This window comes from Streptomyces sp. NPDC026417 (assembly GCF_055567695.1).
The window spans coordinates 255,766-302,017 of sequence record NZ_JBVHPY010000008.1 but is presented as its reverse complement, the minus strand read 5'-3'; the positions used below and the strand labels follow the sequence as shown (position 1 = coordinate 302,017).

Annotated in this window: 43 protein-coding genes (1 of these 43 cut by a window edge); 17 read left to right on the top strand and 26 right to left on the bottom strand. The window is 72.4% G+C overall.

What is annotated here, in order from left to right:
• Positions 1-463 precede the first annotated feature (463 nt).
• Entirely contained in the window at positions 464-1,396 is a 933-nt protein-coding gene (locus ACZ4NT_RS16050; protein ID WP_121405326.1) for a Ppx/GppA phosphatase family protein, read from the bottom strand.
• Positions 1,397-1,467: 71 nt separating this feature from the next.
• Between ACZ4NT_RS16050 and ACZ4NT_RS16045 the strand changes: the two genes are divergently transcribed.
• On the top strand, positions 1,468-2,307 hold the full coding sequence (locus tag ACZ4NT_RS16045; protein WP_467725815.1) for a DUF3109 family protein: 840 nt from the start codon (positions 1,468-1,470) through the stop codon (positions 2,305-2,307).
• 9 nt (positions 2,308-2,316) lie between these two features.
• Here ACZ4NT_RS16045 and ACZ4NT_RS16040 read toward each other — a convergent pair whose 3' ends face one another.
• Positions 2,317-4,104: a BACON domain-containing protein gene (locus ACZ4NT_RS16040; RefSeq protein ID WP_467725813.1), complete on the bottom strand. Its 1,788-nt coding sequence runs from the start codon at positions 4,102-4,104 to the stop codon at positions 2,317-2,319.
• 274 nt (positions 4,105-4,378) lie between these two features.
• Between ACZ4NT_RS16040 and radA the strand changes: the two genes are divergently transcribed.
• Both radA and disA read left to right on the top strand, forming a co-directional pair.
• A complete protein-coding gene (gene radA, locus ACZ4NT_RS16035) occupies positions 4,379-5,788 on the top strand; it encodes a DNA repair protein RadA (RefSeq protein WP_121405323.1) in 1,410 nt (469 codons plus the stop codon).
• Between the two features lie 68 nt (positions 5,789-5,856).
• Entirely contained in the window at positions 5,857-6,981 is a 1,125-nt protein-coding gene (gene disA, locus ACZ4NT_RS16030; RefSeq protein WP_121405322.1) for a DNA integrity scanning diadenylate cyclase DisA, read from the top strand.
• 237 nt (positions 6,982-7,218) lie between these two features.
• Here the strand turns inward: disA and ACZ4NT_RS16025 are convergent, their stop codons facing one another.
• Positions 7,219-8,025, bottom strand: a complete 807-nt coding sequence (locus ACZ4NT_RS16025; protein ID WP_467725810.1) for a hypothetical protein — start codon at positions 8,023-8,025, stop codon at positions 7,219-7,221.
• A 331-nt stretch (positions 8,026-8,356) separates the two neighbouring features.
• Here ACZ4NT_RS16025 and ACZ4NT_RS16020 point away from each other — a divergent pair, with 331 nt between their 5' ends.
• The 5 genes from ACZ4NT_RS16020 to cseC all read left to right on the top strand — a co-directional run bounded on the left by ACZ4NT_RS16020 (position 8,357) and on the right by cseC (position 12,842).
• Positions 8,357-9,289: an HhH-GPD family protein gene (locus tag ACZ4NT_RS16020; RefSeq protein ID WP_467725809.1), complete on the top strand. Its 933-nt coding sequence runs from the start codon at positions 8,357-8,359 to the stop codon at positions 9,287-9,289.
• Between the two features lie 260 nt (positions 9,290-9,549).
• Positions 9,550-10,098, top strand: a complete 549-nt coding sequence (locus tag ACZ4NT_RS16015) for a SigE family RNA polymerase sigma factor (protein WP_121406365.1) — start codon at positions 9,550-9,552, stop codon at positions 10,096-10,098.
• The gene (locus ACZ4NT_RS16010) at positions 10,086-10,736 is read left to right on the top strand and encodes a hypothetical protein (RefSeq protein ID WP_467725806.1); all 651 of its coding nucleotides are present in this window, start codon (positions 10,086-10,088) and stop codon (positions 10,734-10,736) included. The genes ACZ4NT_RS16015 and ACZ4NT_RS16010 overlap by 13 nt, the downstream gene beginning before the upstream one ends.
• Positions 10,737-10,746: 10 nt before the next feature.
• A complete protein-coding gene (gene cseB / locus ACZ4NT_RS16005) occupies positions 10,747-11,454 on the top strand; it encodes a two-component system response regulator CseB (RefSeq protein WP_121405318.1) in 708 nt (235 codons plus the stop codon).
• An 8-nt stretch (positions 11,455-11,462) separates the two neighbouring features.
• Entirely contained in the window at positions 11,463-12,842 is a 1,380-nt protein-coding gene (gene cseC, locus ACZ4NT_RS16000) for a two-component system sensor histidine kinase CseC (protein WP_467725804.1), read from the top strand.
• Between the two features lie 159 nt (positions 12,843-13,001).
• Here cseC and ACZ4NT_RS15995 read toward each other — a convergent pair whose 3' ends face one another.
• On the bottom strand, positions 13,002-14,618 hold the full coding sequence (locus tag ACZ4NT_RS15995) for an MDR family MFS transporter (protein ID WP_467725802.1): 1,617 nt from the start codon (positions 14,616-14,618) through the stop codon (positions 13,002-13,004).
• Positions 14,619-14,807: 189 nt separating this feature from the next.
• Here ACZ4NT_RS15995 and ACZ4NT_RS15990 point away from each other — a divergent pair, with 189 nt between their 5' ends.
• A complete protein-coding gene (locus ACZ4NT_RS15990; RefSeq protein ID WP_121405315.1) occupies positions 14,808-15,401 on the top strand; it encodes a TetR/AcrR family transcriptional regulator in 594 nt (197 codons plus the stop codon).
• Positions 15,402-15,473: 72 nt separating this feature from the next.
• On the opposite strand, the gene ACZ4NT_RS15985 is transcribed toward ACZ4NT_RS15990, so the two are convergent.
• Together ACZ4NT_RS15985 and ACZ4NT_RS15980 are read right to left on the bottom strand one after the other, a co-directional pair.
• Positions 15,474-16,205 (bottom strand): M23 family metallopeptidase, encoded by a 732-nt coding sequence (locus ACZ4NT_RS15985; RefSeq protein ID WP_467725800.1) that lies wholly within the window; start codon positions 16,203-16,205, stop codon positions 15,474-15,476.
• A gap of 563 nt (positions 16,206-16,768) precedes the next feature.
• Positions 16,769-19,294, bottom strand: a complete 2,526-nt coding sequence (locus ACZ4NT_RS15980; RefSeq protein WP_121405313.1) for an ATP-dependent Clp protease ATP-binding subunit — start codon at positions 19,292-19,294, stop codon at positions 16,769-16,771.
• A gap of 430 nt (positions 19,295-19,724) precedes the next feature.
• On the opposite strand from ACZ4NT_RS15980, the gene ACZ4NT_RS15975 reads away from it, so the two are divergent.
• The gene (locus ACZ4NT_RS15975; RefSeq protein ID WP_121405312.1) at positions 19,725-20,324 is read left to right on the top strand and encodes an SCO3374 family protein; all 600 of its coding nucleotides are present in this window, start codon (positions 19,725-19,727) and stop codon (positions 20,322-20,324) included.
• Here ACZ4NT_RS15975 and ACZ4NT_RS15970 read toward each other — a convergent pair.
• From ACZ4NT_RS15970 to ACZ4NT_RS15925, 10 genes are all read right to left on the bottom strand, one after another.
• Complete coding sequence (locus ACZ4NT_RS15970; protein WP_121405311.1) at positions 20,303-20,638, bottom strand: histone-like nucleoid-structuring protein Lsr2; 336 nt, start codon at positions 20,636-20,638, stop codon at positions 20,303-20,305. The two genes, ACZ4NT_RS15975 and ACZ4NT_RS15970, sit on opposite strands and share 22 nt — an antisense overlap.
• Positions 20,639-20,865: 227 nt before the next feature.
• Positions 20,866-21,399, bottom strand: a complete 534-nt coding sequence (locus ACZ4NT_RS15965; RefSeq protein WP_467725797.1) for an amino-acid N-acetyltransferase — start codon at positions 21,397-21,399, stop codon at positions 20,866-20,868.
• Between the two features lie 9 nt (positions 21,400-21,408).
• The gene (locus tag ACZ4NT_RS15960; RefSeq protein ID WP_121405309.1) at positions 21,409-21,837 is read right to left on the bottom strand and encodes a BlaI/MecI/CopY family transcriptional regulator; all 429 of its coding nucleotides are present in this window, start codon (positions 21,835-21,837) and stop codon (positions 21,409-21,411) included.
• Positions 21,838-22,033: 196 nt separating this feature from the next.
• Positions 22,034-22,213 carry a hypothetical protein gene (locus ACZ4NT_RS15955; protein ID WP_121405308.1) on the bottom strand — a complete coding sequence of 60 codons (180 nt, stop codon included), beginning with the start codon at positions 22,211-22,213 and terminating at the stop codon, positions 22,034-22,036.
• Between the two features lie 13 nt (positions 22,214-22,226).
• Positions 22,227-22,883, bottom strand: a complete 657-nt coding sequence (locus tag ACZ4NT_RS15950) for a hypothetical protein (protein WP_467725843.1) — start codon at positions 22,881-22,883, stop codon at positions 22,227-22,229.
• Positions 22,884-23,320: 437 nt separating this feature from the next.
• On the bottom strand, positions 23,321-24,118 hold the full coding sequence (locus tag ACZ4NT_RS15945) for a type III pantothenate kinase (RefSeq protein ID WP_121405306.1): 798 nt from the start codon (positions 24,116-24,118) through the stop codon (positions 23,321-23,323).
• Between the two features lie 5 nt (positions 24,119-24,123).
• Positions 24,124-25,116 (bottom strand): carboxylating nicotinate-nucleotide diphosphorylase, encoded by a 993-nt coding sequence (gene nadC, locus ACZ4NT_RS15940; RefSeq protein ID WP_467725841.1) that lies wholly within the window; start codon positions 25,114-25,116, stop codon positions 24,124-24,126.
• Between the two features lie 5 nt (positions 25,117-25,121).
• A complete protein-coding gene (locus ACZ4NT_RS15935; protein WP_121405305.1) occupies positions 25,122-26,897 on the bottom strand; it encodes an L-aspartate oxidase in 1,776 nt (591 codons plus the stop codon).
• Positions 26,894-27,895 carry a pantoate--beta-alanine ligase gene (panC, locus tag ACZ4NT_RS15930; protein WP_467725793.1) on the bottom strand — a complete coding sequence of 334 codons (1,002 nt, stop codon included), beginning with the start codon at positions 27,893-27,895 and terminating at the stop codon, positions 26,894-26,896. The genes ACZ4NT_RS15935 and panC overlap by 4 nt, the downstream gene beginning before the upstream one ends.
• 34 nt (positions 27,896-27,929) lie before the next feature.
• Positions 27,930-28,862, bottom strand: coding sequence for a Rossmann-like and DUF2520 domain-containing protein (locus ACZ4NT_RS15925; RefSeq protein ID WP_467725791.1), 933 nt, complete (start codon positions 28,860-28,862; stop codon positions 27,930-27,932).
• A 173-nt stretch (positions 28,863-29,035) separates the two neighbouring features.
• Here ACZ4NT_RS15925 and ACZ4NT_RS15920 point away from each other — a divergent pair, with 173 nt between their 5' ends.
• The gene (locus tag ACZ4NT_RS15920; RefSeq protein ID WP_467725790.1) at positions 29,036-30,259 is read left to right on the top strand and encodes a threonine aldolase family protein; all 1,224 of its coding nucleotides are present in this window, start codon (positions 29,036-29,038) and stop codon (positions 30,257-30,259) included.
• An 80-nt stretch (positions 30,260-30,339) separates the two neighbouring features.
• Here ACZ4NT_RS15920 and ACZ4NT_RS15915 read toward each other — a convergent pair whose 3' ends face one another.
• Positions 30,340-30,555: a hypothetical protein gene (locus ACZ4NT_RS15915; protein ID WP_121405301.1), complete on the bottom strand. Its 216-nt coding sequence runs from the start codon at positions 30,553-30,555 to the stop codon at positions 30,340-30,342.
• 159 nt (positions 30,556-30,714) lie between these two features.
• Here ACZ4NT_RS15915 and ACZ4NT_RS15910 point away from each other — a divergent pair, with 159 nt between their 5' ends.
• Complete coding sequence (locus tag ACZ4NT_RS15910; protein ID WP_121405300.1) at positions 30,715-31,821, top strand: DUF5937 family protein; 1,107 nt, start codon at positions 30,715-30,717, stop codon at positions 31,819-31,821.
• Positions 31,822-31,839: 18 nt separating this feature from the next.
• Here ACZ4NT_RS15910 and ACZ4NT_RS15905 read toward each other — a convergent pair whose 3' ends face one another.
• From ACZ4NT_RS15905 to ACZ4NT_RS15895, 3 genes are all read right to left on the bottom strand, one after another.
• Positions 31,840-32,472, bottom strand: coding sequence for an AAA family ATPase (locus tag ACZ4NT_RS15905; protein WP_121405299.1), 633 nt, complete (start codon positions 32,470-32,472; stop codon positions 31,840-31,842).
• A gap of 65 nt (positions 32,473-32,537) precedes the next feature.
• Positions 32,538-33,212 (bottom strand): response regulator transcription factor, encoded by a 675-nt coding sequence (locus tag ACZ4NT_RS15900; RefSeq protein ID WP_121405298.1) that lies wholly within the window; start codon positions 33,210-33,212, stop codon positions 32,538-32,540.
• Between the two features lie 82 nt (positions 33,213-33,294).
• Positions 33,295-34,500, bottom strand: a complete 1,206-nt coding sequence (locus ACZ4NT_RS15895; protein WP_121405297.1) for a sensor histidine kinase — start codon at positions 34,498-34,500, stop codon at positions 33,295-33,297.
• Between the two features lie 255 nt (positions 34,501-34,755).
• Between ACZ4NT_RS15895 and ACZ4NT_RS15890 the strand changes: the two genes are divergently transcribed.
• The gene (locus tag ACZ4NT_RS15890; RefSeq protein ID WP_467725787.1) at positions 34,756-35,793 is read left to right on the top strand and encodes an SAM-dependent methyltransferase; all 1,038 of its coding nucleotides are present in this window, start codon (positions 34,756-34,758) and stop codon (positions 35,791-35,793) included.
• Here ACZ4NT_RS15890 and ACZ4NT_RS15885 read toward each other — a convergent pair.
• Positions 35,758-36,909 carry an NADH-quinone oxidoreductase subunit D-related protein gene (locus ACZ4NT_RS15885; RefSeq protein ID WP_121405295.1) on the bottom strand — a complete coding sequence of 384 codons (1,152 nt, stop codon included), beginning with the start codon at positions 36,907-36,909 and terminating at the stop codon, positions 35,758-35,760. The genes ACZ4NT_RS15890 and ACZ4NT_RS15885 overlap by 36 nt on opposite strands.
• Before the next feature lie 31 nt (positions 36,910-36,940).
• On the opposite strand from ACZ4NT_RS15885, the gene ACZ4NT_RS15880 reads away from it, so the two are divergent.
• Together ACZ4NT_RS15880 and ACZ4NT_RS15875 are read left to right on the top strand one after the other, a co-directional pair.
• Complete coding sequence (locus ACZ4NT_RS15880) at positions 36,941-37,435, top strand: PH domain-containing protein (RefSeq protein ID WP_121405294.1); 495 nt, start codon at positions 36,941-36,943, stop codon at positions 37,433-37,435.
• Positions 37,432-38,835: a PH domain-containing protein gene (locus tag ACZ4NT_RS15875; protein WP_467725784.1), complete on the top strand. Its 1,404-nt coding sequence runs from the start codon at positions 37,432-37,434 to the stop codon at positions 38,833-38,835. Before ACZ4NT_RS15880 ends, ACZ4NT_RS15875 begins: the two co-directional genes overlap by 4 nt.
• Before the next feature lie 84 nt (positions 38,836-38,919).
• Here ACZ4NT_RS15875 and ACZ4NT_RS15870 read toward each other — a convergent pair whose 3' ends face one another.
• The 4 genes from ACZ4NT_RS15870 to ACZ4NT_RS15855 form a co-directional block, all read right to left on the bottom strand.
• Positions 38,920-40,536 carry a hypothetical protein gene (locus ACZ4NT_RS15870; protein WP_467725782.1) on the bottom strand — a complete coding sequence of 539 codons (1,617 nt, stop codon included), beginning with the start codon at positions 40,534-40,536 and terminating at the stop codon, positions 38,920-38,922.
• Positions 40,537-40,808: 272 nt separating this feature from the next.
• The gene (locus ACZ4NT_RS15865; RefSeq protein ID WP_121405291.1) at positions 40,809-41,771 is read right to left on the bottom strand and encodes an ABC transporter substrate-binding protein; all 963 of its coding nucleotides are present in this window, start codon (positions 41,769-41,771) and stop codon (positions 40,809-40,811) included.
• A gap of 106 nt (positions 41,772-41,877) precedes the next feature.
• Positions 41,878-42,558, bottom strand: a complete 681-nt coding sequence (locus ACZ4NT_RS15860) for an ABC transporter permease subunit (protein WP_121405290.1) — start codon at positions 42,556-42,558, stop codon at positions 41,878-41,880.
• Complete coding sequence (locus ACZ4NT_RS15855; RefSeq protein ID WP_121405289.1) at positions 42,555-43,277, bottom strand: ABC transporter permease; 723 nt, start codon at positions 43,275-43,277, stop codon at positions 42,555-42,557. The genes ACZ4NT_RS15860 and ACZ4NT_RS15855 overlap by 4 nt, the downstream gene beginning before the upstream one ends.
• A 174-nt stretch (positions 43,278-43,451) precedes the next feature.
• Here ACZ4NT_RS15855 and ACZ4NT_RS15850 point away from each other — a divergent pair, with 174 nt between their 5' ends.
• Positions 43,452-44,600, top strand: coding sequence for a betaine/proline/choline family ABC transporter ATP-binding protein (locus tag ACZ4NT_RS15850; protein WP_121405288.1), 1,149 nt, complete (start codon positions 43,452-43,454; stop codon positions 44,598-44,600).
• 59 nt (positions 44,601-44,659) lie between these two features.
• On the opposite strand, the gene ACZ4NT_RS15845 is transcribed toward ACZ4NT_RS15850, so the two are convergent.
• On the bottom strand, positions 44,660-45,787 hold the full coding sequence (locus ACZ4NT_RS15845) for an alpha/beta hydrolase (protein ID WP_467725779.1): 1,128 nt from the start codon (positions 45,785-45,787) through the stop codon (positions 44,660-44,662).
• 229 nt (positions 45,788-46,016) lie between these two features.
• Between ACZ4NT_RS15845 and ACZ4NT_RS15840 the strand changes: the two genes are divergently transcribed.
• Positions 46,017-46,252 carry the 5' end (the start) of a phosphatidylglycerol lysyltransferase domain-containing protein gene (locus ACZ4NT_RS15840; protein ID WP_467725777.1) on the top strand. It continues 1,570 nt past the right edge of the window, so the window shows 236 of its 1,806 coding nt (coding positions 1-236); the start codon lies at positions 46,017-46,019; its stop codon lies off the right edge, out of view.

Here is a 46,252-nt window from a genome sequence, read left to right as displayed (position 1 = left end):
AGGGGACGGGGCGGGGGAGGCGTGCTGTCCTTGGTTTCTCTGCCCGCGGTTTTGCTGTCGGGTTCGCTGTCCGTGGGGGGGGGGGGTCGGGGCCGTGCCGGTACATCCGCCCGTCGCTGGTCGGGCACTGAGGTCCGTCACCAGCGTTCCTCGGTGGGGTGTGACCCCGTCTCGACGGGCATCTGATGTACCGGCACGGCCCCTTGCGCCGGAGGGCGGCTGCGGGCCGTACCGATTGCGGACATACCAGCTGCGGGCAGGCGGTGCGGGGTGGGGCCCGGTCGGCCCTGGCTGCGGGCAGGCGTGCCGCAAGGGGCGGCACGGGTGGGCGCAGGCGGCACCCCGTCGGCGCCGGGTTCGCCGTCCCACCCCGGCGCCGGCCGGGACGCCGGGTGCCGATGTACGAGGGGGAAGTGGGCCGGGGGGCACGCCGAGGTGACGTTGGCCACGCCCGCCCGGAGGGCTACGCGGGAGACATGTGGTCGAGGTGGCGCAGGATCACGCCCTCCCGGAGCGCCCAGGGGCAGATCTCCACGGTCTCCAGACCGAACAGATCCATCGCCGCCTCGGCCACCAGCGCCCCGGCGACCAGCTGCCCGGCCCGCCCCTCGGACACCCCCGGAAGCTCGGCACGCTCGTCGGCGGTCATGCCGGCGAGCCTCGGCACCCACCCCTCCAGCGACTCCCGCTTCAGCTCGCGCTGGACGTAGAGCCCCTCCGCGGAGCGGGCGGCACCGGCCAGGCGGGCCAGCTGCTTGAACGTCTTGGACGTGGCGACCACGTGGTCGGGGGCGCCGAGCCGGGTGAACTCACCGACGCTGCGGGCTATCTGCGCCCGCACGTGCCGCCGCAGCGCCTTGACCGCCGCCGCGTCCGGCGGATCCCCCGGCAGCCACCCCGCGGTCAGCCGCCCCGCCCCCAGGGGGAGCGACACCGCCGCGTCCGGCTCCTCGTCCATCCCGTAGGCGATCTCCAGGGAACCGCCGCCGATGTCCAGGACGAGCAGCTTCCCCGCCGACCAGCCGAACCAGCGGCGCGCGGCGAGGAAGGTCAGCCGGGCCTCCTCGGCGCCGGTGAGGACCTGGAGTCCGACACCGGTCTCCGCGTGCACGCGGGCCAGCACGTCGTCCGCGTTGCTCGCCTCGCGCACCGCGGAGGTCGCGAACGGCAGCAGGTCCTCGACGCCCTTGTCCTCGGCGGCCTGCATCGCCTCCTGCACGACGGCTATCAGCCGGTCGACGCCGTCGGGGCCGATCGCACCGTCCGCGTCGAGGAGTTGAGCGAGCCGCAGCTCCGCCTTGTGCGAGTGCGCGGGCAGCGGGCGCGCGCCGGGGTGGGCGTCGACCACCAGCAGATGCACCGTGTTCGAACCCACGTCGAGGACACCGAGTCTCATGTACGGAACGCTACTGCCCGCCGCACGGGTGGCAGTCCCCGGAGCGGCCTCCGGCGACTTACCCTGGACAGGTGCCAAAGACGAAAAAGGCGAAGCCCGACAAATCCGCCAAGGAGCCTTCGCAGGCGAAGGCGCCCAAGCCCAAGAAGTCCCCGAGGAAGGCGGACGAACAGGGGCTCGACTTCGCCCGTGCCTGGGTGGAATTCCCGGATCCGGCCGACGACGAGCAGGTGTTCCGCTGTGACCTGACATGGCTGACCTCTCGCTGGAACTGCATCTTCGGCAGCGGCTGCCAGGGCATCCAGGCGGGCCGCGCCGACGACGGCTGCTGCACGCTGGGCGCCCACTTCTCCGACGAGGACGACGAGAAGCGCGTGGCCGGGTTCGTGGCGCGGCTCACGCCGGACATCTGGCAGCACCACGACGTCGGCACCGCGACCGGCTGGGTGTCGGAGGACGAGGACGGCGAGCGCCAGACCCGGCCGTACAAGGGTTCCTGCATCTTCCAGAACCGGCCCGGCTTCGAGGGCGGCATGGGCTGCTCGCTGCACATCCTGGCGCTCAAGGAGGGCCGCGAGCCGCTGGAGACCAAGCCGGACGTCTGCTGGCAGCTCCCCGTGCGGCGGACGTACGAGTGGATCGACCGGCCCGACGACACCCGCGTCCTCCAGGTGTCGATCGGCGAGTACGACCGCCGCGGCTGGGGTCCGGGCGGCCACGACCTGCACTGGTGGTGCACGTCGGCGACGTCGGCGCACGGCGCGGGCGACCCGGTCTACGTCTCGTACCGCCCCGAGCTCGTCGAACTCATGGGCAAGGCGGGCTACGACCGCCTGGTCGAGCTCTGCGAGGAGCGGCTCGCCTCGCAGCTCCCGCTGTTCGCGCCGCATCCCGCGGACCCCGTCGGCTGAGTCCCGCCCCTAGGAGGACGGGCTCGGTTCGCCGCTGCCGCTCGGCGGCGCCGAGCTCGTCGAGTCGCTGGGGGTCGCTGTCGGCTCACTCGGCCGCGGGCTCGGATCGGAAGGTGTCGGGTCGGGGTCGGAGGGCGACGGTTCGCTCGGCCGCGGGCTCGGGTCCGGGGGCGACGGGTGGCTCGGCGCCGGCCCCGGGCCCGTCCTGCCGTACCCGCCGATCGTGACCACCGCTCCGGCCGGTGCGATCGCCACCCGTGCGGTCCAGGATCCGGCGGGCTCGCGCAGATGATCGACGTGGACCCTGATCGTCACCGACTCGCCCGGCCGCAGCGTGCCGGAGGACCGGCTCGGGTAGAGCCAGGAGGCCCCGGTGGACGCGGACCAGCGCACCGGTGAACTCCCGTTCGCCTTCAGTGTGATGAGCGTCGTGTCGCCGGTGCTCCGGGCCGTCACCTCCAGCCCGCCCGCCCCCTTCTTGCCGCCCGCCTCGGCGCTGACGACCTCCACGGAGACATCGGAGGAACGGTCCCTCCCGGAGAAGCGGCCGTCCGGCCTGGTGCTGGCGTTCCCGGCGTTCTCGTAGCCGGTCTCGTCGCCGGCGAGACCGTCGGACCCGTGCATCTCGCTCGCGGTGACCGGGCGGCCGTCCGCGCCCTCCCCGGTGAGGGGAGCCCCCCGGTAGGCGGCCCAGAGGGCGAGGACGGGCGCGGCCACGACGGTGGCGACCACGGTGGTGGTGACGGCACGCGCGCGCAGCCGGTCTCTTCGCGCGGCATGGTCCTTGGGGTCCATCGGGAATCCCCGCCGGTCGAAGCGGGGACCGCCGCCCCGCGCGCGCGAGGCCTGCGTCATGGCGAGGTGCAGGGCCGCGCGCGGGGCTTCCAGGACCGGGAGGGCGGCGGGCGTGACGCTCGTCCCGGGCCAGGCACCGGGAACCGCGCGCTCGGCGGTGCGGCGGCAGCGCGGGCAGTCGTCGACGTGGCGGACGAGTTCGCGGCGCAGGGTGGTGCTCAGGACGAGCCGGTTGTCGCCGGTGAGCCGGGCGACGCTCGGACAGGCGCCGGTCTCCACGACGGCGAGCGCGGCGCGGGTGCGCTCCACCTCGCAGGCGGCGGTGGCGAGCAGCTCCCGCGCGGCGGCGGGTTCCATGCCGAGGACGGCGGCGACCTCCTGGGCGGCGAGCTGATGCCGTACCGCGAGTTCGAGCGCCTCCCGCTGCTCCGGGGTGGTGCCGGCCGCCTCCGGCCAGGCCAGCAGGGCCAGTTCACGGCGGCGCCGCTGCTGGACCTCCTCGGAGACGGGAGCGGTCAGCGCCTCGGCCGCCCGCCGGTCGGCGGCCTCCTTGTGCGCGCTCCCCCGGTGGGCGCCGCCCCTGTGGGCGCCCTTCTCGGGGGTTGCTCCCTGTGCTGCGCCCTCCTGGGCGGCGCGCCGGCCGGAGGCGTGGGTCGCCTGCCGCAGGCGCCGGGTCTCGGTGAGCTTGCGCAGGCAGGCCCAGCGCGCGAGGGCGTACAGCCAGGCCCTGCGGTCGTCCGCGGAGTCCGGGCCCCGTGTGCCCCGCCGCTCGGCGAGCACCAGGACGTCGCCCAGTGCCGCGGTCGCCGCGTCGTGGTCGCAGAGCACGGACAGGCAGTACGTGAACAGTCCGTCGAGGTACGGCTCGTAGCGCGCGGGAGGGTGCTGGACCAGGGTGCGGTTCGAGGCGGCGCGGGGCGCTGCCCCCCGCTTGCGCGCGTCTGGGTGCGCCCGGTGTGCGCCGGTGGTGTGCGTGGAGGTCTCCGGACTGCTGCTCTTCACCCGTGCGACCGTAGGCGCCGAGTGGTGGGCCCTTCCTCCCCCTTGAGCACATTTAATCCGTACGGGTGAAACGATCCCTCATAAGGGGACAGCAGCCCCGCATCCCGTGGCCCACACCCTCACGGGCGGCGATGAACGGCACCCGTGAGCACCCCGGCAGCGGCTCCGTGACCGCCGGCCCGGGGGCGGCCGCCGGCCCTCCCGGCGGCCTCGCCGGACGGCGGAGCAGGGCACCGGCGGGGCGCTGTCGGTGCCCTCGGTTACGGTTCCCCCCATGGCTGCCCGTACGAAAACCGCGAAGGACCGGCCGTCCTACCGCTGCACCGAGTGCGGCTGGCAGACGGCCAAGTGGCTCGGCCGCTGCCCCGAGTGCCAGGCATGGGGCACGGTCGAGGAGTACGGCGCCCCCGCGGTCCGTACGACGACACCGGGCCGCGTCACCACGTCCGCGGTGCCCATCGGCCAGGTCGACGGCCGCCAGGCCACCGCGCGCAGCACCGGCGTCCCCGAGCTGGACCGCGTCCTCGGCGGCGGCCTGGTCCCGGGCGCGGTCGTCCTCGTCGCGGGCGAGCCGGGCGTCGGCAAGTCCACGCTGCTGCTCGACGTGGCCGCCAAGTCGGCGAGCGACGAGCACCGCACGCTGTACGTGACCGGCGAGGAGTCGGCCAGCCAGGTCCGGATGCGCGCGGACCGCATCAAGGCGATCGACGACCACCTGTACCTCGCCGCCGAGACCGACCTGGCCGCCGTCCTCGGCCACTTGGACGCCGTCAAGCCGTCCCTGCTGATCCTCGACTCGGTGCAGACGGTCGCCTCCCCCGAGATCGACGGCGCCCCCGGCGGCATGGCCCAGGTGCGGGAGGTGGCGGGCGCCCTGATCCGCGCCTCGAAGGACCGCGGCATGTCCACCCTGCTGGTCGGCCACGTCACCAAGGACGGGGCGATCGCGGGCCCGCGCCTGCTCGAACACCTGGTGGACGTCGTGCTGAGCTTCGAGGGCGACCGGCACGCGCGCCTGCGGCTCGTACGAGGGGTCAAGAACCGCTACGGCACGACCGACGAGGTCGGCTGCTTCGAGCTGCACGACGAGGGCATCACGGGCCTCGCGGACCCCTCCGGCCTCTTCCTCACCCGCCGCGCGGAGCCGGTCCCGGGCACCTGCCTGACGGTGACGCTGGAAGGCCGCCGCCCCCTGGTCGCCGAGGTGCAGGCCCTCACCGTCGACTCGCAGATCCCCTCCCCGCGGCGCACGACCTCGGGCCTGGAGACCTCCCGGGTGTCGATGATGCTCGCCGTCCTGGAGCAGCGGGGCCGGATCACGGCTCTCGGGAAGCGGGACATCTACTCCGCGACCGTCGGCGGTGTGAAGCTCTCCGAGCCCGCCGCGGACCTCGCGATCGCGCTCGCGCTCGCCTCCGCGGCGAGTGACACCCCGCTCCCCAAGAACCTCGTCGCGATCGGCGAGGTGGGCCTCGCGGGCGAGGTCAGAAGGGTGACGGGCGTCCAGCGGCGGCTTGCCGAGGCGCACCGTTTGGGCTTCACCCACGCTCTCGTCCCGACCGATCCGGGCCGGATTCCACCCGGTATGAAGGTGGTCGAAGTGGCCGACATGGGCGACGCCCTGCGCGTCCTTCCGCGCTCCCGTCGGAGAGAGGCCCCACGGGAGGACGAGGAGCGCCGGTAGACTTTGCCCAGGTCTCGCCCGTCCGTACGAACCGAGGGCGACCGGAAACCTGCGACCGGAGGAGTGCAGTGGCAGCCAACGACCGGGCAGCAGCTCCCGGAAAATCCGGTGGGAGCTCCGGTGCCGATGGCCTGATGCGCGCCTCACTGAGCGCCGTGGCACCCGGCACCGCCCTGCGCGACGGGCTCGAGCGGATTCTCCGCGGCAACACCGGCGGACTCATCGTGCTCGGCTGGGACAAGACCGTCGAGTCGATGTGCACCGGCGGCTTCGTCCTGGACGTCGAGTTCACCGCGACCCGACTGCGCGAGCTGTGCAAGCTCGACGGCGGCATCGTCATCGACAAGGACATCACCAAGATCCTGCGGGCCGGCGTGCAGCTCGTGCCCGACCCGACCATCCCGACCGAGGAGACCGGCACCCGCCACCGCACCGCGGACCGGGTCTCCAAGCAGGTCGGCTTCCCGATCGTCTCGGTCTCCCAGTCCATGCGCCTGATCGCCCTGTACGTGGACGGCCAGCGGCGGGTGCTGGAGGACTCGGCGGCGATCCTGTCCCGCGCCAACCAGGCCCTTGCCACGCTGGAGCGCTACAAGCTCCGTCTCGACGAGGTGGCGGGCACCCTGTCGGCGCTGGAGATCGAGGACCTGGTCACCGTCCGGGACGTCTCGGCGGTGGCCCAGCGGCTGGAGATGGTGCGCCGGATCGCCACCGAGATCGCCGAGTACGTCGTCGAGTTGGGCACGGACGGACGTCTTCTCGCGCTCCAGCTCGACGAGTTGATCGCGGGCGTGGAGCCCGAGCGTGAACTCGTCGTGCGGGACTACGTGCCCGAGCCGACCGCCAAGCGGTCCCGCACGGTCGACGAGGCGCTCTTCGAGCTGGACGCGCTCTCGCACGCGGAGCTGCTGGAAATGCCGACGGTGGCGCGGGCGTTGGGCTACACCGGTTCTCCCGAGGCGCTCGACTCCGCGGTCTCGCCGCGTGGTTTCCGGCTGCTGGCGAAGGTGCCCCGGCTGCCCGGCGCCATCATCGACCGGCTCGTGGAGCACTTCGGGGGCCTGCAGAAGCTGCTCGCCGCGAGCGTGGACGACCTGCAGACGGTCGACGGGGTGGGCGAGGCGCGTGCCCGCAGCGTCCGCGAGGGCCTGTCCCGCCTGGCGGAGTCGTCGATCCTGGAGCGGTACGTCTAGCGGCGGAAGCGGTACGCGCCGAGGCGCGAGCGGTACATCTGGCGGCGCGAGCGATAGGTCTGGCGGCCGGAGCCGAACGAGCCGGGTCACCGGCGGTGGGTCTGGCGGCCGGAGCCGTACGTCCACGGGCACGAACGGTATGTCCGTCCAGCGGTGTGCGGAGGCGCCGGGCCCGGACCCTCGTACGGCATCCGTCGTACGCTTCGGGGGCGCCCGGCGCCCCCGGTCCGCTCCGCGTCAGTCCTTCTCCAGCACGAAGGACGTCTGGGCCTTCGCCAGCCCCGGCGCCTTCGCCTCGACCAGATAGGTCCCCGCGGACGCCGAACCCGCCGGAGGCGTCGCGCACTCGGGGGCGCTCGCCTTGCGGTCCCACGTCACGGTGCGGGTCACGCGGTCGTCGGCGGGGACGCGGAAGAGCAGGCTGCCGGATCCCTTGGGGCAGTCCCCGGAGGACCAGAACGCGTCGTCGCTGCCCGCCTGAGTGATCGTCAGAACGGTGTTCTTCGGGCCGAGGTCGACCTTGCAGTCGGTGGACGACGTGTTCTTGGCGGTCAGCTCGATGACCGGCTTCCGGCCCGGGGCGTAGGTGTTGTGGATGCTGCGCAGCGTCAACTTGACCGATCCGGCGGTGCAGTTGGGGAGGCCCGAGCCGGCCGGAAGCTGCTCGCCCGACCCGCCGCCGCCCTTGGCGCCGTCGTCGGAGCCCCCGGCGGATCCCGCGGAGCCCGTGCCGCCCCCGGAGCCCGAACCGTCACCGCCGCCCGAGCCCGACCCGCCGCTCCCGTCGCCCGTGCCGCTCGACTCGTCGCGCCCGCCCGGGTGTTGACTGATCGCGGGCCCGGAGCCGGTCGGCCCCGGCGTGATCGAGGGCGCCGGGTTCTTGCCGTTGGAGCCGTCCCCGTCGCCGTTGCCGCCCCCGCCGCCGGAGGTGATCACCCACAGCGCGAGCAGCGCCAACAGGCCGACCACGGACAGCAGAACGGCCCTCCGTCGCCAGTAGATGGAGGAGGGAAGCGGCCCGACCGGATTGCGCAGAGATCCCACGGCGCAAACTGTACGAGAGATCGTCCCCTTCCCTGGCGCCACCCGCCGCCCTGAGCCGCAACTTTTCCGGATCATCATCCCGGTCGGGCGCTCTCCGCCCCGACTTTCACCGGGCCGGGGGTCCGGCGGTCGCAGGGTGTGACGAAGGCGGGCTTTTGGACACCCTCCGTGATCTCGAACATGGACCCCTCGTCAGCCCTTCACGGGGGGTGTCGCCGACTGCGGCCGCCGCGCGGCGGCCGGTCCCGCCTCTGCCGATCGTCAGGTCTTCCGACCCGCCCCCGTGGCTGGCCGCGAGCGGACGCTCCTCCGTGGCAGGATCGGTTCCGTCATGACTGCACCCACTTTGCCCACGCCCAGCACTCCGTCCACCGCGGCGCCCGGCGCCCCCGGTGGCTCCCTGCACGAGCCGGTCATCGACTGGTTCGACGAGCACGCCCGCGATCTGCCGTGGCGGCGTCCCGACGCCGGCCCCTGGGGCGTGATGGTCAGTGAGTTCATGTTGCAGCAGACACCGGTGAACCGGGTGCTGCCCGTCTACGAGCAGTGGCTGGCCCGCTGGCCGCGCCCCGCCGATCTGGCCAAGGAGGCGCCGGGCGAGGCCGTCCGCGCCTGGGGCCGGCTCGGCTACCCGCGGCGCGCGCTGCGGCTGCACGGCGCAGCGGTCGCCATAACGGAGCGGCACGGCGGCGACGTGCCGGCCGAGCACGCCCAGCTGCTGGCGCTGCCCGGTATCGGCGAGTACACGGCGGCGGCCGTGGCGTCGTTCGCCTACGGGCAGCGGCACGCCGTCCTGGACACGAACGTCCGGCGCGTCTTCGCGCGCGCGGTCACCGGCACGCAGTACCCGCCGAACGCCACGACCGCCGCCGAACGCAAACTCGCCCGGGCCCTCCTGCCCGAGGACGAGCACACGGCCTCGCGCTGGGCCGCCGCCTCCATGGAACTCGGCGCGCTGGTGTGCACGGCGAAGAACGAGTCGTGCCACCGGTGCCCGATCGCCGCCCTGTGCGCCTGGCGGCTCGCCGGGAAGCCGGAGTACCAGGGGCCGCCCCGGCGCGGCCAGACGTACGCGGGAACCGACCGCCAGGTCCGCGGGCGGCTGCTCGCCGTGCTGCGGGAGGCCGTCACGCCCGTCCCGCAGGCGGCGCTCGACCGCGTGTGGGACGAGCCGGTGCAGCGCGCCCGCGCCCTGGACGGTCTCGTCTCCGACGGTCTGGTCGAACCCATGCCGGGCGGGCTCTACCGGCTGCCCCTGGGCTGAGCGACAGCGGCCGGGACAACCCCTCCGAGCGGGGCCGGCCGCCGAAATCGCCCTCAACTCCGACAACTCGGCATCTCCCCTTACCCCTCTTTTACTTCCGTTACACAACCGACGGACAGCCGAGCGCTGGCCGCAGGCTGCCTCGGACAACCCCGTGACAACGCCTCCGTAGCTTCATTCCCGTACCGCGGGGACAGCGGCACGCAGGCAACGGACAACCGGCAGCGCTCGGGTCGGCAACGGGGATGGAGGCGGTCAGCATGGCGCAGGGAGAGGTGCTCGAGTTCGAGGAGTACGTGCGCACCCGGCAGGACGCGCTGCTGCGCAGTGCCCGCCGCCTGGTCCCCGACCCGGTCGACGCCCAGGACCTGCTGCAGACCGCGCTCGTCAGGACGTACGGCCGCTGGGACGGCATCGCCGACAAGCGGCTGGCGGACGCCTATCTGCGCCGCGTCATGATCAACACGCGTACCGAGTGGTGGCGGGCGCGCAAGCTCGAAGAGGTGCCCACCGAGCAGCTTCCGGACGCGAGCGTCGACGACTCCACCGAGCAGCACGCGGACCGCGCGCTGCTGATGGACATCATGAAGGTGCTGGCTCCCAAGCAGCGCAGTGTCGTGGTGCTGCGACACTGGGAGCAGATGTCCACGGAGGAGACGGCCGCCGCGCTCGGCATGTCGGCCGGTACGGTCAAGAGCACGCTGCACCGGGCGCTGGCCCGGCTCCGTGAGGAGCTGGAGAGCCGGGACCGCGAGGAGCGCGGCGCCCGCGCGCTCGGACGTGAGGAGCGGGAGCGTTGCGCGGCCTAGGTTCAGGGTCCATCGGGCCCGGTGGGGCCCTCAAGGCGGTGATCACGGCGGCGGCCGTGTTCGCCGCCCTCGCCCTTTTCGTCTCCGCGTGCGCCACCGGCGGCACCGGAGCCCGGGACGAGGGACCGGCCGGCGCCGACTCGGTCGCCGGCACCACGACACCGGTCTCGACACCGACCAGGCGCCCCGGCCGCGTGAACGCGGTCAAACTCGTCAAGAACGACCCGAAGGTCAGCGCGGCGGTCAAGCGTGATCTGAAGCCCTGCGTCGCGGACGAGTACCCGGTCGACGTGTCGTACGGGAACCTGACCGGAGGGGCCGCGGACGACATCGTGGTGAACGTGATGACCTGCGGCGACGCCGTCGGCATCGGCGCGTACGTGTACCGCGCGCAGGACGGCGGCTACGAGAACGTCTTCAAGGCCGAGGAGCCGCCGGTCTACGCGGAGATCGACCGGGGCGACCTGGTGGTCACCCGGCAGCTGTACAAGAAGGGCGACCCGGTGTCGTATCCGTCCAGCGAGGAAGTGACCACCTACGGCTGGTCCGCGGGCCGGTTCGGCGTGGAGGGCCAGATCCACAACGACTACAGCAACGCGGTGGGCGGCAGTGCATCGCCCGCCCCGGACGCGAACTGAGAGCAGAGGGATGGCAGAGCAGACCCACGTCCTGTTCGTCGAGGACGACGACGTCATCCGCGAGGCCACGCAGCTCGCCCTGGAGCGCGACGGCTTCGCGGTCACCGCCATGCCCGACGGGCTCTCCGGCCTGGAGGCGTTCCGCGCGAACCGTCCCGACATCGCGCTGCTGGACGTCATGGTGCCCGGCCTCGACGGGGTCAGCCTGTGCCGCCGTATCCGCGACGAGTCCGCCGTCCCCGTGATCATGCTGTCGGCGCGCGCCGACTCCATCGACGTGGTCCTGGGACTGGAGGCGGGCGCCGACGACTACGTCACCAAGCCCTTCGACGGCGCGGTGCTGGTCGCCCGGATCCGCGCCGTGCTGCGGCGTTTCGGGCACGCGAGCGGTCCCGCGGGCCCGTCCCCGGCGGAGCCGGAGCGGCTCGACGGCGGCGTCCTGTCCTTCGGGGATCTGGAGATCGACACCGAGGGCATGGAGGTGCGGCGGGACGGGCGTCCGGTGTCGCTCACCCCCACCGAGATGCGCCTGCTCCTGGAGTTCTCCTCCGCCCCCGGCACGGTCCTGTCCCGGGACAAGCTGCTGGAACGCGTGTGGGACTACGGATGGGGCGGCGACACACGGGTCGTCGACGTCCATGTGCAGCGGCTCCGCACGAAGATCGGCCAGGACCGGATCGAGACGGTCCGCGGCTTCGGCTACAAGTTGAAGGCCTGAGCGGGGATATGCGGGGGATGTTGCGACGCCTGGTCCGGGACGGCACGGGAGCCGACGGGGGCAGGGTCATCCGCACCGGCATCCGGTGGAAGCTCAGCGCGGCCATCGCACTGGTCGGCGCACTGGTGGCGATCGCGCTCAGCCTGGTCGTGCACAACGCGGCCCGCGTCTCGATGCTCGACAACTCGCGCGATCTGGCGGACGAACGCATCCAGGTCGCGCAGCGCATGTACGAGTCCGGCCGCACCCGGTCCTTCGGGGTGGAGGTCGACGATCCGACCATCCCGCGGGACCTGCTGCTGAAGGTCGCGCAGGGCCGCCGCGCCACCTACGTGGCCGAGGGGCCCAACGGGGTGCCGGACATCTGGGCCGCCGTCCCCCTCAAGGACGGCCGGGTGCTGTCCCTGCACACGCGGTTCACCGACCGCAGCGCGACCGTGATGAAGGACCTCGACCAGGCGCTCCTCATCGGCTCCATCGCGGTCGTCTTCGGCGGCTGCGCGCTCGGCGTGCTCATCGGCGGCCAGCTCTCGCGCCGGCTGCGCAAGGCGGCGGCGGCCGCGAACCAGGTCGCCAAGGGGGACACGGACGTACGGGTGCGGGATGCCATCGGCGGTGTCGTCCGGGACGAGACCGACGATCTGGCGCGGGCGGTGGACGCGATGGCGGACGCGCTCCAGCAGCGCATCGAGGCCGAGCGCCGGGTCACGGCGGACATCGCGCACGAGCTGCGCACACCGGTGACCGGGCTGCTGACGGCCGCCGAACTGCTGCCTCCGGGTCGGCCGACGGAGCTCGTACGGGACCGGGCGCAGGCCATGCGCACCCTGGTCGAGGACGTCCTGGAGGTCGCGCGTCTCGACGGGGCGTCCGAGCGGGCCGAGCTGCAGGACATCATGCTCGGCGAGTTCGTGTCCCGGCGGGTGGCCGCGAAGGACCCGGACATCGACGTGCTCGTGGTGCACGAGTCGGAGGTCACCACGGATCCGCGCCGGCTGGAACGCGTGCTGTTCAACCTCCTGGCGAACGCGGCGCGGCACGGCAGGCCGCCGATCGAGGTGTCGGTCGAGGGCCGCGTCATCCGGGTCCGCGACCACGGTCCCGGCTTCCCCGAGAAGCTGCTCCACGAAGGCCCCAGCCGCTTCCGCACCGGCAGCAGCGACCGCGCGGGCCGGGGGCACGGCCTCGGTCTGACCATCGCCACCGGCCAGGCCCGGGTGCTCGGCGCCCGGCTCACCTTCCGCAACGTGCGCCCCGCGGGGGCCCCGCCCGAGGTGCCCGCCGAGGGTGCGGTGGCGGTCCTCTGGCTCCCGGAGCACGCCCCGACGAACACGGGCAGCTATCCGATGCTGCCGCTGCAGGTCCCCGGCCAGGCCGGACACTCCTGAGCAGCAGCGGGACGGCGGACGGGCTCCCCGGTCCCGCGCTGCGGGCACGCTCCTCGGTCCCGGGGGTGCGGGTGTCGCCGCTCCGCCGCGCGGGACGGGAAAGGCCCCCGGGGCGGACAACGCCGGGGGCCTTTCCCACCGAGGTGGGCGTCGGTCTGCTCAGACGGCCTCTGCAACCGTCGGAGTCGCGCCCGCGGCATCCCCGTCCGCGTCCACGGCGGACTTGGGCGCTCCCGCTCCCTTCAGCGGGACCTCCTTCACGAAGATCGCGGCGATCAGCGCCACCACGGCCACGACGGACCCGAGCAGGAACGCCGAGTGCGTACCGGAGCTGACCGCGTGCTTGTAGGCCTCCTGAGCCGCGGCGGGCAGCCGGGCCATGCTGGCCGCGTCCAGCTGCGCGGTCTGCTCGGTGACCTTGGACCCGATCGCACCGGCACGCTCCGCCATCACGTCCTGCACCCGGTGGTTGAACAGCGCGCCCATGATCGCCACACCGAACGACGAGCCGAGCGTACGGAACAGGGTGGTCGACGAGGACGCGACGCCCATGTCCTTCATCTCGACGCTGTTCTGCGCGACGAGCATGGTGATCTGCATCAGGCAGCCCATGCCGGCGCCGAGGACCGCCATGTACAGCCCCGACGTCAGCCGGGTCGTGTCGGTGTCCATCTGCGCGAGCAGGAAGAGGCCCGCCACCATCAGCACGCTGCCGACGACGGGGAATACCTTGTACTTGCCGCTGTTGGTGGTGACCCGCCCGGCGACCATCGACACGACGAGCATCGCGCCGAGCATCGGCAGGAGCAGCAGACCGGAGTTGGTGGCGGACGCGCCCTGCACCGACTGCTGGTACAGCGGCAGGAAGAGCACGGCGCCGAACATCACGAAGCCGGTGATGAAGCCGATGACCGACATCAGCGTGAAGTTGCGGCTGCGGAAGATGTGCAGCGGGACGATCGGCGCGGCGGCCCTGGTCTGCACGAAGACGAAGCCGACGAGCGCGGCGACGCCGATGCCGATGAGCTCCATGATCCGGGCCGAGCCCCAGGAGTACTCGGTGCCGCCCCAGGTGGTGACGAGCACGATGGCCGTGATGCCCAGCGCCAGCAGCCCGGCGCCCAGGTAGTCGATCCGGCTGTCGACCCGCTTCTTCGGCAGGTGCAGCACGGCGCTGACGGCGATCAGCGCGACGATGCCGAGGGGCAGGTTGATGTAGAAGGACCAGCGCCACCCCCAGTGGTCGGTGATGGTGCCGCCGACGAGCGGACCGGCGATCATGGCGAGCGCCATGACACCGGCGATCATGCCCTGGTACTTGCCGCGCTCCCGCGGCGGGATCAGGTCACCGATGATCGCCATGACGCCGACCATCAGGCCACCGGCGCCGAGGCCCTGGATCGCCCGGAAGCCGATCAGCTGTCCCATGTCCTGGGCCATACCGCTGAGCGCCGACCCGATCAGGAAGACCACGATCGAGGTCATGAAGACGCCCTTGCGCCCGTACATGTCGCCGAGCTTTCCCCAGATCGGGGTGGAGGCGGCGGTGGCGAGGGTGTATCCGGTGACGACCCACGACAGGTGCTCCAGGCCGCCCAGCTCGCCCACGATCGTCGGCATCGCCGTGCCCACGATCATGTTGTCGAGCATCGCGAGCATCATCGCGATCAGCAGGGCGCCGAGGACGACCCGCACGCTGCGGGGCTGCGGCCCGGCTGCTGCCGCGTCCTCCGGTGGTTTGCCGGTCCGTACGACCGCTTCGGTGTTGTCCGCCATGACTCCCACTCCCCTGGACCGGCCGGCCCCACGGTTTCGGCCGATCCCACTCGTCTACTTACTTGCCGCCCGGCAAGTTCACTACACTCAGGAACGTAGACCGCCAACTAGCCGGGCGTCAAGTAAGTTTGTGGTGGCTTTACCAGCCGGTCGTCAAGTAAGTTTTCAGGGAGCGCAAGGAGTACGAGGATGGGCGGCACCATGGACGGCACCAAGCGACAGCGCCGCGGCGACACCCGCCAGCGCATCCAGGACGTGGCCCTCGAACTCTTCTCCGAGCAGGGCTACGAGAAGACGTCTCTGCGCGAGATCGCCGAGCACCTCGACGTCACGAAGGCAGCGCTCTACTACCACTTCAAGACCAAGGAAGAGATCCTCATCAGCCTCTTCGAGGATCTGACGAGGCCCTTGGACGAGCTGATCGAGTGGGGCAGGCAGCAGCCGCACTCCCTGGACACCAAGCAGGAGGTGCTGCGCCGCTACAGCGAGGCCCTGACCGGCGCGGCCCCGCTCTTCCGCTTCATGCAGGAGAACCAGGCGACGGTGCGCGAGCTGAGCATCGGCGAGACCTTCAAGGACCGCATGCTCTCCATGCTGGACATCATCAAGGAGCCGGAGGCGGCGCTGCCGGACCAGGTCCGCTGCATCAGCGCGCTCTTCACGATGCACGCCGGGATGTTCGTCCTCAAGGACGTCGAAGGCGACCCCGAGGAGAAGCGCAAGGCTGTCCTCGAGGTCGCGATCGATCTGGTGACGCGGGCGCACGGCGCCGCCACGTCGTAAGCCACGGGCCTCTCGGCACGCGTGGTGCCTGTGTGCCCCTGGGCCTGCCGGGCAGGCCCGGCGCGGCTTCCGTCAGACGGTGACGCCCTTGCCGCGCAGGAAGCTGACCGGGTCGACGGCGGACCCGTAGTTCGCGGTCGTACGGATCTCGAAGTGCAGGTGAGGTCCGCTGGAGTTACCGGTGTTGCCGGAGAGCGCTATGTGCTGACCGGTGGAGACGACCTGGCCGACCTTCACGTCCACGCGGGACAGGTGCGCGTACTGCGAGTAGGTGCCGTTGCCGTGCTTGATGACGACGGCGTTGCCGTACGCGGGACCGTCACCGGCGCCGTTGCCGCCGGTCTTCACGACCGTGCCGCCGTGGGCGGCGACGACCTGGGTGCCCTGCGGCACGGCGTAGTCCTGGCCGGAGTGCTTGTGCGACCACATGCCGCCGGCCTGGTTGAAGCTGGCGGACAGCTTGTACTGCTTCACCGGGTCGACCCAGGAGGGGGCCTTCTTGGCAGCAGCCTTCTTGGCGGCGGCCTTCTTGGCAGCGGCCTTCTTGGCGGCGGCGGCCTTCGCCGTGTCGGCGGCCTTCTTGGTCTTCGCCGCGGTGTCGGCGGCGGCCTTGGCCTGCGCCGCGGCCTGGGTCTGCACCGCGCTGGCCGTGGTGCCGGAGGCGGCGGTGGCCAGCGTGGTGTCGGCGGCGGCCGCGACCCCGGCGCCCAGAGCGACCGAGGCACCGAGCCCGACGGTCAGGACGGCCGCCCGCATACGGAGCTGGGACGCACGGGAGTGACGGGGCGAGACGCGCTTCGACATGTAAACCTCTTCGAGACGGGGACGGGGCACAAAGAACACCCGGCACACAGGCATCTGCCGGGTGGACCATCCCTTGGTAACCCGGCTCCCCAGGAAGCCCCAAACCGCCTATCTACGAACCAAGGCCGTAGTTCGCCTCAAAACTTTCGACTTCTTGACAGATCATTCGATGGCCTAAGAATCTCGCCCATTTCGGCCACACGGGGAGGTTTAGCCCCACCTGAAGGCCACGATGCCCTGGGATGTGGCACCCAGGCCGCACGTACACCCCCATGGTTCGAGCGGCCCTCACCCCTGTGGGCCAAAGGTCCTTTTTGTCCCTTCGCGTCCGTCCACTATTCCACCTAGTAACGGACAAATCGCCTGTGCGTCATGTCACCGGGGGCCGAGATCCAGGCGGCTGGAAATGTGACGCGGGCTACGCGATCGCCCCCCTCCCGAAGGGCCTGCCGACCCCGCTCACGGTGGCTCTCGGGCGGCCCCGGTCCGGCGTACGAGCACGCCAAAGGGGCTGCCCCGGGACCGAAGTCCCGGGGCAGCCCCTTGTGAAGCGAACCCGGAGGTTACGCGTCCTTGCTCAGGTTGGGACCGGCGCCGCCGGCCGCCTGCTCGATCGGCGGGACGTCGGGGAGCGCCGACTTCTCCTCACCCCGGAAGGTGAAGGTCTTGGCGTCGCCCTCGCCCTCCGTGTCCACGACCACGATGTGGCCCGGACGCAGCTCACCGAAGAGGATCTTCTCGGACAGGGTGTCCTCGACCTCGCGCTGGATCGTGCGACGCAGCGGACGCGCGCCGAGCACGGGGTCGTAGCCCTTCTTGGCGAGGAGCTCCTTCGCGGACTGGGAGAGCTCGATGCCCATGTCCCGGTCCTTGAGGCGCTCGTCCACCTTGCCGACCATCAGGTCGACGATCTTGAGGATGTCCTCCTGCGTGAGCTGCGGGAAGACCACGACGTCGTCGACACGGTTGAGGAACTCGGGACGGAAGTGCTGCTTGAGCTCGTCCGACACCTTGTTCTTCATGCGCTCGTAGTTGGTCTTCGTGTCACCCGAGGCCGCAAAGCCCAGGTTGAAGCCCTTCGAGATGTCCCGCGTGCCGAGGTTGGTCGTCATGATGATGACCGTGTTCTTGAAGTCCACGACGCGGCCCTGGGAGTCGGTCAGGCGACCGTCCTCCAGGATCTGCAGCAGCGAGTTGAAGATGTCCGGGTGAGCCTTCTCCACCTCGTCGAACAGGACGACGGAGAACGGCTTGCGGCGCACCTTCTCGGTCAGCTGACCGCCCTCCTCGTAGCCCACGTAACCGGGGGGCGAACCGAAGAGACGCGAGACCGTGTGCTTCTCGCTGAACTCCGACATGTCGAGGGAGATCAGCGCGTCCTCGTCACCGAAGAGGAACTCGGCGAGCGCCTTGGACAGCTCGGTCTTACCGACACCGGACGGGCCGGCGAAGATGAACGAGCCACCCGGACGCTTCGGGTCCTTCAGACCGGCGCGCGTACGGCGGATCGCCTTGGAGAGCGCCTTGACGGCGTCCTTCTGGCCGATGACCCGCTTGTGGAGCTCGTCCTCCATGCGCAGCAGACGCGAGGACTCCTCCTCGGTCAGCTTGAAGACCGGGATGCCGGTGGCGGTCGCGAGGACCTCGGCGATCAGCTCGCCGTCGACCTCGGCGACGACGTCCATGTCGCCGGCCTTCCACTCCTTCTCGCGCTTGGCCTTCGCGGCGAGGAGCTGCTTCTCCTTGTCACGCAGGGAGGCGGCCTTCTCGAAGTCCTGCGAGTCGATCGCGGACTCCTTGTCGCGGCGCACGCCCGCGATCTTCTCGTCGAACTCGCGCAGGTCCGGCGGCGCCGTCATCCGACGGATGCGCATCCGGGAGCCCGCCTCGTCGATCAGGTCGATCGCCTTGTCGGGGAGGAACCGGTCGGAGATGTAGCGGTCCGCGAGCGTCGCGGCCTGGACCAGAGCCTCGTCCGTGATCGAGACGCGGTGGTGCGCCTCGTAGCGGTCGCGCAGGCCCTTGAGGATCTCGATGGTGTGCGGGAGGGAAGGCTCCGCCACCTGGATCGGCTGGAAGCGGCGCTCCAGGGCCGCGTCCTTCTCGAGGTGCTTGCGGTACTCGTCCAGGGTCGTGGCACCGATGGTCTGGAGCTCACCGCGGGCCAGCATCGGCTTCAGGATCGAAGCGGCGTCGATGGCGCCCTCGGCGGCACCCGCACCGACCAGCGTGTGCAGCTCGTCGATGAACAGGATGATGTCGCCGCGGGTGCGGATCTCCTTGAGCACCTTCTTCAGGCGCTCCTCGAAGTCACCGCGGTAGCGGGAGCCGGCGACCAGCGCGCCCAGGTCGAGGGTGTAGAGGTGCTTGTCCTTGAGGGTCTCGGGCACCTCGCCCTTGACGATGGCCTGCGCGAGGCCTTCGACGACGGCGGTCTTGCCGACGCCGGGCTCGCCGATGAGGACCGGGTTGTTCTTCGTGCGGCGGGACAGCACCTGCATGACCCGCTCGATCTCCTTCTCGCGCCCGATGACCGGGTCGAGCTTGGACTCACGAGCGGCCTGGGTGAGGTTCCGGCCGAACTGGTCGAGGACCAGGGACGTCGAGGGGGTGCCCTCGGCAGGCCCGCCGGCGGTGGCGGTCTCCTTGCCCTGGTAACCGGAGAGCAGCTGGATCACCTGCTGCCGCACGCGGTTGAGGTCTGCGCCCAGCTTGACCAGGACCTGGGCGGCGACGCCCTCGCCCTCACGGATCAGGCCGAGCAGGATGTGCTCCGTGCCGATGTAGTTGTGGCCCAGCTGAAGGGCCTCGCGGAGCGACAGCTCCAGGACCTTCTTGGCACGGGGAGTGAAGGGGATGTGCCCGGACGGGGCCTGCTGCCCCTGCCCGATGATCTCCTCCACCTGCTGGCGGACCGCCTCGAGCGAAATCCCGAGGCTCTCCAGGGCCTTAGCGGCGACACCCTCACCCTCGTGGATCAGGCCCAGGAGGATGTGCTCGGTGCCGATGTAGTTGTGGTTGAGCATCCGGGCTTCTTCCTGAGCCAGGACGACAACCCGCCGCGCGCGGTCGGTGAACCTCTCGAACATCGTTAATCGCTCCTCAGAGCGGTCAGGCAGTAAGGGGACGCTCCCCTCCCTGTCCTTCCGCAGCTTAGTCCCGCAAGCGGGGACCGCTCATTCCAACTGCCGACACCGTCCTTGGCCTCCTGACCCCGAACGCCGACATATGCTCCAACCCGATGGTGCGAGACGATGTTCCCGCAGGCCAGGCAGTTACCCCCACCATCAGTACGCCGATGGCGAACGTGAGACCGCCTTTCCTTGCGTGTCGCCCCCTCCCACTAGGGATGTCTTACCCGTACGCACGGACACTCCATGCCGCGCGCACCCCTCCCCTCCGCTATGGGCGAACACCCTCGCGCCGCCAAGCGCTCCTGCACGCCCCCTTTCGCCGCACGCTTCGCGTTCGACGAAACACCCAGCGTAACTTGGGGGCCCTCCGAACGGTTGCTCTGGCATGGTTCCCACCGTTCCCCCTCCTCGTCGCCCGCTCGGTTCCGGCTGCGCCGACGGCACCGAAGACCCGGTGCGGCGCTGGTACGAGAACGAACTGGGCTGGGCCACCGTGCCCGGGCCGCCCACGGGAATCCTCACGGGGCTGCGCTTCGACGTCCTGGAGGTGCCCGCCGAGGCCGGAATGGCGGCGCTGCGGCATCTGGGCCCGACGTCCCCGGTCGCCCTCCAGGGGGACCGGATGCGGCTACTGGTCGCCGAGGGCGGCGCGGAGGAGCTGCCCGGGCTGCTGGACTGGCTGGAGTGGGGCACTCTGGCGCTGGATCTCACCGCGATCGGCGCGGGCGGGCGCATCGAGGCGCCGGTGCCGCCGGGAGGGGCCGGCGGCCGTCCGCCGGCCGCCGGAGGCGGTCCGCAGGGGGCCGCCGTCTGGCTGCGGCCCCCCGAGCCGGGGTGCGAGGTCGAACCCTCACTGCCGACGCTGTCGGCCGTGGGGGGCGGTGGGGGCGCCCCCGATCTCGTACGAGTCGTGGACACGATGGCAACCCACTGCCACCGTGTCCGGCTGCGGCGCGCGTGCGCTCAGCCGTTGGCCTTCTCGTAGGCCTCGCGAATGGACGCGGGAACGCGGCCACGGTCGTTGACCTCGTAGCCGTTCTCCTTCGCCCACGCGCGGATCTGCGCGGTGTCCTGGCTGCCACCGGAAGCGGCGCGCGCCTTTCCACGTCCACCCGACGAGCGGCCTCCGGTGCGACGACCACCCTTCACGTAAGGGTCGAGAAGACCGCGAAGCTTGTCGGCATTGGCGGTCGTGAGGTCGATCTCGTACGTCTTGCCGTCCAGCGCGAACGTCACGGTCTCGTCCGCCTCGCCACCGTCGAGGTCGTCGACAAGAAGGACCTGAACCTTCTGTGCCACCGGATTTCCTTTCATCGATAACCGTGGGGCGGAGGGCCGGCGGCATGCGCCGCTGTTTCGCGTCCCCTGTTATATGCAGTACTGCAGTACGTCGGAAAGCAAACCGCTTTTGCCGGAAAAACACAAACCCCTGGGGAGGACTCACAGCCCGCGGGAAGACCGGAAACATGCGCGTTTCGGACATAGGGAACCCGGGCATGGCTCCCCGCCGGAATAGTCGCCGGCGATCACAGATGCAGAAGCATCCGACTGTTGCCCAAGGTGTTCGGTTTCACTCGTTCGAGACCGAGGAACTCCGCCACGCCCTCGTCGTAGGAACGCAGCAGCTCCGCGTAGACATCGGTGTCAACCGGCGTCTCACCGATCTCGGTGAAGCCGTGTTTCGCGAAGAAGTCCACTTCGAAGGTCAGACAGAAAACGCGCCGAACGCCGAGCCAGCGAGCGGTCTGCAGCAACTTCCCGAGCAGATGGTGGCCCACTCCCACACCCCTGACCGCGGGGTTCACGGCGAGCGTGCGGACTTCCGCGAGGTCTTCCCACATCACGTGCAGCGCCCCGCAGCCCACCACCTCGGCGTTGTCGTCGCGTTCCGCGACCCAGAACTCCTGGATGTCCTCGTAAAGCGTCACCGTCGCTTTGTCGAGCAGGATGCGGCGCTCCACGTACGAGTCGAGGAGCCGGCGCACCGCCGGGACATCGCTGGTCCTGGCCCGGCGGACGGTGATGGCTTTTGCGGGGGCTTCGGGATGCTCTGCTGGCATGGGCGGACGCTATCGTCCGGTGTCGTCCTGAGGCGCGGCGGGGTTCTCGTCGGGACGGCCGGAGGTTTCATCCTCGGTTTCGGACGTTTCCGGACCCTGCACGATGGCTACCGCGTTGCGCAGCGCGAGACGCTGTTCCTCGCTCATCATCCCGAAGAAGGCCACGAGAGCGGCCGCCGGGTTGTCGCTCTGGGACCAGGCCTCGTTCATCAGGGCGGCGGCGTAGGCGGCTCGTGTGGAGACCGCTTCATATCGATAGGCCCGGCCTTCGGCCTCGCGGCGCACCCAGCCCTTCTGATGGAGATTGTCCAAAACGGTCATCACCGTGGTGTACGCGATGGACCGTTCCTGCTGAAGGTCTTCCAGGACTTCTCGAACGGTCACCGGGCGGTTCCACTTCCACACCCGCGTCATGACCGCGTCTTCGAGTTCTCCCAATGGGCGAGGCACAGCCAGAACAATAGTGGGAGAAGCCGCCGATGGCGTGCCGGACGTGCGCTTTCAACGGCAAACGGCAACAAAAAGGGCGTACGACTCGAACATCGGATGAGTCGTACGCCCGGGTGGGGCGGGGTCTCGCCCGAGGTCCGGCCGCGGCTGCGGCGGGGCCTCGGGCGGGAGTGGTCCGGGGGCCTCAGGCGCCGGTGTCCCGCGGGGCCTGGCGGGCGCCCTCGGCGCGGGCGAGGGCGGCGTCGACGACGGCGTCCTCCTTGGCCTTGTTGGCCCCACCCTGGGTCTTCACGATCGTCACGATCAGCCCGATGAAGAACACGGCCATCACGACGGGGGGCACGAGCGCGGAGACGTAGTCCATGGCTCCAGGGTAGCTAGCCCGCCGCCAGCTCCTGATGCGGGTCGGCGGTCGGCGGTCCCGGTTTGCGCTTCGGCGGGAAGACCTCGCCGGGCGTGGGGATGGGGCGGTCCGGGCGCGGACTCTTCACGGGGGGCTGCGGCCTGGGCTCCGCCGGGCGCCCGGCGGGCTTCTTGGCGGGGTCTCCGGCGGCCTCGCGGGCACGGTCGGAGCGGGGGCCGCCGAGGCGGCCGGACGGGCCGGAGAGGCCGCCCGGGAGGGCGAGGAGGTGGCTGCGGGAGGCCGGGACGGTGGGGGTGGAGCGGGTCGCGAGGCGCGCGCGGACGTCCTGCTCGGCGAGGACGCGGCAGCGGTCCAGGAGGACGGCCGCGGCGGGGTTGCCGCGGAGGGCGCGCAGGGCGGCGAGGTCGTCCGGGACGGGCCGGTAGCCGGCGCCCAGGACGTCGTCCAGGAGCGCGAGGTAGCCGGTGACGGTGCCGGGCAGGGCGGCGCGGTAGCGGGTGAGTTCGGCCAGCATGAAGGCCCGGAGCCTTTCTCCCTCGCGGGTCGCCTCGTCTAGGGACTCGGCGAGTCGGAGACAGTCCTGGACGTCCTCGGCCGGGGCGGGGCTGGGGTGGAGGGCGAGGGCGAGAGCACGGCGGAGCACACGCAGCTCCTCCGCGCCGAACGCCATGCCGCCGCGGGATCCATATGGCGTGGGCATGCGGCGACGATACGCGCTAATCAGACAAAATTCGCATACCGGGGTGTTGTGGCGTGGGGGTTGCTCTGTCCGGCGCCATCGGGGGGCGGGGCCGTTCGTCGGTGGGGGTGCGCTGTCGGTGCGGGTGCGCTGCGGGTGGTGGGTGGGTCGGGGCCGTGCCGGTACATCCGCCCGTCGCCAGTTGGCACCTCCGTCCGTCACCAGCGTTCCTCGGTGGGGTGTGGCCCCGTCTCGACGGGCATCTGATGTACCGGCACGGCCCCTTCCGTGCACTGGCGGCTGCGGGCGCGTACCCATTGCGCTGCGGGCACGCGGGGGGCGCAGGCGGTACCCCTTCGGCGCCGGGTTCGCCGTCCCGCCCCGGCGCCGGCCGGGGCGGTAGGGCTGACGGCGGGGTGAGGGGGTGGTCAGGTGCGGGAGACGTTCCGCTCGTAGACCATGCGGAGGCCGATCAGCGTGAGCCAGGGCTCGTGCTCGTCGATCACGGAGGACTCTCCGAGCACCATCGGCGCCAGCCCGCCCGTCGCGATGACGGTCACCTCGTCCGGGTCCTCGGACAGCTCGCGGGCCATCCGGTTGACGACTCCGTCGACCTGGCCGGCAAAGCCGTAGATGATCCCGGACTGCATGGCCTCGACCGTGTTCTTGCCGATCACCGCGCGCGGGCGGGCCACCTCGATCTTGCGGAGCTGGGCGCCCTTGACCCCGAGCGCGTCGACGGAGATCTCGATGCCGGGGGCGATGACACCGCCCACGTACTCACCGCGCGCGCTGACCGCGTCGAACGTCGTCGCCGTCCCGAAGTCGACGACGATCGCCGGCCCGCCGTAGAGCTCCACGGCGGCCACCGAGTTGATGATGCGGTCCGCGCCGACCTCCTTGGGGTGGTCGGTGAGGATCGGCACGCCGGTCTTCACGCCGGGTTCGACGAGGACCGCGGGGACGTCGCCGTAGTACCGGCGGGTCACCTCGCGCAGCTCGTGCAGGACCGACGGGACGGTGGCGCAGATCGCGATGCCGTCGATGCCGTCGCCGAGTTCCTCGCCGAGCAGCGGGTGCATCCCCATCAGGCCCTGGAGGAGGACGGCGAGCTCGTCGGCCGTACGGCGGGCGTCGGTGGAGATGCGCCAGTGCTCGACGATCTCCTCGCCGTCGAAGAGGCCGAGGACCGTATGGGTGTTGCCGACGTCGATCGTGAGGAGCATCTGTCCTACTCCGCCTCGTCCGTCGACGCCTCGCGCAGGTCGAGGCCGATGTCCAGGATGGGTGCGGAGTGGGTGAGGGCACCCACCGCCAGGTAGTCGACGCCCGTCTTCGCGTAGGCCTCCGCGTTGTCGAGGGTGAGCCGGCCCGACGCCTCCAGCAGGGCGCGGCCCTCGACGATCGCGACGGCCTCCTCGCACTCGGCCGGGGTGAAGTTGTCCAGCAGGATCAGGTCGGCGCCCGCGTCCACCACCTCGCGCAGCTGGCTCAGGGTGTCGACCTCGACCTCGATCGCCAGCTCCGGGAAGCTCGCCCGGACGGCCTGGAAGGCCTGCGCCACGCCGCCCGCGGCGACCACGTGGTTGTCCTTGACGAGGGCCGCGTCCGAGAGCGACATGCGGTGGTTGACGCCGCCGCCCATGCGCACCGCGAACTTCTCCAGGGAGCGCAGTCCGGGCGTCGTCTTGCGGGTGTCGCGCACCCGCGCCGAGGTGCCCTCCAGGGCGTCGGCCCACGCGCGCGTGGCGGTGGCGATGCCGGAGAGCCGGCACAGCAGGTTGAGCGCGCTGCGCTCGGCGGTCAGCAGGTCACGGGTGCGGGTGGTGACGCTGAGGAGCTTCTGGCCCGCCTCCACGCGGTCGCCGTCCAGGACGTGCCGCTCCACCTCGAACTCGTCCGTGCAGACGACCGAGATGACGGCCTCGGCGACCCGCAGTCCCGCCACGACGCCCGCCTCGCGGGCGGTGAAGTCGGCGGTGGACACGGCGTCCTCGGGGATCGTCGCGACGGTCGTCACGTCCACGCCGTGGTCGAGGTCCTCCTCGATGGCGAGGTGCGCGATGTCCTCGACCTCCACGGGGTCGAGCCCCGCGTCGGCCAGGAGCTGGGCGAGGGCGGGGTCGAGCCCGCACTCCAGGTACTCCTCGCCCGGTTCGGCGGCGCAGCCGCAGCCGTCGCCGCAGCCGCCGCTCTGGGCGAGGGGAAGGTCGGGGGTGCTCACTTCGGTCACTGCTCCTGGGGACGGGGCGACGGCTGGGGCATGGAGGTTCCCGTGGTCCGGGTGGGACCGGAGGACTCGGGAAGGGTCGGGGGGAAGTCTGCTGTCTCGGTGGTGCGCACGGCGAGCGAGCGGTCGGGATTCAGCCGTACGACGATGTGCCGCCGCCAGTCCGTGTCGTCGCGGTCGGCGTGGTCCTCGCGCCAGTGGCAGCCGCGGGTCTCCTCGCGGCGCAGGGCGGCGGCGACCAGGACCCGGGCGACGCACAGGAGGTTGGTGGACTCCCACGTGTCGACGCCGGGCTCGGAGGTCTTGCCGTTCTCGTCGAGGGCGTCGCGGGCGTCCGCGTGCAGGCGCTGGAGGCGGTCGGCGGCGGCGGCAAGGGAGTCGGCCGAGCGCAGCACACCGGCGCCGTCGGTCATGATCCGCTGGATGGCGAACCTGGCCTCCGGGGCGAGCAGCGGGTGCGCGGGCCGCTCGGGGTGCGGGACGGGTGCCGGCACGCGCGCGTGGAGGTGGTCCTCCGCGTGGCGGCCGGCGATGTCGGCGGCGATCCGCTCGGCGTAGACCAGCCCCTCCAGGAGGGAGTTGGAGGCGAGCCGGTTGGCACCGTGGACGCCGGTGCAGGCGACCTCGCCGCACGCGTACAGGCCGGGGACGGTCGTACGGCCGTGGTGGTCGGTGCGGACACCGCCGGAGGCGTAGTGGGCGGCCGGGGCGACGGGGATGGGCTCGGTCACCGGGTCGATGCCGTGGGCACGGCAGGCGGCCAGGATGGTCGGGAAGCGGTGCTCCCACATGTCGGCGCCGAAGTGCCGGGCGTCGAGGAACATGTGCTCGGCGTCCAGCTCCTGCATGCGGCGCATGATGCCCTTGGCGACGATGTCGCGGGGCGCGAGCTCGGCCAGCTCGTGCTGTCCGGTCATGAAGCGCACACCGTCGGCGTCGACCAGGTGGGCGCCCTCGCCGCGCACCGCCTCGGAGACCAGGGGCTGCTGGCCCTCCGCGTCCGCGCCGAGGAAGAGCACCGTCGGGTGGAACTGCACGAACTCCAGGTCGCTGACCTCGGCGCCGGCGCGCAGGGCGAGCGCCACACCGTCGCCGGTGGAGACGGACGGGTTGGTGGTGGCCGAGAAGACCTGTCCCATGCCGCCGGTCGCGAGGACCACGGCGGGCGCGTGGACGGCGCCCACGCCGTCGTGCTGGCCCTCGCCCATGACGTGCAGCGTGACCCCGGCGGTGCGGCCGTCGGCGTCCGTGAGGAGGTCCAGGACCAGCGCGTTCTCGACCGTGCGCAGGCCCCGCGCGCGGACCGCGTCGACGAGCGCGCGGGAGATCTCGGCGCCGGTCGCGTCGCCGCCCGCGTGTGCGATGCGGCGGCGGTGGTGGCCGCCCTCGCGGGTCAGTTCCAGGGCGCCCTCGGCGGACTCGTCGAAGTGGGCGCCGGTCGCGATCAGCCGCCGTACGGCGTCGGGGCCCTCGGTGACGAGGATGCGGACGGCCTCCTCGTCGCACAGGCCGGCGCCCGCCACGAGGGTGTCGTCCAGGTGCTGCTCGGGGGTGTCGCCCTCGCCGAGGGCGGCGGCGATGCCGCCCTGCGCCCAGCGCGTGGAGCCGTCGTCCAGGCGGGCCTTGGTGACGACGACCGTCCGCAGGCCCGCGGCCTCGCAGCGGAGGGCCGCGGTGAGCCCGGCGACGCCGGAGCCGACCACGACGACGTCGGCCTCGACGGACCAGCCGGGGGCGGGGGCGTGCAGGCGTATGCCGGTACCTGTGCCGGTCACGAGGCGGCTCCGAAGGTCAGGGGGATGTTGTCGATCAGCCGGGTCGCCCCGACCCGGGCGGCGACGGCGAGGACCGCCTCGCCGGTGTGGTCGTCCGTGATATCGGTGAAGTCCGAGGGGTCGACCAGGGCCAGGTAGTCCAGGACCAGCGCGGGCTCCAGGCGGGCCGCGTCGTCCAGGACGAGGCGGGCGGCGGCGCGCACGGCGGCCGGGCCCGAGGTGCCCGCGGGGGCCGCCTTGGCGACGGCGTGCGCGTCGGCGGCGGCGCGGGACTCCCCTATGGCGCTGAGCGCCTCGGCACGCGCCCGCGTGGCGGGCACTTCCCGGGCCCGGGCCCGCAGGGCCTCCTGCGCGGCGTGCCGGTCGCGGCCCGCGAACAGGGCCTGGGAGAGCGCGAGCGCGGTGCGGCGCTCGTCGGCGGAGAGGTACCGGTTGCGGCTGGACAGGGCGAGCCCGTCCTCCTCGCGCACGGTGGGTACGCCGACGATCTCCACGCCGAAGTTCAGGTCGCGCACCATGCGGCGGATCAGGGCGAGCTGCTGGGCGTCCTTCTGCCCGTACAGCGCCACGTCGGGCCGGGTGAGGTGCAGCAGCTTGGCGACGACGGTGAGCATGCCGTCGAAGTGCCCGGGCCGTACCGAGCCCTCCAGGCGTCCGCCCATGGGGCCCGCGCTGACGCGGACCTGCGGTTCGCCGCCCGGGTAGACCTCGTCCACGGCGGGGGCGAACACGACGTCCGCGCCCGCCGCCTCGGCGATCTTGAGGTCGGCGTCGAGGGTGCGCGGATAGCGGTCGAGGTCCTCGCCCGCGCCGAACTGCAGCGGGTTCACGAAGACCGTGACGACCACTTCGCCGTCGCCGCCGGCGATCTCGCGGGCGGTGCGGATCAGGGTGGCGTGGCCCTCGTGCAGGGCGCCCATGGTCATCACCACGGCGCGCCGGCCGGTGCGTGCGCGCGCGTGCAGGTCGTCTGCGGTGCGCAGCAGGGCGGTGGTCATCGGTCGCTCCCGTCGGGGCGCAGGAGGGGCGTGGTCATCGGTCGCTCCCGTCGTCGGGCAGGGTCGCACCGTCGGCGAGCACCCCCAGCAGGTCTTCGGCGAGTTCCGGCTTGAGCAGTCCGTGGGCGAGGGCGCGGTCGGCGGTCGCGCGGGCCATCGCCAGGTAGCCGGCGACGGTCCCCGGGGCGTGCCGGCGCAATTCGGCGACGTGCGCGGCGACGGTGCCCGCGTCCCCCCGCGCCACCGGGCCGGTGAGAGCCGCGTCGCCGGACCTGAGGGCGTTGTCGAGGGCGGCGCCGAGCAGCGGGCCGAGCATGCGGTCGGGGGCCTCCACGCCCGCGGTGCGCAGCAGCTCCATGGACTCGGCGACGAGGGTCACCAGGTGGTTCGCCCCGAGGGCGAGGGCCGCGTGGTAGAGCGGCCTGCTCTCCTCGGCGATCCACTCCGGCTCGCCGCCCATCTCGATCACCAACGCCTCGGCGGCCAGGCGCAGCTCCTCGGGAGCGGTGACCCCGAAGGAGCAGCCGGCCAGTCGCTGGACGTCCACGGCGGTGCCGGTGAAGGTCATCGCCGGGTGCAGCGCGAGCGGCAGGGCGCCCGCGCGCAGCGCGGGGTCGAGCACCCGTGCGCCGTACCGCCCGGAGGTGTGGACGAGCAGTTGGCCCGGGCGGACGGCTCCGGTGTCGGCGAGCCCCTCGACGAGGCCGGGCAGGGCGTCGTCGGGGACGGTCAGCAGGACCAGGTCGGCGCGCTCCATGACCTGGGCCGGGGTGACCAGGGGCACGTCGGGGAGCATGCGCGCGGCGCGCCGGACGGAGGCGTCGGAGACCCCGGAGACGGCCACCGGGCGGTGTCCGGCCAGCTGGAGGGACGCGGCCAGCGCGGGGCCGACGCGTCCGGCGCCGACGACGCCGACGGTGAGCCGCGCGGGGCGGTCCTTGGGCTCTGGCTGTTGGAATGTACTCACTCGACGGCGGCCTTCCCGTTCCAGTCCGCTCGGGGTACCGGACGATTTCTCGTCATGTTAACGCGATCGGTTCGAGGGCCGGTCGGTTGTCCACAGCCTGTGGGTTTCCGCGGACCTTCGGAAGACCCGGAATCGGGGTGCCGGTGCGGGTCGCCGCGGGGGATGATCCCGGGATGAGCGATACGGCGGAGCAGAGCGAAGAGCGGGCGGCGCAGGACGACGGGCAGGCGCCGGGGACCGGCCCCGGCCAGGGCGGGACCCCCTCGGCCGGGCAGCGCAGGGAGCGGCGGACGGCCGCCTACCGGGGCGCCCGCCGGCTGCTCGCCCGTACCGGTCACCGGTCCACCCTCCGGGAGCGGCTGGCGCTTCTGGACGACGCGGCGGACCTGTACGACCTGGACGAGCCCGTGGACGTCTACGGGAACGGGATCGTCGAGGCCCTGGAGGAGCGGGTCGCCGGGCTGCTGGGCACGGAGGCCGCCGCCTACTTCCCCACCGGCACGATGGCCCAGCAGGTGGCCCTGCGCTGCTGGGCGGCCCGTACCGGGAACCCGACCGTCGCCCTGCACGCGCTGTCCCACCCCGAGGTGCACGAGCGGAACGCGTTCAGCACGGTCAGCGGGCTGCGCCCGGTCCGGGTGGCGGACGGACCCCGGCTGCCGACCGCCGAGGAGGTACGCGACTTCGAGGAACCCTTCGGCGCGCTGATGCTCGAACTGCCGCTCCGGGACGCCGGTTTCGTCCTGCCCACCTGGGAGGAGCTCACCGGGGCGGTGGACGCGGCCCGGGAGCGGGACGCGGTGGTCCACATCGACGGGGCCCGCCTGTGGGAGTGCACCTCGCACTTCGGGCGCCCGCTGGACGAGATCGCGGGCCTCGCGGACAGCGTCTACGTGTCGTTCTACAAGTCCCTCGACGGGTACGGCGGTGCCGCGCTGGCCGGTCCGCGGACCCTGGTCGACGAGGCGAAGACCTGGCGCCACCGCTACGGCGGCATGATCATCCAGCAGTTCCCCGCGGTGCTGTCGGCGCTCGCCGGCCTGGAGCGCGAGCTGCCCCGGCTGCCGGAGTACGTGTCCCACGCGCGCGTGGTCGCCGGCGCGCTGCGGGAGGGCTTCGCCGCCGCGGGGGTGCCGTGGGCGCGCGTCCACCCCGAGCAGCCGCACACCCACCAGTTCCAGGTGTGGCTGCCGTACGACCCGCTGGTGCTGGACGACGCGGCCGTCGCACAGGCCGAGGAGACCGGCACGTTCCTGTTCGCCAACAACTGGATCCGGGGCGGACCGGGGGTGTCGTACATCGAGATGACCGTGCGGTCCGCGGGTCTGGAGTGGACGGCGGAGGACGTCGGGAAGGCCGTGGCGGACTTCGTGGCACGGCTGCCCGCCGCCCCCTAGGCGGGCCGCGGGCACGGCCGCCCGGCGCGGCGCGGGCCCTCCGTGCGGCAGGGGCGGCGCCAGGCCGCGCCCGGACCGGGTCAGCGGCCCGGGTGCGGCCGGGCGTGCAGCCACCGGCTCACGGCACCCCGCATCCGCCCGCGGGCCGGGCGCCCCGCGACGACGGCCCGGAACCGCCGGAGCTCGCGCAGCTCGCGCACGGCCTCCCGGTCGTGCGCGCCGGGCGCGGGCGGGACGGGCTCGCCGTGCTGCCGGGCGCGGTAGGTGTCCAGGAGGTACTGCTGGGTGACGCTCATGGCGGACCGCCTCTTCGGGACGGGAACGGATGGGATCCGGTGGGCCCGCGGTGCCCCGGTGCATCCCAGCCTGCGCCCGTTCGCGGCGTCTGTCCCCCCGGTCCACGGCCTACGTCGATCGGGGACGGCGTTGTCGGTGGCGCGGTGCACCATGAAGGCATGAGCGTGAGCATCGACATCACCGGGCTGCGGCGGGAGCGGGTCGCCGTCGTGCCATCCCCGCTGGCCGAGCTCGGGATGGCGCTGCACGCGCTGTCCGAGCCCGGGCACCACCCGGGGCTCCAGGGCTGGGCGACCACCGTGACCGCGGGCCTCGACCCGCACCTCGCGGACCGCATGTGCGAGGCCGACTTCCTGTGGCGTACGACGTTCTCGGACCTCTTCCTGCCTGCCGCGGGCATCCCGGGCGGCTCCACCCCGCCCGGGGCCACGCTCACCGAGGACCTGGACCTGCTGGACAAGCTGACGGACGAGCAGTTCGTGGCCGCGACGCTGGAGTTCACGGGTGCGCTGGCGTACGACGTGCCCGGTCCCGACGCGCTCCGCGACCCGCGGCTGCGCGCGCGTGCCCTGGACCTGGCCGCCTCCCGCGGGCCGCGCCAGGTGCGTTTCGCCCGGCGGCTGCTGGAGGACCCGCCCGGCGTGCGGGCCTGGCTGCGGCAGTTCCTCCAGGACTGCGACGAGGCCTTCTTCGCCGAGGCGTGGTCCCGGCTGCGGCACCAGCTCGCGGCGGACGCCCGGCACAAGACGGATCTGTTCCGGCGCAGGAGCCTGGCCGAGGCGCTGGCCTCGGTCTCCCCGGCCGTGGTGCTGGACGAGCCCGCCGGGCGGATCACCGTGGACAAGCTGGCCGACGGTCGCACGGCGACCGTCGACGGCGGCCTTCTGCTCGTGCCCACCACGCTCGGCTGGCCCCATCTGATGGTCCTCCACCGCCACGGCTGGCAGCCGGTGCTGCACTACCCCGTCGGGTCCCCCGAGATGGCCGCCCCGCCCTCGGTCGAGCAGCTGACCCTGCGGATGACGGCGCTGTCCCATCCCGTGCGGATGCGGATCTGCCGTCATCTGGCCCGTACCGCCTACACCACGGGCGAGCTGGCGCAGGTGCACGGCATGACGGCCCCCGAGATATCCCGGCACCTCGGCGTCCTCAAGAAGGCCGGCCTGCTCACCACGCGCCGGCGCGGGCGCTACGTCCTGCACCAGCTGGACGTCACCGTGGTGGCCCGGCTCGGCAGCGACTTCCTGGAGGGCATCCTGCGCTAGGTCGTGTGCGGGAGGGCGTCAGTCGAAGCGGATGTGCCTGGCCCCCGTCCACGCCCGCCGCAGGCGCCCGCGCAGGGCGCCGTCCCGGTTCGGCGTGAGCGTCAGTCCGGCCAGGACGGCGATCCGCTCGGCGGTCCTGGCGACGGTCGTGCGGTCGGTCCACAGGTGCTCGGCGAACTCCGGCTCGCGCAGCCGCTCCAGACAGTGGTCCAGCCGCCCCACGGCCCAGCTCTCCCGGCGCAGGGGGGCGTCCTTCCCGGCGACGTACCGGAGCAGGTGTCCGAAGCCGCGCTCGCGCAGCCGCTCCAGTACGGTCTCGCGCTCGGCGAGCAGCGCGAAGTGCCGTACGTCGTGGCCCAGTTCGCGCAGCCGGCCGACGGTCTCCGCGAAGTAGCGGGGCTCGGTGACCGTCATGGGGACGATCACGACTCCGTCGTGCTTCGCGAGGGCGAGATCCAGCACCTCGACCACGCCCTGCCGCCAGGACGTCAAGTCCTGGAAGTCGCCGCGCAGTTCGGGCGGCAGCATGCGGCGCAGCCCGAAGCCGGCGTGTTCCGGGTCGCAGATGACGGAGCCGGGCAGCCGGCGCCGGATCTCGTGTGCGGTCTGTGTCTTGCCGCCCCCGAAGGGGCCGTTGATCCACAGGAGCATGCACAGACCCTAGTGGCCCCCGGTCACCCGCCGGTCACGCGTCCGGGCGCCCCCGGACGCCCGCCTCAGCCGTGGCCGCCACCCGCCCGGACGAGCCCCGTCTCGTAGGCGAGGACGACGACCTGGACCCGGTCGCGCAACCCCAGCTTGGTGAGGATGCGGCCCACGTGCGTCTTGACGGTCGCCTCGGACAGGACCAGCCGGGCGGCGATCTCGCCGTTCGACAGCCCCTGCGCCACCAGCACCATGACCTCGCGCTCCCGGTCGGTGAGCCGCTCCAGCTCCTTGTGCTGGGGCTGCTTGCCGGCGCTGGGCAGCATCGGCGCGAACCGGTCCAGCAGGCGGCGGGTGGTGGAGGGCGCGACGACGGCGTCACCGCTGTGCACCGAGCGGATGGCGGTGAGCAGTTCGCCCGGCGGCACGTCCTTGAGCATGAAGCCGGAGGCGCCCGCCTTCAGCCCCGAGAACGCGTACTCGTCGAGGTCGAAGGTGGTCAGGATCAGCACCTTCGGCGGCTCGGGCTCGGAGCAGATCCGGCGGGTGGTCTCCACACCGTCCAGCTTCGGCATGCGGACGTCCATCAGCACCACGTCGACCTCGGTCCCCCGCAGCACCTGCAGCGCCTCGACGCCGTCGCCCGCCTCGGCCACGACCTCCATGTCCGGCTGGGCGGCGAGCACCATCCGGAAGCCGGTGCGCAGCAGCACCTGGTCGTCGACGAGCATCACGCGGATCGCCATCGGGGTCCTTTCAGAGACGTACGGGGGTCGGTGGATTCGGAGTCGGCGAGGCACGGGCGCGGGGCGACCGTACGGACGGGTGTCAGTGCGCGGGCTTGAGCGGCAGCAGGGCGCTGATGCGGAAGCCGCCGCCGGGGCGCGGTCCCGCGTCCAGGGTGCCGCCGACCATGCCCACGCGCTCGCGCATGCCGATGAGCCCGTGTCCGCGGCCGTCCGCGCCCCCTTCCTCGTACAGCTCGTGCGGGGCGCCCTTGCCGTCGTCCTCGACGAGCAGTCCGAGGCCGTCGTCGAAGTACACCAGGCGCACGCTCGCGCCGGCGTTCGGGCCGCCGTGCTTGCGGGTGTTGGTGAGGGCCTCCTGCACGATGCGGTACGCGGTGAGCTCGACGCCGCTGGGCAGCGGGCGCGGCGTGCCCTCGATCTTGTAGTCCACGGGCAGCCCCGCGGTGCGCACCTGCTCGATGAGGTCGTCGAGCTGGTCGACGTCGGGCTGCGGCACGTACTCGCCGCCCTCCTGGTGCTCGCCGGTGCGCAGCACGCCGAGCAGGCGGCGCATCTCGGCGAGGGCCTGCCGACCGGTGCCCGAGATGGTCTCCAGGGCCTTCTTGGCCTGGTCGGGGGCGGTGTCGAGGACGTAGGCGGCGCCGTCGGCCTGGACGACCATCACGGACACGTTGTGCGCGACGACGTCGTGCAGTTCGCGGGCGATCCGGGCGCGCTCGGCGGCGACCGCGACCTTGGACTGGGCCTCGCGCTCCTTCTCCAGGCGGGCCGCGCGCTCCTCCAGCTGGGCGAGGTAGGCACGGCGGGTGCGGATGGAGTCGCCGAGCACCCAGGCCAGCGCGAAGGGCACCGTCTGGAAGACCGCTATCAGGACGACCCCCGGGGTGCCCGCGGACTCCTGGGGCCAGCGCAGCTGCGACAGGGCCGCCGCGCACAGGCCGCCGACCAGCCCGAACCGGGAGGCCCAGCGGGCGCCGTCCGCGGCGACGGTGTAGATGATCACCAGCATCGCGAAGTCCGCCGGTGACACCCCCACGTCGAGGACGAGCTGCGCGACTCCGGTGGCCGCCGCCAGCACGAGCATCTTCTCGGGCATCCGGCGGCGCAGCGCGACGACCACACACAGGACGACGGCGACGGGGAGCGCCACGGCGAGCGGCCCCCGGTGTTCCGACGCCCCGCCGACACTGCCGAGGCTCACGCCGGTGATCCCGAGCAGGACGACGGCCCAGAAGCTGTCGACCCACGTCGGGTACCTGCGGAGAAAGTCATAGAGGCGCTGCACGTAACCCAGAGTAGGGAAGCGTGGTGTGTGCAGGGGTCAACCGGAGGATCGATCCGGAACCCGCACGCGTACTCCCCAAGGTGGAGGGCCACCAGTCCTGCGCGGGTACCGGGTCCTCCCGTGCGAAGCCGCTCCCCGGCGCCCCCGGGCCCGCGTGCGCCCCGTTCCCCGGTGCCCGCGGGGCGGCGTGCGCCCGCCTTCGACGTCCACGGGGGCCTGGAGGGTGCAGTGTGGATCACCCCCTAGCCTGGCGCGGTGGACGATGAGGCGGCGGACGGCTGGCGCGGGTGGCGGGAGGCGACCGAGGAGGCGCTGTACGGGCCTGCGGGGTTCTACCGGCGTCCGGAGGGACCCGCCGGGCACTTCCGGACGTCCGTCCATGCCTCCCCGCTCTTCGCGCAGGCCGTGGCGCGTCTGCTGTGCCGGGTGGACGACGCGCTGGGGAGCCCGGCCGAACTGGCCTTCGTCGACATGGCGGCGGGCCGGGGGGAACTGGTCACCGGCGTCCTCGCGGTACTGCCCGACGCCGTCGCCTCCCGGGTCCGCGGGTACGCGGTCGAGCGGGCGGAACGCCCGGCCGGCCTCGACGACCGGATCGAGTGGCTGTCCGCGCCCCCGAGCGGCGTCACCGGTCTGCTGTTCGCCAACGAGTGGCTCGACAACGTGCCCGTGGACGTGGCCGAGGCCGGTCCGGAGGGCGTGCCCCGGCTGGTGCTCGTACGGCGGGACGGGACGGAGCGGCTCGGGCCGCCCGTCGCGGGGGCCGCGGCCCGGTGGCTGGCGCGCTGGTGGCCCACCCCCTCCGAGGGCCTGCGGGCCGAGATCGGCCTCCCCCGGGACGAGGCCTGGAGTGGCGCCGTCGCCTCGCTCGACCGCGGTCTCGCCGTCGCCGCCGACTACGCGCACGTCGCCGGAGCGCGGCCCCCGTTCGGGACGCTCACCGGATTCCGCGCGGGGCGCGAGACCGCCCCGGTGCCGGACGGCTCGTGCGACATCACGGCACACGTGGCGCTGGACGCGTGCGCGCTGCCCGGCGGGCGCGTGGTGACCCAGCGGACGGCCCTGCGGGCGCTGGGCGTGCACGGCGGGCGGCCCCCGCTGTCGCTGGCGACCACGGACCCCGCCGCCTACGTGCGAGCCCTCGCGGACGCGGGCGCCGCAGCCGAGCTCACCGCGGCGGGCGGGCTCGGCGACTTCGGCTGGCTGCTGCAGCCCGTCGAGGTACCGGTGGATCCGCGGCTCGCTCCGGCCGCCGACCTACTTGTCGATGTCCCCGACCACGAAGAAGAGTGAGCCGAGGATCGCCACCATGTCCGCGACCAGCGTGCCGGGCAGCAGTTCGGTGAGGGCCTGGATGTTGTTGTACGAGGCCGACCGCAGCTTCAGCCGGTACGGGGTCTTCTCTCCCTTGCTGACCAGGTAGTAGCCGTTGATGCCGAGCGGGTTCTCGGTCCAGGCGTACGTGTGCCCCTCGGGCGCCTTGAGGACCTTGGGGAGGCGCTGGTTGATCGGGCCGGGCGGGAGCTCCGCGAGGCGGTCGAGACAGGCGTCGGCGAGCGCCAGCGCAGCGTGCGTCTGCTCCAGGAGGCACTCGAAGCGGGCCAGGCAGTCGCCCTCCTCGCGGGTGACCACCTTCAGCGTGTCCTGGAGCTCGGGATAGGCGAGGTACGGCTCGTCCCGGCGCAGGTCGAAGTCGACCCCGGAGGCACGCGCGATCGGGCCGCTCACCCCGTAGGCGTGCACCGCCTCGGGCGACAGGACGCCGACACCGCGCGTCCGGCCCCGGAAGATCTCGTTGCCGAGCACCAGGTCGTCGTACACGTCCATCCGCGAGCGCACGGAGGCGACGGCCTCACGCGCGCGTGCCGTCCAGCCGGCCGGGAGGTCCTCCTTGAGGCCGCCGACGCGGTTGAACATGTAGTGCATGCGCCCGCCGGAGATCTCCTCCATGACGTTCTGGAGTTCCTCGCGCTCCCGGAAGGCGTAGAAGACCGGGGTGATGCCGCCCAGTTCCAGGGGGTAGGACCCCAGGAACATCAGGTGGTTGAGGACGCGGTTGAGCTCGGCGAGGAGCGTGCGCATCCACACGGCGCGCTCCGGGACCTCCATGCCGAGCATCCGCTCCACGGCGAGGACCACGCCCAGTTCGTTCGAGAAGGCGGACAGCCAGTCGTGGCGGTTGGCGAGCATGATGATCTGGCGGTAGTCGCGGGCCTCGAAGAGCTTCTCCGCGCCGCGGTGCATGTAGCCGATGACCGGCTCCGCGTGCTGGATCCGCTCGCCGTCGAGGACGAGCCGCAGCCTGAGCACGCCGTGCGTGGACGGGTGCTGAGGCCCGATGTTGAGCACCATGTCGGTGCTCTCCGCGGCGCCGCCGATGCCGACCATGGTCTCCGTCGTGGGAGTCATGGGGACAGTCTCTCGTACGTACCCTTGCGGCATGGAGACGGGGACCACACGGAACGCGACGGGCGAGCCCGTCTGGACGGGCCTTCCGCCGGGCCTGCTGCGGATGCGGCGGTTGTTGCTGGTGGTGTGGGCGGGGCTGCTGACGATCGGGGTGGGACTGGGACTCGGGCTGCTGGCCGGGCCCGGATGGGCCGCCTTCGCGCTGCTCCCCCTCGGCCTGATCCTGTGGGGCTGGCCGATGCTGGGGCGCAACTGGCGCTCCTGGCGGTACGCCGAGCGCGCCGACGACCTGCTGCTCAGCCGGGGTGTGCTGTGGCGGGAGGAGACCGTCGTGCCGTACGGGCGCATGCAGCTGGTCGAGGTCACCTCGGGGCCCGTGGAGCGGTACTTCGGGCTGGCGAGCGTGCAGCTGCACACGGCCGCGGCGGCCACGGACGCCCGCATCCCCGGGCTCGACCCCGAGGAGGCCGAGCGACTGCGCGACCGGCTCACCGAACTCGGCGAGGCACGATCGGCGGGTCTGTGACACCGCCCCCCGGGCCTTCGGACACGGTGCCCTCGGACGCGCCCACGCCGGGGCCCGCGGACTCCCCCCGTGCGGCGGCGACCGGCGGGGTCACCGCCGCGGCCCCGGAGACCGTGCCCGTCGAGCAGCGCCTGCACCCCGTGACGCCACTGCGCCGCGCCTGGGCGCCGGTCGCGGTGCTGGCCGGCTGGGCGGTGCACGACCCCGGCCAGGCACAGGCGCAGCTGACCCGGCTCACGACGACCGCCCTCCTGGTCGGCCTGGCCGTCTTCGTGCCCGCAGCCGCCCTCTACGGCTTTCTGACCTGGTGGTTCACCCACTACGCGGTCACCGCCACCGAACTGCGCATCCGCACCGGCCTGGTGTTCCGCCGCACCGCGCACATCCGCCTCGACCGGCTCCAGGCCGTCGACGTCACACAGCCGCTGCTGGCCCGCGTCGCCGGGGTGGCCAAGCTCAAACTCGACGTCATAGGGACCGACAAGAAGGACGAACTCGCCTATCTGGGCGAGGACGAGGCCCGGGCCCTGCGTGCCGAACTCCTCGCGCGCGCCGCCGGTTTCGCCCCCGAGACGGCCCACAAGGTCGGCGAGGCACCGGCCCGGCAGCTCCTCCACGTGCCCGCGGGAGTCCTTGCCGTCTCCCTGCTGCTGACGGGCGCCACCTGGGGCTCCCTCGTCGCCGCGCTCGTCGTCCCGTCACTGCTCTGGTGGGCCACCCACAGCGTGTGGACGGTGCTCGCCACGGGCCTGCCGCTGCTCGGCGCGGCGGGCGCGAGCAGCGCCGGGCGCTTCGTCGGCGAGTACGACTGGACCGTGGGCGAGTCCCCGGACGGCCTGCGGATCGACCACGGACTCCTCGACCGCGCGCACGAGACGGTGCCGCCCGGCCGGGTGCAGACCGTGCGGATCGTCGAGCCGCTGCTGTGGCGGCGGCGCGGCTGGGTCCGGGTGGAACTGGACGTGGCCGGATCGTCCAACTCCGTCCTCGTCCCGGTCGCTCCCCGCGCGGCCGCCGACGCGGTGATCGCACGGGTGCTGCCGGGGGTGGTCGTGCCGGACGCCCTGTCACGGCCACCGCGCCGGGCGGGCTGGTGCCTGCCCCTGTGGTGGCGCGGCTACGGTCTCGCCGTCACCGGGACGGCCTTCGTCGCGCGGCACGGGCTGCTGCGCCGCAGCCTCGCCCTGGTGCCGCACGCGAAGGTGCAGAGCGTACGGCTGCGGCAGGGACCGTGGGCCCGCTTCAAGGGGCTCGCCGACGTCCATGTCGACACCGGCGCCGGGCGGACGGTCACGGCCCGGCTGCGGGACGCCCGGGAGGCGTCCGGGCTCCTGCAGTCCCAGGCCGACCGCTCGCGCACGGGCCGCAGGCAGGCGCGCCCGGACCGCTGGATGGCGTGAGCCCCGCGCGCGGGCGCACCGGGTACGGCCGAGGGCACCGGCGATCGTGCCGGTGCCCTCGGGTGAGCTCGTGGACGTCCGTCCTCAGGAGACCGCGCTGCGCAGCCCGGCGACGTCGATCTGCTCCGTCTCGTCGTGCGCGGTCAGGTCGATGACCTGGCCGACACCGCGGGACTCCGCGTCCGCGGACTTGAACTGGACGGCCTCGGACTCGGCCTTGTGCAGCGCGAGCGCCTCCTGGCCGACGACGTCCGCGAGGTCCTCGTTCTGCACGGATTCCAACGCGTCCGGCGAGGCCCCCTGCTGCGTGCCGAAGAAGTCGAAGCCGCCCTCGATCGCCTTGCGGCGCCGGGGCGCGGTGGGTACGACGGCCACCGCGGTCGGCACGGTGAAGTGCCCGGAGGGCCGTACGGACTTGACGGGCTTGGTCGGCTTCGCGGGTGCCGTGGGTGCCGTGGGCCTCACCGGGATGACGGCACCCGAGACGGGGGCCGCGGATTCGGTGGACGCCGGTCGGGCCGGCACCGGGCGGGTGCTCGTGGCCCCGGAGGGGAAGGCGGTGGCTTCGACGGCGGGCGCGGCGGCCGCGCGCTGGTGCCCGTCGACCGCCTCGGGCTTCCCCTCCGCCTCGTCCTCCTGAGCGGATTCCCGCGTCGCGGTGCCGGGCCCGGAGGCGTTCTCCCCGGGGCCGGCCGACGGTGCGGCGTCCTTCGCGGGGGTGCCCGGGGCGGAGGCCGCCTTCGCCGGGCCGTCGTGCACCGGGTGGTCCGCGGCCGGGGCCCGCCCGGCCACGGGCGAGGAGCCCTTCGTGCTCGCGGGAGCCTCGGGAGCGGAAGCCTCCGAACCCGGTTCGCCGTCGGGGCCGGACCCGTCCGCAGCCGGTTCGCCGTCGGGGCCGGGCCGCGCGGCCCGTTCGCCCACGATGCGGTCCAGCGCGGAGTTGGCGCGCAGGAAGAGCGGGGAACCGGTCGGCGAGAAGGCCTTCTCGGCGTCGGCGGGCTGCTCGGTGTCCTCCGGGCGGGCCCCGTCCTCGGACGGGCCCTCCGCCGGGGCACCGGCGGCGTCCACCGCGCGGGAGTCGGCGCGTTCGGACTCGGGCGACCCGGCCGGCGCCGGTACGCCGGTCGACACCCTGGCGGCCGGCGCCGCCGACGGGTCCGGGGCACCGGGCGCCGGGGAGGCCACGGCCCCTGACGTCTGCCGGGCCTGGTCGGCCGAGGAGGCGGGCAGCGCCCGTGCGGGGACCGACGTCTCTATCGCGAGCAGCCGGCGGCCCTCCAGCGCGGTCGCGCGCTCGGTCTCCGCCGTGGCGTACCGCCGCAGCAGCGCCGCGTGTTCGTTGCGCAGGCCCGCCAGCTCGGCCCGCTTGGCACGCAGCCGCTGCTCCAGCTTGGTGCGCAGCTCGCGCGACTCCTCGAGGTCGGTCTCCAACTCGGCGACCCGCTCCTCGTAGCGCCACTCGTCGCTCGCACGCGCGCGCGTGAGGTCCGCGACGCGTTTGCCCGCCGCCGTGTCCCAGCGGCGCATGACGACGGAGCCCACGACGGTCGTCAGCGCGGCACCCGCGGCCAGCGCACGGAGCACCAGGGGCTCCGTGAACAGCCAGGGCCCCGCGGCGCAGACGAGCGAGACGCCGGCGATCGCCGAAGGAGGCAGCAGTCTGTGCAAGGGGGGTGAATGGCGGTGACGTCCTCGTGGCATGGCCAGAAACTTACCGCGCGTAGGCGAATCTTGGTGCCCCGCGCGGTAAAAACACAGCCACCCCGCAGCCTTCACACGCCCCGGGCACCAACACGGCCACCACTTCGACTCCGCGAAGTCGCTCGCACCGTCCCGGCGAAGTCCCTTCGCGTCCACCCAAGGCGGCTGCGGGGCCGCCACTTCGACAGCAGCGGGAGCGGCCTCTTCCCCTCCGTGAGAGGCCCGCTCTTCGCTGCCGTGAAGGCCGTCATTCCGCCGGAAAGGCGACGCGCCTACTTCTTGATCAATCCCTTCGACTCCAGATACGCCTCGGCCACATCGGCCTCCTTCTGGCGCTCCTCGTCGACCTTGCGATTGAGTTCCACGAGATCGTCCGTGGTGAGGGTCTGCGTCAACTTCCCGAGCGCGTCCGCTATCGCCTGGTCTCCGGCGTCCTTGGCGTTCACCACCGGAAGCACGTTGTCCGCGTTCTGGAGCTTCTTGTCGTCCTCCAGGAGCACGAGCTCGAAGTTCTTCAGCGTCGCGTCCGTGGTCGTGGTCAGCACCAGCTGGTCGGTGCCGTTCTTGACCGCCTGCTTGGACTGGGTCGTACCGACGCCCTTGGGGTCGATTCCCGAGACGTCGATGCCGTACGTCTTCTTCAGACCCGGCGCGCAGAAGGGCCGCGTCTCGCATTCGTCACCGGCCGCGATCTTGACCTTCACGCCCGACTTCCCCAAGTCCGAAAGCGTCTTGAGGTCGTGCTTCTCGGCGAATTCGGTGCTGACCGCGAACGCGTTCTGGTCGACCGCCTCGCCGGCCGGCAGCACCTTGAGGCCCTTCGGCTCGGCCAGCTTCTCCAGTGCGGAGACGGTGGCGTCGACATCGCTGGAGGCGACCGGCTTCGCCTTCGCGCCGTTCTCCTTCAGGTTGAGGAATTCCGCGAGCGTCGCCGCGTATTCGGGGACGATGTCGATCGCCCCCTTCTCCAGCTGGGGTTCATAGATCTCGCGGTTCTCGACGGTCTTGACCGAGACGCTGTATCCCGCATTGTCGAGCACCTGCTTGTAGAGCTCGCCGAGGACCTTCGCCTCGGTGAACCCCGCCGCGCCGACGACGAGCTTGCCCTTGCCGCCGCCCGAGCCCTTGTCGGCGCCGTCGTCCTCCAGGCTGTCGCCGCCGCACGCGGTGAGCCCCGCGGTCAGCGCGCCGACGGCCACCGCCGCGACCGCCATCCGACGCGTTCTGCTGTTCATCGTTACCCCTATCGAGAAGTCGAACGTCACGGCCCGTCCGGAACCGGACGTCACCGCGTACCCAAGAGAAACCGGACGTCACCGCGTAACCGGCAAGAACCGCACGTCACCGCTGAGTGCCCTGTCGTCCGCGCATCGGGTCGAAGACCCGCCCCGCCAGCACCAGCGCGCCCTCGAGCAGCAGCGCGAGCACCGCCACGAGGAAGGCGCCGGCGACCACCTGCGGGGTGTTCTGCAGGCTGAACCCGGCGGTGATGATCCGGCCGAGACCGCCCTCGCCCGCCGCCGCGGCGAGCGTCGCCGTGGCGATGATCTGCACCGTGGCCGACCGCACCCCGGTCATGATCAGCGGGTACGCCAGCGGCAGTTCGACCTGCCGGAACACCTGCCCGCCGCTCATGCCCATCCCGCGGGCCGCCTCCACGACCGACCGGTCCACCTCGCTCATCCCGATGTACGCGTTCGTCAGCAGCGGCGGGACGGCGAACAGCACCAGCGCGATGAGCGTCGGCAGGTCCCCGTGCCGGCCGAGCGGAGTGAGGGTGAGCAGCACGAGCACGGCCAGCGTGGGCACCGCCCGTCCCACGTTCGAGAGGTTGACGGCGAGTGCGCCCCCCTTGCCGATGTGCCCGAGCCACAGCGCGAGCGGCAGTGCGAGGAGACAGGAGACGGCGAGGGTGACCCCGCTGAAGTACAGGTGCTCGGTGAGCCGGTGCCAGACCCCCTTCTCCCCCTGCCAGTTCGCACCGGTCACCAGCCAGTCGTAGGCCCCCGATATCGCGTTCATGCCGCCTCAGCCACCTTCGCCGGGGCGGGACGCCGCCGTATTCGAGGGGCGCGGGTCGCCCGCACCCAGGGGGTGAGCAGTCGCTGGAGTCCGAGCAGCAGCAGGTCCGCGGCCAGGGCGAGCAGCACGCAGATCACGGACGCGGTGAGCACCTGTGCCTTGAAGTCGCTGTGCAGGCCGCTGACGATCAGGGTGCCGAGCCCGCCGTAGTCGACGATGTATCCCACCGTCGTCAGGGCCACGGTCGAGACGGTGGCGATCCGGACCCCGGCGAGCACCGAGGGCAGTGCCAGCGGCAGTTCGACCTCCCACAGCAGCCGCGCCGGTCCGTAGCCCAGGCCGCGGGCGGCCTCGCGGGCCTCCTCGGGAACGGACTGCAGCCCCGCGAGGATGTTCCGCACGAGGATCGTCAGCGAGTACAGGACGAGCCCCGTCACCACCAGGGCGGCCGAGAGCCCGAAGAGGGGCAGCAGCAGCGAGAACATCGCGAGTGAGGGGACCGAGTACAGGACGGTCGTCAGTCCGAGGATCGGGCCCGAGAAGGCGCGGAACCGCCGGGCCAGCAGCGCCAGCGGGAAGGCCACCACGACCCCGATCACCACGGAGGCCACGGTGATCCACACGTGCTGCACCGTCGCGTCGACCAGTTCCTGGCTGCGGGAACGGACGTACTCCCCGCAGATCCAGTCGTTGGCCACCAGGCAGTTCTGCTCGCTCACCCCGCCCCACCTCCCCCGAAATCACCGAACGTATGTCAGTGGACCGCACACCCGCACATCGTTTTGACTTGCTGGCGACCCTAACGCCCGCCACCGACAATGGCCGATAGTCGCCGTACGAGCGAAACACTGCCTTCACACAACGCCCGCCGTCCGCGGCCACAATGGGGAGCCATGATCCGGTTCGAGAACGTCACCAAGCGGTACGCGGACGGCACGACCGCCGTCGACGACCTGTCCTTCGAGGTCGCCGAGGGCGAGCTGGTCACGCTCGTCGGGCCCTCGGGCTGCGGCAAGACCACCACGATGAAGATGGTCAACCGCCTCATCGAGCCGTCGAGCGGCCGGATATTCCTCGACGGCGACGACATATCCGCCATCGACCCCGTCCGGCTCCGCCGCCGCATCGGCTACGTCATCCAGCAGGTCGGCCTCTTCCCTCACAAGACGGTCCTCGACAACACGGCGACCGTCCCGCACCTGCTCGGCGTCAAGCGCGGCAAGGCCCGCGAGCGCGCCGCCGAACTCCTCGACCTGGTCGGCCTCGACCCGTCCGTCTACGGGGACCGCTACCCCGAGCAGCTCTCCGGCGGCCAGCGCCAGCGCGTCGGCGTGGCCCGCGCCCTGGCCGCCGACCCGCCCGTGCTGCTCATGGACGAACCGTTCGGCGCGGTCGACCCCGTGGTGCGCGAGCGCCTGCAGAACGAGTTCCTGAGGCTCCAGCAGTCCGTGCGCAAGACGGTGCTGTTCGTCACCCACGACATCGAGGAGGCCGTCCGCCTCGGCGACCGCATCGCCGTCTACGGCGCCGGCCGCATCGAGCAGTTCGACACCCCGTCCGCCGTCCTGGGCGCTCCCGCGACCGGCTACGTGGCCGACTTCGTGGGCGCGGACCGCGGACTGAAGCGGCTGTCCGTGACGCCCATCGAGGAGAGCGACCTCGAACAGCCGCCCGTGGTCCGCCTCGACGACCCGCTGCCGAGGAAGCTCGACGCCCGGTGGGCGGTCGTCCTGGACGCGAACGGCGACCTGCACGGCTGGATCTCCGGCGAGCACGCGCGCGGGCGGAGCGGCACGGTCCGGGAGCACGCCCGCCGGATGGAGGCGTGGCTGCCGGTGGGCGCGTCCCTGAAGCAGGCGTTCTCGACGATGCTGCAGCACGACGCCGGCTGGATCGCCGTCATCGACGAGCACAGCGAGGGCCGGTTCCTCGGCGTCCTCACCCCGGCCCGGCTGCACGAGGCGCTGCGCCGCTCGACGGCCGCGGACGCCCGGGACATCGCCCGCGCGGACGTCGACCTGGAGACCGTCAGCGGCTCCTGAGTGCGGCACGGTCCGGTCCCCGCGCCCGGCGCGGCGGCCGCGCTCCGCGCCGACGGCGCTCAGTGGTCGCTCAGCCGTCCGCTGATCCACTGGAGGGTGCCCGGGATCTCGCGCCGCCAGGTGTTGAAGTTGTGTCCGCCGCTGTCGAGGATGACCGACGAGATCCGGGTCGGCGGCCGCGACTTCACCAGTTCCATGAACCGCAGCGTGTCCTGGTAGTTCGTCTCGCCCTGCCTGCTGCTGGTGACGAGCAGTGAGGTGTCCGGCGCGGGCCGGTGCTTGAGGTACCAGAGCAGGTCGGCGTGGTCGCGCAGCGCCTCGTCGCCGTGGAAGAGGTCGCCCGTCGTGGGGTCGGTCGGTGCCCTGTAGTACGGCGACAGCCCGGCCGCGGCGGTGTACGTCCCCGGGTGGTGGACGGCCAGCTTCAGCGCGCAGTACCCGCCGGTGGAGTCGCCGACGACACCCCAGCTGCCCGGCTTCCGGCCCACCCGGTAGTGGGCCGCCACCGCGTCGGGGAGGTCCTTGGCGAAGAAGGACTCGGTCTGCGGGCCCCCGGGGACGTCCACGCACTCGGTGTCCCGCGGCGGCGCCACGGTGGGCCGCAGCATGACCAGGATCAGCGGCTGGATCTTCCCGTCCTTGGCCATGGCGTGTGCCGTCTGCGGGTAGTGCAGGCCCTTGATGAGCGCCTCGGCGGTGCCCGGGTAGCCGGTGAGGACCGTCACGGCGGGGAACGTCCGGGTGCGGTACTGCCGTTGGAAGTACTCCGGCGGCAGATAGACGTACGCGGGCGTGGCGATGTGCGTCGTACGGCCGACGATGTCGACCTTCTGGATCTGGCCGCCGATCTGCGGGCGGGCTCCGCCCGACACGTTCACCTGCTGGGTGTCGACGACCTGGAGGGGGCCGCCGTCCGCACCGGCGGGCCCGTGGTCGACGACCACACCCTGACCGCTCTCCCGGCCGAACAGATCCGCCCAACTGGCGTAGAAACCGAAGGCCTGGTTGGCGCTGAGGCCGATCGAGGCGAGGACGGCCGCCTGGGTGGCCAGCAGCAGCCCGACCCGGCCGCCGACGGCCCGCCAGGTGCTGCGCGCCAGCCGCGGCCACAGCCACACCGTGCCGACGAACAGCAGTACGGCGGACACGACCGCCAGCACCAGCACCTTGTTGCTCGTGAGACCCATGGGCTCTTCCTGCCTGCGCTTTCCGGTCCCCGAGGACGCGCGAGGCTCCTTCGCGGACTCTTGCCCGGGACTTTCCCCGCCTTTTGAACCGGCTTTCCGGAAGGGAGTGAACCTGTCTCCTCAAGACACCGTCCTAGAGGGCGCAATGTCGCCGGATGCCGGATTGGCACCGGATTCACGGTCTCTCGCGGAACTACGGGATGCGATGTCTGTCAGGATAGATGGGGAAATGTCGGACGAGGTTCCGGACCGACCGCGTCGGCCGCGGCGCCTGCTCCCCGGCCCCGGCCCCGAGGCCGCCCCCGCGCTCGTCGCCCGGGCCTGCACCCTCATAGGACTCCTCGACATCTGCGCCGGCGTCTTCCCGCGCTTCCGCCACAGCCGCATGCACACCCTCGCCGAGGTGCTGCCGGGCGCGCTCGGCCCCTTCGCCGCCGCGCTGTCGCTCAGCGCCGGCGTCCTGCT

What these genes read in the sequence shown, in the direction of transcription:
- ACZ4NT_RS16050 (WP_121405326.1), bottom strand. Translation starts at nt 1,396, where the DNA reads ATGAGACTCGGTGTCCTCGACGTGGGTTCGAACACGGTGCATCTGCTG.
- radA (WP_121405323.1), top strand. Translation starts at nt 4,379, where the DNA reads ATGGCTGCCCGTACGAAAACCGCGAAGGACCGGCCGTCCTACCGCTGC.
- ACZ4NT_RS16020 (WP_467725809.1), top strand. Translation starts at nt 8,357, where the DNA reads ATGACTGCACCCACTTTGCCCACGCCCAGCACTCCGTCCACCGCGGCG.
- ACZ4NT_RS16015 (WP_121406365.1), top strand. Translation starts at nt 9,550, where the DNA reads ATGGCGCAGGGAGAGGTGCTCGAGTTCGAGGAGTACGTGCGCACCCGG.
- cseB (WP_121405318.1), top strand. Translation starts at nt 10,747, where the DNA reads ATGGCAGAGCAGACCCACGTCCTGTTCGTCGAGGACGACGACGTCATC.
- cseC (WP_467725804.1), top strand. Translation starts at nt 11,463, where the DNA reads ATGCGGGGGATGTTGCGACGCCTGGTCCGGGACGGCACGGGAGCCGAC.
- ACZ4NT_RS15995 (WP_467725802.1), bottom strand. Translation starts at nt 14,618, where the DNA reads ATGGCGGACAACACCGAAGCGGTCGTACGGACCGGCAAACCACCGGAG.
- ACZ4NT_RS15990 (WP_121405315.1), top strand. Translation starts at nt 14,808, where the DNA reads ATGGGCGGCACCATGGACGGCACCAAGCGACAGCGCCGCGGCGACACC.
- ACZ4NT_RS15985 (WP_467725800.1), bottom strand. Translation starts at nt 16,205, where the DNA reads ATGTCGAAGCGCGTCTCGCCCCGTCACTCCCGTGCGTCCCAGCTCCGT.
- ACZ4NT_RS15980 (WP_121405313.1), bottom strand. Translation starts at nt 19,294, where the DNA reads ATGTTCGAGAGGTTCACCGACCGCGCGCGGCGGGTTGTCGTCCTGGCT.
- ACZ4NT_RS15975 (WP_121405312.1), top strand. Translation starts at nt 19,725, where the DNA reads ATGGTTCCCACCGTTCCCCCTCCTCGTCGCCCGCTCGGTTCCGGCTGC.
- ACZ4NT_RS15965 (WP_467725797.1), bottom strand. Translation starts at nt 21,399, where the DNA reads ATGCCAGCAGAGCATCCCGAAGCCCCCGCAAAAGCCATCACCGTCCGC.
- ACZ4NT_RS15955 (WP_121405308.1), bottom strand. Translation starts at nt 22,213, where the DNA reads ATGGACTACGTCTCCGCGCTCGTGCCCCCCGTCGTGATGGCCGTGTTC.
- ACZ4NT_RS15950 (WP_467725843.1), bottom strand. Translation starts at nt 22,883, where the DNA reads ATGGCGTTCGGCGCGGAGGAGCTGCGTGTGCTCCGCCGTGCTCTCGCC.
- ACZ4NT_RS15945 (WP_121405306.1), bottom strand. Translation starts at nt 24,118, where the DNA reads ATGCTCCTCACGATCGACGTCGGCAACACCCATACGGTCCTCGGCCTC.
- panC (WP_467725793.1), bottom strand. Translation starts at nt 27,895, where the DNA reads ATGACCACCGCCCTGCTGCGCACCGCAGACGACCTGCACGCGCGCGCA.
- ACZ4NT_RS15920 (WP_467725790.1), top strand. Translation starts at nt 29,036, where the DNA reads ATGAGCGATACGGCGGAGCAGAGCGAAGAGCGGGCGGCGCAGGACGAC.
- ACZ4NT_RS15915 (WP_121405301.1), bottom strand. Translation starts at nt 30,555, where the DNA reads ATGAGCGTCACCCAGCAGTACCTCCTGGACACCTACCGCGCCCGGCAG.
- ACZ4NT_RS15910 (WP_121405300.1), top strand. Translation starts at nt 30,715, where the DNA reads ATGAGCGTGAGCATCGACATCACCGGGCTGCGGCGGGAGCGGGTCGCC.
- ACZ4NT_RS15905 (WP_121405299.1), bottom strand. Translation starts at nt 32,472, where the DNA reads ATGCTCCTGTGGATCAACGGCCCCTTCGGGGGCGGCAAGACACAGACC.
- ACZ4NT_RS15900 (WP_121405298.1), bottom strand. Translation starts at nt 33,212, where the DNA reads ATGGCGATCCGCGTGATGCTCGTCGACGACCAGGTGCTGCTGCGCACC.
- ACZ4NT_RS15885 (WP_121405295.1), bottom strand. Translation starts at nt 36,909, where the DNA reads ATGACTCCCACGACGGAGACCATGGTCGGCATCGGCGGCGCCGCGGAG.
- ACZ4NT_RS15880 (WP_121405294.1), top strand. Translation starts at nt 36,941, where the DNA reads ATGGAGACGGGGACCACACGGAACGCGACGGGCGAGCCCGTCTGGACG.
- ACZ4NT_RS15870 (WP_467725782.1), bottom strand. Translation starts at nt 40,536, where the DNA reads ATGCCACGAGGACGTCACCGCCATTCACCCCCCTTGCACAGACTGCTG.
- ACZ4NT_RS15865 (WP_121405291.1), bottom strand. Translation starts at nt 41,771, where the DNA reads ATGAACAGCAGAACGCGTCGGATGGCGGTCGCGGCGGTGGCCGTCGGC.
- ACZ4NT_RS15860 (WP_121405290.1), bottom strand. Translation starts at nt 42,558, where the DNA reads ATGAACGCGATATCGGGGGCCTACGACTGGCTGGTGACCGGTGCGAAC.
- ACZ4NT_RS15850 (WP_121405288.1), top strand. Translation starts at nt 43,452, where the DNA reads ATGATCCGGTTCGAGAACGTCACCAAGCGGTACGCGGACGGCACGACC.
- ACZ4NT_RS15845 (WP_467725779.1), bottom strand. Translation starts at nt 45,787, where the DNA reads ATGGGTCTCACGAGCAACAAGGTGCTGGTGCTGGCGGTCGTGTCCGCC.